Annotated in this window: 50 protein-coding genes and 3 tRNA genes; 40 read left to right on the top strand and 13 right to left on the bottom strand. The window is 54.7% G+C overall.

The features are described from left to right. Positions 1–74: 74 nt before the first annotated feature. The 3 genes from DOU50_RS14190 (at position 75) to DOU50_RS14180 (ending at position 378) form a co-directional block, all read left to right on the top strand. Positions 75–151 (top strand) — tRNA-Met (locus DOU50_RS14190). A 41-nt stretch (positions 152–192) separates the two neighbouring features. Beyond that, positions 193–267, top strand: a tRNA-Gln gene (locus DOU50_RS14185). A gap of 36 nt (positions 268–303) precedes the next feature. Continuing rightward, positions 304–378, top strand: a tRNA-Gln gene (locus tag DOU50_RS14180). A 106-nt stretch (positions 379–484) separates the two neighbouring features. On the opposite strand, the gene ubiF is transcribed toward DOU50_RS14180, so the two are convergent. Then, positions 485–1,660 (bottom strand): 3-demethoxyubiquinol 3-hydroxylase, encoded by a 1,176-nt coding sequence (gene ubiF / locus DOU50_RS14175; RefSeq protein ID WP_148769608.1) that lies wholly within the window; start codon positions 1,658–1,660, stop codon positions 485–487. A gap of 135 nt (positions 1,661–1,795) precedes the next feature. Here ubiF and miaB point away from each other — a divergent pair, with 135 nt between their 5' ends. The 10 genes from miaB (at position 1,796) to rihA (ending at position 12,022) form a co-directional block, all read left to right on the top strand. Then, positions 1,796–3,220 (top strand): tRNA (N6-isopentenyl adenosine(37)-C2)-methylthiotransferase MiaB, encoded by a 1,425-nt coding sequence (gene miaB / locus DOU50_RS14170; RefSeq protein ID WP_024907023.1) that lies wholly within the window; start codon positions 1,796–1,798, stop codon positions 3,218–3,220. A gap of 163 nt (positions 3,221–3,383) precedes the next feature. Continuing rightward, positions 3,384–4,430: a PhoH family protein gene (locus tag DOU50_RS14165; protein WP_148769607.1), complete on the top strand. Its 1,047-nt coding sequence runs from the start codon at positions 3,384–3,386 to the stop codon at positions 4,428–4,430. Continuing rightward, the gene (ybeY, locus tag DOU50_RS14160; protein WP_008501052.1) at positions 4,427–4,894 is read left to right on the top strand and encodes an rRNA maturation RNase YbeY; all 468 of its coding nucleotides are present in this window, start codon (positions 4,427–4,429) and stop codon (positions 4,892–4,894) included. Before DOU50_RS14165 ends, ybeY begins: the two co-directional genes overlap by 4 nt. Positions 4,895–4,983: 89 nt before the next feature. Continuing rightward, positions 4,984–5,862 carry a CNNM family magnesium/cobalt transport protein CorC gene (gene corC, locus DOU50_RS14155; protein ID WP_021242574.1) on the top strand — a complete coding sequence of 293 codons (879 nt, stop codon included), beginning with the start codon at positions 4,984–4,986 and terminating at the stop codon, positions 5,860–5,862. A gap of 5 nt (positions 5,863–5,867) precedes the next feature. Then, positions 5,868–7,406 (top strand): apolipoprotein N-acyltransferase, encoded by a 1,539-nt coding sequence (lnt, locus tag DOU50_RS14150; protein WP_148769606.1) that lies wholly within the window; start codon positions 5,868–5,870, stop codon positions 7,404–7,406. A gap of 353 nt (positions 7,407–7,759) precedes the next feature. Further along, a complete protein-coding gene (locus tag DOU50_RS14140; protein WP_008501049.1) occupies positions 7,760–8,665 on the top strand; it encodes an amino acid ABC transporter substrate-binding protein in 906 nt (301 codons plus the stop codon). Between the two features lie 155 nt (positions 8,666–8,820). Next, the gene (gene gltJ / locus DOU50_RS14135) at positions 8,821–9,561 is read left to right on the top strand and encodes a glutamate/aspartate ABC transporter permease GltJ (protein ID WP_008501048.1); all 741 of its coding nucleotides are present in this window, start codon (positions 8,821–8,823) and stop codon (positions 9,559–9,561) included. Beyond that, positions 9,561–10,235 carry a glutamate/aspartate ABC transporter permease GltK gene (gltK, locus tag DOU50_RS14130; RefSeq protein ID WP_032649550.1) on the top strand — a complete coding sequence of 225 codons (675 nt, stop codon included), beginning with the start codon at positions 9,561–9,563 and terminating at the stop codon, positions 10,233–10,235. The genes gltJ and gltK overlap by 1 nt, the downstream gene beginning before the upstream one ends. Next, positions 10,235–10,960, top strand: coding sequence for an amino acid ABC transporter ATP-binding protein (locus tag DOU50_RS14125; RefSeq protein WP_014883001.1), 726 nt, complete (start codon positions 10,235–10,237; stop codon positions 10,958–10,960). Before gltK ends, DOU50_RS14125 begins: the two co-directional genes overlap by 1 nt. 120 nt (positions 10,961–11,080) lie before the next feature. After that, the gene (gene rihA / locus DOU50_RS14120) at positions 11,081–12,022 is read left to right on the top strand and encodes a pyrimidine-specific ribonucleoside hydrolase RihA (RefSeq protein ID WP_148769604.1); all 942 of its coding nucleotides are present in this window, start codon (positions 11,081–11,083) and stop codon (positions 12,020–12,022) included. Positions 12,023–12,168: 146 nt separating this feature from the next. Here rihA and DOU50_RS14115 read toward each other — a convergent pair whose 3' ends face one another. After that, positions 12,169–12,651 carry a zinc ribbon-containing protein gene (locus tag DOU50_RS14115; protein ID WP_023617134.1) on the bottom strand — a complete coding sequence of 161 codons (483 nt, stop codon included), beginning with the start codon at positions 12,649–12,651 and terminating at the stop codon, positions 12,169–12,171. 214 nt (positions 12,652–12,865) lie between these two features. Here DOU50_RS14115 and leuS point away from each other — a divergent pair, with 214 nt between their 5' ends. From leuS to lipA, 14 genes are all read left to right on the top strand, one after another. Beyond that, positions 12,866–15,448, top strand: a complete 2,583-nt coding sequence (leuS, locus tag DOU50_RS14110; protein ID WP_148769603.1) for a leucine--tRNA ligase — start codon at positions 12,866–12,868, stop codon at positions 15,446–15,448. Between the two features lie 14 nt (positions 15,449–15,462). After that, positions 15,463–16,032 (top strand): LPS assembly lipoprotein LptE, encoded by a 570-nt coding sequence (gene lptE, locus DOU50_RS14105; protein WP_024907019.1) that lies wholly within the window; start codon positions 15,463–15,465, stop codon positions 16,030–16,032. Beyond that, entirely contained in the window at positions 16,032–17,063 is a 1,032-nt protein-coding gene (holA, locus tag DOU50_RS14100) for a DNA polymerase III subunit delta (RefSeq protein ID WP_148769609.1), read from the top strand. Before lptE ends, holA begins: the two co-directional genes overlap by 1 nt. Beyond that, the gene (gene nadD, locus DOU50_RS14095; RefSeq protein WP_048989993.1) at positions 17,056–17,721 is read left to right on the top strand and encodes a nicotinate-nucleotide adenylyltransferase; all 666 of its coding nucleotides are present in this window, start codon (positions 17,056–17,058) and stop codon (positions 17,719–17,721) included. Before holA ends, nadD begins: the two co-directional genes overlap by 8 nt. A 269-nt stretch (positions 17,722–17,990) precedes the next feature. Further along, positions 17,991–18,308: a ribosome silencing factor gene (gene rsfS, locus DOU50_RS14090; RefSeq protein ID WP_023334893.1), complete on the top strand. Its 318-nt coding sequence runs from the start codon at positions 17,991–17,993 to the stop codon at positions 18,306–18,308. 3 nt (positions 18,309–18,311) lie between these two features. Then, positions 18,312–18,779, top strand: coding sequence for a 23S rRNA (pseudouridine(1915)-N(3))-methyltransferase RlmH (rlmH, locus tag DOU50_RS14085; RefSeq protein WP_003858701.1), 468 nt, complete (start codon positions 18,312–18,314; stop codon positions 18,777–18,779). A 28-nt stretch (positions 18,780–18,807) separates the two neighbouring features. Then, positions 18,808–20,709, top strand: coding sequence for a peptidoglycan DD-transpeptidase MrdA (gene mrdA, locus DOU50_RS14080; protein ID WP_032649564.1), 1,902 nt, complete (start codon positions 18,808–18,810; stop codon positions 20,707–20,709). Positions 20,710–20,711: 2 nt separating this feature from the next. Continuing rightward, positions 20,712–21,824, top strand: coding sequence for a peptidoglycan glycosyltransferase MrdB (gene mrdB / locus DOU50_RS14075; RefSeq protein ID WP_148769602.1), 1,113 nt, complete (start codon positions 20,712–20,714; stop codon positions 21,822–21,824). A gap of 16 nt (positions 21,825–21,840) precedes the next feature. Next, positions 21,841–22,953 (top strand): endolytic peptidoglycan transglycosylase RlpA, encoded by a 1,113-nt coding sequence (gene rlpA / locus DOU50_RS14070; protein ID WP_148769601.1) that lies wholly within the window; start codon positions 21,841–21,843, stop codon positions 22,951–22,953. Positions 22,954–23,092: 139 nt separating this feature from the next. After that, the gene (gene dacA, locus DOU50_RS14065; RefSeq protein WP_014069323.1) at positions 23,093–24,304 is read left to right on the top strand and encodes a D-alanyl-D-alanine carboxypeptidase DacA; all 1,212 of its coding nucleotides are present in this window, start codon (positions 23,093–23,095) and stop codon (positions 24,302–24,304) included. Between the two features lie 106 nt (positions 24,305–24,410). Then, entirely contained in the window at positions 24,411–24,674 is a 264-nt protein-coding gene (ybeD, locus tag DOU50_RS14060; protein ID WP_003858718.1) for a DUF493 family protein YbeD, read from the top strand. A gap of 95 nt (positions 24,675–24,769) precedes the next feature. Next, positions 24,770–25,411: a lipoyl(octanoyl) transferase LipB gene (lipB, locus tag DOU50_RS14055; protein WP_024907014.1), complete on the top strand. Its 642-nt coding sequence runs from the start codon at positions 24,770–24,772 to the stop codon at positions 25,409–25,411. A gap of 291 nt (positions 25,412–25,702) precedes the next feature. Next, entirely contained in the window at positions 25,703–26,656 is a 954-nt protein-coding gene (locus DOU50_RS14050; RefSeq protein ID WP_024907013.1) for a YbeF family transcriptional regulator, read from the top strand. A gap of 207 nt (positions 26,657–26,863) precedes the next feature. After that, positions 26,864–27,829 (top strand): lipoyl synthase, encoded by a 966-nt coding sequence (lipA, locus tag DOU50_RS14045; protein WP_024907012.1) that lies wholly within the window; start codon positions 26,864–26,866, stop codon positions 27,827–27,829. A gap of 81 nt (positions 27,830–27,910) precedes the next feature. Here the strand turns inward: lipA and tatE are convergent, their stop codons facing one another. Together tatE and DOU50_RS14035 are read right to left on the bottom strand one after the other, a co-directional pair. Then, positions 27,911–28,114, bottom strand: coding sequence for a twin-arginine translocase subunit TatE (gene tatE / locus DOU50_RS14040; RefSeq protein ID WP_023310742.1), 204 nt, complete (start codon positions 28,112–28,114; stop codon positions 27,911–27,913). A 125-nt stretch (positions 28,115–28,239) separates the two neighbouring features. Then, positions 28,240–29,028 (bottom strand): deaminated glutathione amidase, encoded by a 789-nt coding sequence (locus DOU50_RS14035; protein ID WP_148769600.1) that lies wholly within the window; start codon positions 29,026–29,028, stop codon positions 28,240–28,242. A 67-nt stretch (positions 29,029–29,095) separates the two neighbouring features. On the opposite strand from DOU50_RS14035, the gene crcB reads away from it, so the two are divergent. Next, positions 29,096–29,479 (top strand): fluoride efflux transporter CrcB, encoded by a 384-nt coding sequence (gene crcB / locus DOU50_RS14030; RefSeq protein WP_024907010.1) that lies wholly within the window; start codon positions 29,096–29,098, stop codon positions 29,477–29,479. Between the two features lie 219 nt (positions 29,480–29,698). Here the strand turns inward: crcB and cspE are convergent, their stop codons facing one another. Further along, positions 29,699–29,908, bottom strand: coding sequence for a transcription antiterminator/RNA stability regulator CspE (gene cspE, locus DOU50_RS14025; protein WP_002439184.1), 210 nt, complete (start codon positions 29,906–29,908; stop codon positions 29,699–29,701). A 190-nt stretch (positions 29,909–30,098) separates the two neighbouring features. Next, positions 30,099–30,716: a lipid IV(A) palmitoyltransferase PagP gene (pagP, locus tag DOU50_RS14020; RefSeq protein WP_080350496.1), complete on the bottom strand. Its 618-nt coding sequence runs from the start codon at positions 30,714–30,716 to the stop codon at positions 30,099–30,101. A gap of 393 nt (positions 30,717–31,109) precedes the next feature. Here pagP and dcuC point away from each other — a divergent pair, with 393 nt between their 5' ends. Beyond that, positions 31,110–32,477: an anaerobic C4-dicarboxylate transporter DcuC gene (gene dcuC / locus DOU50_RS14015; RefSeq protein WP_032649567.1), complete on the top strand. Its 1,368-nt coding sequence runs from the start codon at positions 31,110–31,112 to the stop codon at positions 32,475–32,477. A 94-nt stretch (positions 32,478–32,571) separates the two neighbouring features. Beyond that, positions 32,572–33,381 (top strand): ribonuclease I, encoded by an 810-nt coding sequence (gene rna, locus DOU50_RS14010; RefSeq protein WP_148769599.1) that lies wholly within the window; start codon positions 32,572–32,574, stop codon positions 33,379–33,381. Here the strand turns inward: rna and DOU50_RS14005 are convergent. Continuing rightward, positions 33,375–33,992, bottom strand: coding sequence for a flavin reductase family protein (locus DOU50_RS14005; RefSeq protein ID WP_148769598.1), 618 nt, complete (start codon positions 33,990–33,992; stop codon positions 33,375–33,377). The two genes, rna and DOU50_RS14005, sit on opposite strands and share 7 nt — an antisense overlap. A gap of 246 nt (positions 33,993–34,238) precedes the next feature. Between DOU50_RS14005 and rnk the strand changes: the two genes are divergently transcribed. Together rnk and yldA are read left to right on the top strand one after the other, a co-directional pair. Then, positions 34,239–34,649, top strand: coding sequence for a nucleoside diphosphate kinase regulator (gene rnk, locus DOU50_RS14000; RefSeq protein WP_024907006.1), 411 nt, complete (start codon positions 34,239–34,241; stop codon positions 34,647–34,649). 139 nt (positions 34,650–34,788) lie between these two features. Then, positions 34,789–34,878: a small membrane protein YldA gene (gene yldA / locus DOU50_RS23975; RefSeq protein ID WP_008501020.1), complete on the top strand. Its 90-nt coding sequence runs from the start codon at positions 34,789–34,791 to the stop codon at positions 34,876–34,878. A 10-nt stretch (positions 34,879–34,888) separates the two neighbouring features. Here yldA and DOU50_RS13995 read toward each other — a convergent pair whose 3' ends face one another. After that, positions 34,889–36,127, bottom strand: a complete 1,239-nt coding sequence (locus DOU50_RS13995) for a zinc-dependent alcohol dehydrogenase (protein WP_148769597.1) — start codon at positions 36,125–36,127, stop codon at positions 34,889–34,891. Between the two features lie 180 nt (positions 36,128–36,307). On the opposite strand from DOU50_RS13995, the gene uspG reads away from it, so the two are divergent. Beyond that, positions 36,308–36,736 (top strand): universal stress protein UspG, encoded by a 429-nt coding sequence (gene uspG / locus DOU50_RS13990; RefSeq protein WP_023310731.1) that lies wholly within the window; start codon positions 36,308–36,310, stop codon positions 36,734–36,736. Between the two features lie 60 nt (positions 36,737–36,796). Here the strand turns inward: uspG and ahpF are convergent, their stop codons facing one another. Together ahpF and ahpC are read right to left on the bottom strand one after the other, a co-directional pair. Next, positions 36,797–38,362, bottom strand: a complete 1,566-nt coding sequence (gene ahpF / locus DOU50_RS13985; protein WP_148769596.1) for an alkyl hydroperoxide reductase subunit F — start codon at positions 38,360–38,362, stop codon at positions 36,797–36,799. Between the two features lie 186 nt (positions 38,363–38,548). Further along, the gene (ahpC, locus tag DOU50_RS13980; RefSeq protein ID WP_008501015.1) at positions 38,549–39,112 is read right to left on the bottom strand and encodes an alkyl hydroperoxide reductase subunit C; all 564 of its coding nucleotides are present in this window, start codon (positions 39,110–39,112) and stop codon (positions 38,549–38,551) included. Between the two features lie 622 nt (positions 39,113–39,734). On the opposite strand from ahpC, the gene citR reads away from it, so the two are divergent. The 3 genes from citR to DOU50_RS13965 all read left to right on the top strand — a co-directional run bounded on the left by citR (position 39,735) and on the right by DOU50_RS13965 (position 42,643). Further along, positions 39,735–40,634, top strand: a complete 900-nt coding sequence (gene citR / locus DOU50_RS13975; protein ID WP_148769595.1) for a DNA-binding transcriptional repressor CitR — start codon at positions 39,735–39,737, stop codon at positions 40,632–40,634. 174 nt (positions 40,635–40,808) lie between these two features. After that, complete coding sequence (locus DOU50_RS13970; protein ID WP_148769594.1) at positions 40,809–42,032, top strand: phosphoadenosine phosphosulfate reductase; 1,224 nt, start codon at positions 40,809–40,811, stop codon at positions 42,030–42,032. After that, complete coding sequence (locus DOU50_RS13965) at positions 42,017–42,643, top strand: IbrB-like domain-containing protein (protein WP_048990011.1); 627 nt, start codon at positions 42,017–42,019, stop codon at positions 42,641–42,643. The genes DOU50_RS13970 and DOU50_RS13965 overlap by 16 nt, the downstream gene beginning before the upstream one ends. Here the strand turns inward: DOU50_RS13965 and DOU50_RS13960 are convergent, their stop codons facing one another. Continuing rightward, positions 42,644–43,804 (bottom strand): pyridoxal phosphate-dependent aminotransferase, encoded by a 1,161-nt coding sequence (locus DOU50_RS13960; protein WP_090417822.1) that lies wholly within the window; start codon positions 43,802–43,804, stop codon positions 42,644–42,646. A gap of 123 nt (positions 43,805–43,927) precedes the next feature. Between DOU50_RS13960 and DOU50_RS13955 the strand changes: the two genes are divergently transcribed. Genes DOU50_RS13955 through DOU50_RS13945 form a run of 3 tightly spaced genes read left to right on the top strand, consistent with a single transcriptional unit; the run spans position 43,928 to position 45,767 of the window. Beyond that, positions 43,928–44,542, top strand: coding sequence for a methylthioribulose 1-phosphate dehydratase (locus DOU50_RS13955; protein ID WP_061715768.1), 615 nt, complete (start codon positions 43,928–43,930; stop codon positions 44,540–44,542). Next, on the top strand, positions 44,539–45,228 hold the full coding sequence (gene mtnC, locus DOU50_RS13950) for an acireductone synthase (protein WP_024906997.1): 690 nt from the start codon (positions 44,539–44,541) through the stop codon (positions 45,226–45,228). Before DOU50_RS13955 ends, mtnC begins: the two co-directional genes overlap by 4 nt. Next, positions 45,225–45,767 carry a 1,2-dihydroxy-3-keto-5-methylthiopentene dioxygenase gene (locus tag DOU50_RS13945; protein ID WP_023315605.1) on the top strand — a complete coding sequence of 181 codons (543 nt, stop codon included), beginning with the start codon at positions 45,225–45,227 and terminating at the stop codon, positions 45,765–45,767. Before mtnC ends, DOU50_RS13945 begins: the two co-directional genes overlap by 4 nt. Before the next feature lie 96 nt (positions 45,768–45,863). Here DOU50_RS13945 and DOU50_RS13940 read toward each other — a convergent pair whose 3' ends face one another. Then, positions 45,864–46,334, bottom strand: coding sequence for an SRPBCC family protein (locus DOU50_RS13940; protein WP_048226066.1), 471 nt, complete (start codon positions 46,332–46,334; stop codon positions 45,864–45,866). A gap of 42 nt (positions 46,335–46,376) precedes the next feature. Continuing rightward, complete coding sequence (mtnA, locus tag DOU50_RS13935; protein ID WP_148769593.1) at positions 46,377–47,393, bottom strand: S-methyl-5-thioribose-1-phosphate isomerase; 1,017 nt, start codon at positions 47,391–47,393, stop codon at positions 46,377–46,379. 103 nt (positions 47,394–47,496) lie between these two features. On the opposite strand from mtnA, the gene mtnK reads away from it, so the two are divergent. Continuing rightward, entirely contained in the window at positions 47,497–48,696 is a 1,200-nt protein-coding gene (mtnK, locus tag DOU50_RS13930; protein ID WP_148769592.1) for an S-methyl-5-thioribose kinase, read from the top strand. The last annotated feature ends 264 nt before the right edge of the window (positions 48,697–48,960 follow it).

Raw genomic sequence — 48,960 nt, 5'->3', positions numbered from 1 at the left:
TAAGGCACCGGTTTTTGATACCGGCATTCCCTGGTTCGAATCCAGGTACCCCAGCCATCGAAGATTGCAGTACTGGCTACGTAGCTCAGTTGGTTAGAGCACATCACTCATAATGATGGGGTCACAGGTTCGAATCCCGTCGTAGCCACCAAATTTAGATTATCGATGTTGTTCGGTAATGAAAAAAATTGTTGGGGTATCGCCAAGCGGTAAGGCACCGGATTCTGATTCCGGCATTCCGAGGTTCGAATCCTCGTACCCCAGCCAATTTAAAAAGTCGTTAAGCAGTTTGTTTAACGCAATTGGGGTGTCGCCAAGCGGTAAGGCTCTGGTTTCTGATACCAGCATTCCGGGGTTCGAATCCCTGCACCCCAGCCACTTAGTAACAAAAAAGCCCGCTCTGCGGGCTTTTTTGTTTTTGTACAGAATTGTGCGGCCTGATGCCCTCACCCTGGCCCTCTCCCACGGGGAGAGGGAAAAAAGTTTAGAGTCCGAGGGCGTACTTCAGGGCCTGACGCTTCAGACCACCGGCGCGTTCCGCTGCCATCAGGCCAATATTACGCAGAATGCGCACCGGGGCCAGGTCATTGCTGAACCCGGCATAGAACAGATCCATTCCCGACTGCATGATGAAATTGTCCGCCATACGCCGCGTCTGATAACGCTTTAGCACCTGATGGCTGGCCCAGTTTTCCGCGTGTCCGCGGGCGCTGCCCAGCACATCCAGTAACGCATCGACGTCGCGATACCCCAGGTTCACGCCCTGCCCGGCCAGCGGATGAATGGTGTGTGCCGCATCGCCCACCAGCGCCAGCCCTTCACGGGCATACTGCAAAGCGTGACGGCGCGTGAGCGGAAACGCCCCTGCTGCGACCGGCGTAACGTTGCCCAGACGGCTCGGGAAGTGCAGGCGGATTTCCCGCTGCAATTGTTCCATTGAAAGCCCCTGCAGCTGGCGAATACGCGCCGGTTTGTCGTACCACACCAGCGACGCCCAATTATCAAACAGCGGTAAAAAGGCGTGCGGACCGTTCGGCGTAAAGTGCTGCCAGGTGCTTTCTCCCGGTGCATTCTCGCACTCGACGGTAATCAGCATGCAGGACTGCTCGTACTGCCAGGCATGAACCCCGATACCCGCCATCTGTCTGACCTGCGAGTTAGCGCCGTCCGCCCCAACGACCAGCTTCACGGCCAGTTCATCGCCGCTGTCGAGCGTCAGTAGATAGCCGCTCTCGTGAGGGTGCAGTGCCTTAATCGAGGCCGGAAAACGCAGCGTCACCTTCGGATGTGTCTCCAGCGCCTGCCAGAGCGCCAGCTGGAGTACGTTGTTTTCCACCATATAACCCAGGCGCGGCAGCTTCAGCTCAGCGGCATCAAACGCAACGTGGGCATTTTCCCACTCCCAGGTTTCAAGACGGCTGTAAGGATGCGCGCGCATTGCCAGCACCGCCTCCCAGACGCCCAGCCCGCGCAGCAGATCGACGGACGCCGCGCTGATCGCGGAAATGCGCACATCCGGTTTGCTGGCGGGATCGAAGGCCGGCGGAGCCGCCTGTTCAATTACCGTTACCTCAAATCCCTGCTGCGCCAGCCCCTGCGCCAGCGCGCCGCCGACCATACCGCCGCCGACAACGGCAACTTCGGTGTGTAGGAGTGTCATGGTCAATTTTCCTTATTGGAGAATCCCTTAAGTTTACCGGATTTTTGCGGTCCTGAGACACATAACCTTCATACTGGTCACAACCCCACCAAAGCATTACAATACGCGGCTTGCAATCCTGAGCTGAGCAAGTCGATGACTAAAAAACTCCATATAAAAACCTGGGGCTGTCAGATGAACGAATACGATTCATCCAAGATGGCCGATCTGCTGGATTCAACCCACGGATACCAGCTGACAGAAAATGTGAAAGAAGCGGACGTGCTGCTGCTGAACACCTGTTCGATTCGTGAAAAAGCGCAGGAAAAAGTCTTTCACGTGTTAGGCCGCTGGAAGCTTCTCAAGCGAAAAAATCCGGACCTGATCATCGGCGTGGGTGGCTGCGTTGCGTCGCAGGAAGGCAAGCTGATCCGCCAGAGAGCCCCGTATGTGGATATTGTCTTTGGCCCTCAGACCCTGCACCGCCTGCCCGAGATGATCAATCAGGTTCGCGGCAACCGCAGCCCGGTCGTTGACGTCAGCTTCCCGGAAATCGAAAAGTTTGACCGTCTGCCTGAGCCGCGCGCCGATGGCCCGACCGCCTTCGTCTCGATCATGGAAGGCTGCAACAAATACTGTACTTACTGCGTGGTACCGTACACCCGTGGTGAAGAGGTCAGCCGCCCGGCAGATGACATTCTGTTTGAAATCGCACAGCTTGCCGCGCAGGGCGTTCGCGAAGTGAACCTGCTGGGCCAGAACGTTAACGCCTGGCGCGGGGAAAACTACGACGGCACCACCGGCAGCTTTGCCGAACTGCTGCGTCTGGTGGCCGCGATTGACGGTATCGACCGCATTCGCTTTACCACCAGCCATCCGATGGAATTTACCGACGACATTATTGACGTCTATCGCGATACGCCAGAGCTGGTGAGCTTCCTGCACCTGCCGATTCAGTGCGGCTCTGACCGCGTGCTGAACCTGATGGGCCGCCCGCATACGGTGCTGGAGTACAAGTCCACCATCCGCAAGCTGCGTGAAGCGCGTCCGGATATCCAGATTAGCTCCGACTTTATCGTCGGCTTCCCTGGCGAAACCGCTGATGACTTCGAGCGCACCATGAAGCTCATCGGTGAAGTGAATTTTGACGTCAGCTACAGCTTCATTTTCTCTGCGCGTCCGGGAACACCGGCGGCCGATATGGTTGACGATGTTCCGGAAGAAGAGAAGAAACAGCGTCTGTATATTCTGCAGGAGCGTATCCTTCAGCAGGCCAACGCCTGGAGCCGCCGCATGCTCGGCACCGTTCAGCGCATTCTGGTGGAAGGCACCTCACGCAAGAGCATTATGGAACTGTCCGGTCGTACCGAGAACAACCGCGTGGTGAACTTTGAAGGCACCCCGGATATGATCGGTAAATTCGTAGACGTCGAGATTGTTGAAGTGCTGACCAACTCGCTGCGCGCGAAGGTAGTCCGCACCGAGGACGAAATGGGCCTGCGCATTGCCGAGTCACCGGAATCCGTGATCTCGCGCACCCGAAAAGAAAACGATTCTGGCGTTGGGATTTACCAGCCTTAATCCTCATGGCCTGCCCTTCCGGCAGGCCTTGTATTTCCTCTCATCGTCCCCAATATCTTCCGCAACGCTTGCGCCTTTATTCTGTGGCGTGAATAATTTCGGTAATGACCGTTTTATTACGTCCTGTCGCAACGGACCGGTTAACCAATTAAAGAGGAACAGTTTGAACATAGATACGCGTGAAATTAGCCTTGAGCCAGCAGACAACGCTCGCCTGCTGAGCCTGTGCGGGCCGTTTGATGACAATATCAAACAACTGGAGCGACGTCTGGGTATCGAAATCAATCGTCGCGATAATCATTTCAAACTTACCGGACGCCCTATCTGCGTCAACGCCGCTGCGGACATTCTGCGTAGCCTGTATGTTGATACCGCCCCAATGCGCGGCGAAACGCAGGATATCGAGCCGGAACAGATCCACCTCGCCATTAAAGAGGCGCGCGTGCTTGAGCAGAGCGCGGAAAGCGTGCCGGACTACGGCAAGGCCATTAACATCAAGACCAAACGTGGCGTCATTAAGCCGCGTACGCCAAACCAGGCGCAGTACATCGCCAATATCCTCGACCACGACATCACCTTCGGGGTGGGTCCGGCGGGGACGGGTAAAACCTATCTCGCCGTTGCCGCGGCGGTCGATGCGCTGGAGCGTCAGGAAATCCGCCGTATCCTGCTGACCCGCCCTGCCGTTGAAGCCGGTGAAAAACTGGGCTTCCTGCCAGGCGATCTGAGCCAGAAGGTCGACCCGTATCTGCGTCCTTTATACGATGCGCTGTTCGAAATGCTGGGCTTTGAGAAGGTCGAGAAGCTCATTGAGCGTAACGTTATCGAAGTTGCCCCGCTCGCCTACATGCGCGGTCGTACGCTGAACGATGCGTTCATCATTCTCGATGAGAGCCAGAACACCACCATTGAACAGATGAAAATGTTCCTGACGCGTATTGGCTTTAACTCGAAGGCGGTGATTACCGGCGACGTCACTCAGATTGACCTGCCGCGCAGTACCAAATCCGGTCTGCGCCACGCCATTGAGGTGCTGGCCGAGGTCGACGAAATCAGCTTTAACTTCTTCCACAGTGAAGACGTGGTACGCCACCCGGTGGTCGCGCGTATCGTTAATGCCTATGAAGCCTGGGAAGAGGCGGATCAGAAGCGTAAGACCGAACTGGCCGCAGAACGTAAGCGCGAAGCGCAGGAGCAAGAACAGAAATGAGTCAGGTGATCCTCGATTTACAGCTGGCCTGTGAAGACAATTCCGGCATGCCAGATGAGGCACAGTTTCAGAAATGGCTGGATGCCGTTATTCCTCAGTTTCAGGAAGAATCAGAAGTTACGATTCGCCTGGTGGATGAAGCGGAAAGCCATGAGCTTAACCTGACCTATCGCGGGAAAGATAAGCCGACCAACGTGCTCTCTTTCCCGTTCGAAGCGCCGCCGGGCATCGAGATGCCGCTGCTGGGCGATCTGATCATCTGCCGTCAGGTGGTTGAGCAGGAAGCCAAAGAGCAGCAAAAGCCGCTTGAGGCCCACTGGGCGCATATGGTGGTACACGGCAGCCTGCATCTGCTCGGCTACGATCATATTGAAGACGACGAAGCGGAAGAGATGGAGTCCCTCGAGACAGAGATAATGCTTGCTCTGGGCTATGAGGATCCGTACATTGCCGAGAAAGAATAGTCCGTCACCTGACGGACTCCCCTGCCGCCACGAAAGGACATCACGTGGCGGTAAACGTTGAACTAACAAGAGAACCCTTAACAAACGCCATGAGCGACGACAATTCACACAGTAGCGACACGACAACCAGTAAAAAGGGATTTTTCTCCCTCATTCTGAACCAGCTTTTCCACGGCGAACCGAAAAACCGTGATGAACTGCTGGAGCTGATTCGTGATTCCGGGCAGAACGACCTTATCGACGAAGATACGCGCGAAATGCTCGAAGGGGTAATGGACATCGCCGACCAGCGCGTTCGCGATATCATGATCCCCCGCTCGCAGATGATCACCCTGAAACGTAACCAGACGCTGGACGAGTGCCTCGATGTGATCATCGAATCCGCCCACTCGCGTTTCCCGGTCATCAGCGAAGACAAAGATCACATCGAAGGGATTTTGATGGCGAAAGATCTGCTGCCGTTTATGCGCAGCGATGCCGAAGCCTTCAGCATGGAAAAAGTGTTACGCCAGGCCGTGGTTGTGCCGGAAAGTAAACGTGTGGATCGGATGCTGAAAGAGTTTCGCTCTCAGCGTTACCACATGGCGATTGTTATTGATGAATTTGGTGGCGTTTCCGGTCTGGTCACGATCGAGGATATCCTTGAGCTGATCGTGGGCGAAATAGAAGACGAGTACGACGAAGAAGAAGATATCGACTTCCGTCAGCTTAGCCGCCACACCTGGACCGTGCGCGCGCTGGCCTCCATTGAAGACTTCAACGACGCCTTCGGAACCCACTTCAGCGATGAAGAGGTCGATACCATTGGCGGGCTGGTGATGCAGGCCTTTGGCCACCTCCCGGCGCGTGGAGAGACCGTTGACATCGACGGTTACCAGTTCAAAGTAGCCATGGCCGACAGCCGACGTATTATACAGGTTCACGTCAGAACGCCGGACGACTCACCGGTGCCAAAACTGGAAGATTAATGTAAATGGCATTTGCCCCATTGCTTGAACGCCAGCGCGTCCGTTTGCTGCTGGCGCTGTTACTCGGAGCCAGCGGTACGCTGGCTTTTTCTCCTTACGATATCTGGCCCGCGGCCATTCTCTCCCTGATGGGGCTTCAGGGTCTGACCCTGAACCGTCGTCCGGTACAGGCTGCCGCTATCGGCTACTTCTGGGGGCTGGGGCTGTTTGGCTCAGGCATCAACTGGGTTTATGTCAGCATCGCCCAGTTTGGCGGTATGCCTGGCCCGGTAAACGTCTTCCTGGTGGTACTGCTCGCCGCCTATCTCTCGCTCTATACCGGTCTGTTCGCCGGCATCCTTTCTCGCCTGTGGCCCAAAACCAACTGGCTGCGCGTCGCCATTGCCGCGCCGGTGGTCTGGCAGGTAACCGAGTTCCTGCGCGGCTGGGTGCTGACCGGCTTCCCGTGGCTGCAGTTCGGCTACAGCCAGATTGACGGCCCGCTGAAAGGCCTGGCACCGGTAATGGGTGTTGAAGCTATCAACTTCCTGCTGATGGTCGTGAGCGGCCTGCTGGTATTAGCGCTGGTCACGCGCGGCTGGAAACCGCTGGCTGTGGCGCTGGTGCTGTTCGCCCTACCCTTCCCGCTGCGCTATATCCAGTGGTTCACGCCTGAGCCCGATCGCGCCATGCGGGTTTCCATGGTGCAGGGGAATATCCCGCAGTCCATGAAGTGGGACGAAAAAGAGCTGCTGAACACGCTGAAGATCTACGCCAACGCTACCGAAGAGGTGATGGGTAAATCGCAGCTGATTATCTGGCCGGAGTCTGCCATTCCCGATCTGGAGATCAACCAGCAGCCGTTCCTCAACATGATGAACGATCTGCTGCTGGCCCGCGGCAGCACGCTGATCACCGGGATTGTCGATGCGCGTCTGAATCAGCAGAACCGCTACGACACCTACAACACCATCATTACGCTCGGCAAAGACAGCGAATACAGCTACCACTCCACTGACCGGTACAACAAGAACCACCTGGTGCCATTTGGTGAATTTGTGCCGCTGGAATCGATTCTGCGCCCGCTGGCCCCGTTCTTTGATTTGCCGATGTCCTCCTTCAGCCGCGGACCGTACGTTCAGCCTCAGCTGCACGCGCACGGCGCTGCCCTGACGCCGGCCATCTGCTACGAAATCATTCTCGGCGAGCAGGTGCGCGATAACTTCCGCCCGGATACTGACTATCTGCTGACCATCTCCAACGATGCCTGGTTTGGTAAGTCAATCGGCCCGTGGCAGCACTTCCAGATGGCTCGTATGCGCTCCCTGGAGCTGGCGCGTCCGCTGCTGCGCAGCACCAACAACGGCATCACCGCCGTGATTGGTCCTCAGGGTGAAATTCAGGCGATGATCCCGCAGTTTACCCGTGAGGTACTGACCGCTAACGTCACGCCGACCACGGGACTGACGCCATACGCCCGTACCGGCAACTGGTCGCTGTGGATACTGACCACGCTGTTCGGCTTTGGCGCGGTGCTGATGAGCCTGCGTCAGCGTCGTAAATAACCTTCCCTTCTGTTGCCGGGTGGCGCTGACGCTTACCCGGCAAATCCTCCCAAACTCCCATTCTGGCACGCCTATTGCTTTGTTTATTCAGGTAAACGCAGTTTGGCTTAACGTGCAACTTTGTCGCACCAGCGTAGATCATCGGTAGCACCGAAACGGTGCAACGGGAGATATTTGCCTCTGAATGGTGCGGCGCGCTTCGCAAAAATAAACAATAACGCAGCAAAATCTTTACATTAAGCCAGACTAAATGTTAACAAGCTTGCATAACACTGCACTCGCATTGCGCGAGATATAACAACATCACAATGGGTATCAATGCGTCGCTGGCGCTGATAAAAAAGGAGTTGGGTATGCAATTACGTAAACTGGCCACAGCAATGCTGGTTATGGGAATGTCTGCTGGCGTAGTTCACGCTGAAGATGCGCCTGCAGCAGGCAGCACTCTCGACAAGATTGCCAAAAACGGCGTCATCGTGGTCGGCCACCGTGAATCATCTGTCCCGTTCTCTTACTACGACAACACGCAAAAAGTCGTGGGCTATTCACAGGATTACTCCAACGCTATCGTTGAAGCCGTGAAGAAAAAGCTGAACAAACCTGACCTGCAGGTGAAGCTGATCCCTATCACTTCACAAAACCGTATTCCACTGTTGCAAAACGGCACCTTTGACTTCGAGTGTGGCTCCACCACCAACAACCTCGAGCGTCAAAAACAGGCTGCCTTCTCTGACACCATCTTTGTTGTAGGCACCCGCCTGCTGACGAAGAAAGGCGGTGAGATTAAAGACTTCGCTGACCTGAAAGGCAAAGCGGTTGTTGTAACCTCCGGTACCACGTCAGAAGTGCTGCTGCACAAGCTGAACGACGAGAAAAAAATGGATATGCGCATCATCAGCGCGAAAGACCATGGCGACTCCTTCCGTACCCTGGAAAGCGGTCGTGCCGTCGCGTTTATGATGGATGACGCCCTGCTGGCGGGTGAACGTGCGAAAGCGAAAAAACCAGACAACTGGGATATCGTCGGCACCGCGCAGTCGAAAGAAGCCTACGGCTGTATGCTGCGTAAAGACGATCCGCAGTTCAAAAAGCTGATCGATGACACCATCGCTCAGGTGCAGACCTCCGGCGAAGCGGAAAAATGGTTCGACAAATGGTTCAAGAACCCAATTCCACCTAAAAATCTGAACATGAATTTTGAACTGTCTGACGACATGAAAGCGCTGTTCAAATCTCCAAATGACAAGGCTCTTAACTAATTAGAACAACAGGGGCGGGATCTCCTGCCCTCTCGATTGTCGGGAAGCATGGACAGACTATACGTTGAGTGGTCGTTCCCCACTCAGCGCGAAAAATGAGCTTCTCACCAATCTTCGAGGGTAGCGCTGCTACCCTTTTTTTTCTGGAGTTTATTATGTCAATCGACTGGAACTGGGGCATATTTCTGCAACAAGCCCCGTTCGGCAACACCACCTATCTTGGCTGGCTGTGGAGCGGCTTTCAGGTCACCGTGGCATTATCGATAACGGCGTGGATCATCGCGTTTCTTGTCGGTTCTTTGTTCGGTATTCTGCGCACCGTCCCTAACCGTTTTCTTTCAACACTCGGCACCCTGTATGTGGAACTGTTCCGTAACGTTCCGCTGATCGTGCAATTCTTTACCTGGTATCTGGTTATCCCGGAACTGCTTCCGGAAAATATTGGCATGTGGTTCAAGTCGGAACTGGATCCGAACGTACAGTTCTTTGTCTCCTCCATGATGTGTCTGGGGCTGTTTACCGCTGCGCGCGTTTGCGAGCAGGTGCGTGCCGCCATTCAGTCATTGCCCCGTGGACAAAAAAATGCGGGTCTGGCGATGGGGTTAACCCTGCCACAGACCTACCGCTACGTGCTGCTGCCTAACGCCTACCGCGTCATCGTTCCGCCGATGACCTCCGAGATGATGAACCTGGTGAAAAACTCGGCCATCGCCTCGACCATCGGCCTGGTCGATATGGCTGCGCAGGCGGGCAAGCTGCTGGATTACTCCGCTCACGCGTGGGAATCCTTCACCGCGATCACGCTCGCCTATGTTCTGATAAACGCTTTCATCATGCTGGTGATGAACCTGGTTGAACGCAAAATTCGCCTGCCGGGCAACATGGGGGGCAAATAATGTACGAATTTGACTGGAGTTCTATCGTTCCATCCATGCCTTACCTGCTTGATGGCCTGATGATTACCTTAAAAATCACCGTCATTGCCATCATCGTCGGTATCGTCTGGGGCACCCTGCTGGCCGTTATGCGTCTGTCGAGCTTTAAGCCGCTCGCCTGGTTCGCGACCGCCTACGTTAACGTGTTCCGCTCCATCCCGCTGGTAATGGTGCTGCTGTGGTTTTACCTGATCGTGCCCGGCTTCCTGCAGAACGTGCTGGGGCTGTCGCCGAAAACCGATATCCGTCTGATCTCGGCGATGGTAGCGTTCTCGATGTTTGAGGCCGCTTACTATTCAGAGATTATCCGAGCGGGCATTCAGAGTATCTCCCGCGGACAGTCCAGCGCCGCGCTGGCGCTGGGGATGACGCACTGGCAGTCCATGCAGCTCATTATTCTGCCGCAGGCGTTTCGCGCCATGGTTCCGCTCCTGCTGACCCAGGGTATCGTGCTGTTCCAGGATACCTCGCTGGTCTACGTTCTGAGCCTGGCAGACTTCTTCCGTACCGCGTCAACCATCGGTGAGCGTGATGGTACGCAGGTTGAGATGGTGCTCTTCGCGGGTGCGGTCTATTTTGTGATTAGTTTAAGCGCGTCGCTGTTGGTCAGTTGGCTGAAGAAAAGGACGGTATAATGATTTCCCTGAAAAATGTTTCTAAATGGTATGGGCACTTTCAGGTGCTGACCGACTGCTCCACCGAAGTGAAAAAAGGCGACGTGGTGGTAGTGTGCGGGCCGTCCGGCTCCGGTAAATCGACGCTGATCAAAACCGTCAACGGACTGGAGCCAGTGCAGCAGGGTGAGATCGTCGTCAACGGTACTAAAGTCAACGACAAGAAAACCAACCTCGCCCAGCTTCGCTCTCACGTTGGCATGGTATTCCAGCATTTTGAGCTGTTCCCTCACCTCTCTATTATTGAGAACCTGACGCTGGCGCAGGTTAAAGTGCTTAAGCGTGATAAAAAAGCGTCGCGCGAGAAAGGTCTGAAGCTCCTGGAACGCGTTGGGCTTTCTGCGCATGCCGATAAGTTCCCGGCGCAGCTTTCTGGCGGCCAACAGCAGCGTGTGGCGATCGCCCGCGCGCTGTGCATGGATCCGGTGGCGATGCTGTTTGATGAGCCCACGTCGGCGCTCGATCCGGAGATGATCAACGAAGTGCTGGACGTGATGGTCGAACTGGCGCACGAAGGGATGACCATGATGGTGGTGACCCACGAAATGGGCTTCGCCCGTAAGGTGGCCAACCGCGTGATCTTTATGGACGAAGGGAAAATTGTCGAAGACTCACCGAAAGAAGAGTTCTTCGCTAACCCGAAATCCGAGCGCGCCAAAGACTTCCTCGCCAAAATCCTGCACTAATCTTCCCGGTGCGCAATCTGCGGATTGCGCACTGCTTCACGCTTTCACTCACTTCCTCTCGTCGGCGTCACATCGCAGCGTTAACCTTGTCACAAAATAACGCTACGTATGGAGAACGCTATGGCACAGCCTATTATTCTCGATTGCGATCCGGGTCATGATGACGCGATCGCGCTCGTCCTTGCACTTGCCTCCCCTGAACTCGACCTCAAAGCCGTCACCTCTTCTGCCGGAAACCAGACGCCGGATAAAACGCTGCGTAACGTTTTGCGTATGCTGACGTTGCTCAAGCGTACCGATATTCCCGTCGCTGGTGGAGCCCTCAAGCCCCTGATGCGTGAATTAATTATCGCGGATAACGTGCATGGTGAAAGCGGGCTGGACGGTCCGGCGCTGCCGGAGCCGGGCTTCGCGCCGCAAAACTGCACCGCCGTGGAGCTGATGGCGAAGGTGCTGCGCGAGAGCATGGAACCCGTGACGCTGGTGGCTACCGGGCCGCAAACCAACGTCGCGCTGCTGCTGAACAGCCACCCTGAACTGCACAGCAAAATAGCCCGTATCGTCATCATGGGCGGGGCCATGGGGCTGGGTAACTGGACGCCTGCGGCGGAGTTCAACATCTTTGTCGACCCGGAAGCCGCTGAGATTGTCTTCCAGTCAGGCTTACCGATTGTAATGGCGGGACTGGACGTTACCCATCGCGCGCAGATTATGGCGGACGATATTGAGCGCTTCCGTTCCGTTGGTAATCCGGTCGCGACAACCGTGGCCGAGCTGCTCGACTTCTTTATGGAGTATCACAAAGCCGAGAAATGGGGATTCCACGGCGCGCCCCTGCACGACCCGTGCACGATTGCCTGGCTGTTAAAGCCTGAGATATTCACCACGGTTGACCGCTGGGTTGGCGTGGAAACGCAGGGAAAATACACCCAGGGAATGACGGTGGTGGATTATTACTCGCTGACGGGGAATACGCCGAATACTACCGTGATGGTGGACATCGACAGGGAGGCGTTTGTGGATTTGCTGGCGGAAAGACTGGACTACTATAGTGCAGCCTGATGCCCTCACCCCTACCCTCTCCCACGGGGAGAGGGAGCAAACACTAAAAACGGCAACGGGGTTGCCGTTTTGCTTTTACCTTTTGCGGCCTGATGCCCTCACCCCGGCCCTCTCCCACAGGGAGAGGGAGCAAACCTGCGCTTTACCTAGGGCTCAAACGGACGACGCTGGAACTGATCGTGGCCGCATTTCGGGCACAGCGACAGAACCTCCGGCGTATACACCGCAATATGGTGGTGGCAATTCTCGCACACCAGATTTCCCAGCCCGACTACCTCACCACTGTGATAGACACCATGGTGGTTCAAATCCTGAAAGACCTCGCGCCACTCCAGCTGCGTTTTATCCGTAATATCGGCCAGCTCCTGCCACAGGCTCTCTTTGATCACCCGCATGAAAACGCTGTCCGTGACCTCCTCCTGGCTCTCCTGGTAGCTGCGCGCGAACTCTTCCAGATCGCGACGCACGGCGCGCGTCACCTCTTCCACTTCGGTTCGCGTTAACTCACCCGTTTGCGACACGCGGGCACGCGCCTGCTCCACCAGCGCATCGATATCGCGCTCGCCGTTACGCAGTCGTTCCGTCAGTGTCGCCACCAGTTCGCGGTAAAATTGAGCAACCTTGTTCATCATTTTGCCTCCCGGGTAAGTAACTATTTCTAATAATAGACCTTATTTCATCGCCGCTTTGTCAGGTGAAGCACAGACCCGGTAAATTCCTGCAAAGCGCATTTGTGCGAAAGGCTGTTTTGACGCGGGCGTTTGGGCTATGCTATGCGGATCTGAATGACCACATCCATTGGCTACATTTGTAGCTGTATTGAAAACAGGACCACTGGCTGCCATGCAAGAGCAATACCGCCCGGAAGAGATAGAATCAAAAGTCCAGCAACACTGGGACGAGAAGCGCACCTTTGAAGTAACCGAAGACGAGAGCAAAGAGAAGTATTACTGCCTGTCGATGCTTCCCTATCCTTCTGGTCGACTACACATGGGCCATGTGCGTAACTACACCATTGGCGATGTGATCGCACGTTACCAGCGTATGCTGGGCAAAAACGTTCTGCAGCCTATCGGCTGGGATGCGTTCGGTCTGCCTGCGGAAGGCGCGGCGGTCAAAAACAACACCGCACCGGCCCCGTGGACATACGACAACATCGCGTACATGAAAAACCAGCTCAAAATGCTGGGCTTTGGCTATGACTGGAGCCGCGAGCTGGCAACCTGTACCCCGGAATACTACCGCTGGGAGCAGAAGTTCTTCACCGAGCTGTACAAAAAAGGCCTGGTGTATAAGAAGACCTCTGCCGTTAACTGGTGTCCGAATGACCAGACCGTTCTCGCGAACGAACAGGTTATCGATGGCTGCTGCTGGCGCTGCGACACCAAAGTTGAGCGTAAAGAGATCCCACAGTGGTTTATCAAAATCACCGCTTACGCTGATGAGCTGCTGAACGATCTGGATAATCTGGACCACTGGCCAGATACCGTGAAGACCATGCAGCGCAACTGGATCGGCCGTTCTGAAGGTGTGGAGATTACCTTCAACGTTGAGAACTACGACCAGACTCTGACTGTCTACACCACCCGTCCGGACACCTTCATGGGCGCGACCTACCTGGCCGTGGCTGCAGGTCACCCGCTGGCGCAGAAAGCGGCAGAAAACAATCCGGAACTGGCTACCTTCATCGATGAGTGCCGCAACACCAAAGTGGCCGAAGCCGACATGGCGACGATGGAGAAAAAAGGCGTTGCGACAGGCTTCTATGCTAAGCATCCGCTGACTGGCGAAGCGATCCCGGTCTGGGCAGCGAACTTCGTACTGATGGAGTACGGTACAGGTGCGGTAATGGCTGTTCCGGGCCACGATCAGCGCGACTACGAGTTTGCCACCAAATACAACCTGCCGATTAAAGCCGTTATTCTGGCCGCCGATGGTTCTGAACCAGACCTGTCCGAAAACGCGCTGACTGAAAAAGGCACCCTGTTCAACTCCGGTGAATTCAGCGGTCTGAGCTTCGAAGAGGGCTTTAACGCCATCGCCGACAAGCTGGCCTCCCTTGGCGTGGGCGAGCGTAAAGTTAACTTCCGTCTGCGCGACTGGGGTGTTTCCCGTCAGCGTTACTGGGGTGCGCCAATTCCAATGGTGACGCTGGAAGATGGCACCGTGATGCCAACGCCAGAAGATCAGCTGCCGGTGATCCTGCCGGAAGACGTCGTCATGGACGGCATCACCAGCCCGATCAAAGCCGATCCTGAGTGGGCAAAAACCACCGTCAACGGCCAGCCTGCGCTGCGTGAAACCGACACCTTTGACACCTTTATGGAGTCATCCTGGTACTATGCGCGCTACACCTGCCCGCAGTATCAGGAAGGTATGCTGGATTCCAAAGCGGCAAACTACTGGCTGCCGGTAGATATCTACATCGGTGGTATCGAACACGCCATCATGCACCTGCTCTACTTCCGCTTCTTCCACAAGCTGATGCGCGATGCGGGCATGGTGAACTCTGACGAACCTGCAAAACAGCTGCTGTGCCAGGGCATGGTGCTGGCGGATGCCTTCTATTACGTCGGTGCCAACGGCGAGCGTAACTGGGTTTCTCCGGTTGACGCGATCGTTGAACGCGACGAGAAGGGCCGTATCGTGAAGGCCAAAGACGCCGAAGGTCATGAGCTGGTCTACACCGGCATGAGCAAGATGTCTAAGTCGAAAAACAACGGTATCGACCCGCAGGTGATGGTTGAGCGTTACGGTGCAGATACCGTGCGTCTGTTCATGATGTTTGCTTCTCCGGCGGACATGACGCTGGAGTGGCAGGAGTCTGGCGTGGAAGGTGCAAACCGCTTCCTGAAACGCGTCTGGAAACTGGTTTACGAACACACTGCACTGGGCGATGCCCCGGCGCTGAATGCCGCCGCACTGACTGAAGATCAGCAGGCGCTGCGTCGCGATGTTCATAAAACGATTGCAAAAGTGACCGATGATATTGGTCGTCGTCAGACCTTCAATACCGCAATTGCGGCTATTATGGAACTGATGAACAAGCTGGCGAAGGCTTCGCAGGACGGCGAGCAGGATCGTGCTTTAATGCGTGAAGCGCTGCTGGCCGTTGTTCGCATGCTGAACCCGTTCACACCGCACGTTAGCTTTACCCTGTGGCAGGAGCTGAAAGGCGAAGGCGATATCGACAACGCGCCGTGGCCGCAGGCTGACGAATCAGCGATGGTGGAAAACACGACGCTGGTCGTGGTCCAGGTGAACGGCAAAGTCCGCGGTAAAATTACCGTGGCGGTCGATGCAACCGAAGAACAGGTTCGCGAGCGCGCGGGCCAGGAACCTCTGGTCGCAAAATATCTTGAGGGCGTTACCGTACGTAAAGTGATCTACGTACCGGGTAAACTGCTCAATCTGGTCGTTGGCTAAGCGCGGGAGGAAACGTGCGACAACTGGCAACAATACTCTTATCACTGGCGGTGCTTGTCACCGCTGGCTGTGGCTGGCACCTGCGCAATACCACGGCGGTGCCCGCTGAGATGAAAACGATGATTTTCGACTCACCAGATCCGAATGGCCCACTCAGCCGGGCCATTCGTAATCAGCTGCGTCTCAACGGCGTAGAGATTGTCGAAAAACAAACCCTGCGCCAGGATGTACCGTCTCTGCGTGTTATAGGTGGCGGCCTGTCGAGAGATACAGCCTCTATCTTCCAGGATGGCCGTACAGCTGAGTATCAAATGGTGTTGACGGTCGACGCGGCAGTCCTGATCCCCGGTAAAGACATCTACCCGATCAGCACGAAAGTATACCGTTCGTTCTTCGATAACCCGCAGACGGCGCTGGCAAAAGATGCCGAACAGCAGATTATCATCAACGAAATGTACGACAAGGCAGCGGAACAGCTGATCCGTAAACTGCCAAGTATTGCAGCGTCAACTAAACAAGGATCTGACATCGTTGAAAAACCGGTTGCTGGCACGCTTCCTGCTGCTAACTCTCTGGGTAAATGATGATCAGGCTGTATCCTGAACAACTCCGCGCGCAGCTCAATGAAGGGCTGCGCGCGGCGTATCTGCTTCTTGGAAACGATCCGTTATTACTTCAGGAAAGCCAGGATGCCGTGCGGCATGCTGCCGCCGCGCAGGGCTTCGATGAACACCACACCGTCCAACTGGACAACAACACCGACTGGAACTCCCTCTTCTCGCTTTGTCAGGCGATGAGCCTTTTCGCCTCGCGCCAGACTATTCAGATCCTGCTGCCTGAAAATGGTCCTAACGCGGCCATGAACGAGCAGCTCGCCACGCTGGTCAGCCTGTTACACAGCGATCTGCTCTTTATTGTGCGTGGCAACAAGCTTACCAAAGCCCAGGAAAACGCGGCATGGTTTACCCAGATCGCCGCCCACGCGGTGCAGGTCACCTGTCAGACGCCTGAGCAGGCGCATCTGCCCAAATGGGTGTCAGCGAGAGCGAAGCAGAACAACCTTCAACTGGATGATGCGGCGAATCAACTGCTGTGCTACTGCTATGAAGGTAACCTGCTGGCACTGGCGCAGGCGCTGGACAGACTCTCCCTGCTCTGGCCGGATGGCAAGCTGACCTTGCCGCGCGTCGAGCAAGCCGTTAACGACGCGGCGCACTTCACGCCGTTCCACTGGGTGGACGCGCTACTGTCGGCAAAAAGCAAACGCGCCCTGCATATTCTGCAACAGCTGCGTCTTGAAGGGAGCGAACCCGTTATTCTGCTGCGTACGCTGCAGCGCGAATTACTGCTGCTGATTACGCTCAAGCGCCAGTCTGCCCATACGCCGCTGCGTTCGCTGTTTGATAAACACCGCGTGTGGCAAAATCGCCGGGCTTTGACCACCGAGGCCGTCAACCGCCTGAGTCATGAACAGCTTCGTCAGGCTGTACAGCTTCTGATGCGCGCTGAGCTCACGTTAAAACAAGATTACGGCCAGTCGGTCTGGGCGGAGCTGGAAAGCCTTTCTCTGCTGCTCTGCCACAAGGCGCTGGCAGACGTTTTTATTGATGGATAGTATGCATTCTTTACAGGCCCTGTATGGCGGCACCTTCGACCCGGTACATTACGGGCACCTGAAGCCGGTTGAAATTCTGGCGAATTTGATCGGCCTTCAGCGCGTCACCATCATGCCCAATAATGTTCCGCCCCATCGTCCACAGCCGGAGGCGACCAGCGAGCAGCGAAAAGCGATGCTCGCCCTTGCCATCGAAGATAAACCGCTCTTCCAACTTGATGAGCGTGAGCTGCGTCGCGACACGCCCTCCTGGACGTCACAGACGCTTCAGGAGTGGCGCACAGAACAGGGTCCAGACCAGCCGCTGGCGTTTATCATCGGCCAGGATTCCCTGCTGAATTTACCCACATGGCATCAGTATGAAACCATTCTGGAGAACAGCCATCTGCTCGTCTGCCGCCGCCCTGGCTATCCTCTGACCATGCGTGAAGCGCAGTACCAGCAGTGGCTGGAAGATCATCTCACCGATAATGTTGAAGATCTTCACAATCGGCCTGCCGGGAAGATCTATCTGGCGGAAACGCCGTGGTTCGATATCTCTGCAACCCTCATACGTGAGCGTTTACAGCAGGGTTTAGCCTGTGACGATCTACTGCCAGCCCCGGTGCTGGCGTATATCCATACGCACGGGTTGTATCAGAAAAGCGCAGATGAATAGCCGGAGGGCATAAAAAGCGGCTTATTGTTTATCCTGCCTTGACAGGTTAAGCCATACTGTTATTCTCCGCTGCCAGACTTTCCCGCCGATCATTGCTTTACAGAAATTGTTTTACAAAAATGGCGATGCAATCTCAGGCAGAGGGTGGGATGATACCCGCCTTCAAAAGCCCGGTCGGAGACATTTGTCCCGACACAGGCGTGAGTTCAGGTATACTGTCTGGCTACGAATTCAACGTTTTACAATCTCATTCACCCCAGGGGGAAAACTTGCAGGGTAAAGCACTCCAGGATTTTGTTATTGACAAAATTGATGACCTGAAAGGTCAGGACATCATCGCTATCGACGTTAAGGGTAAATCCAGTATTACCGACTGCATGATCATCTGCACCGGTACCTCTACGCGTCATGTTGTTTCGATTGCCGATCACGTGGTTCAGGAATCGCGTGCAGCAGGACTGTTGCCACTGGGTGTTGAAGGTGAAGCAACGGCTGACTGGGTGGTTGTCGACCTCGGCGATGTGATTGTCCACGTCATGCAGGACGAGAGCCGTCGCCTGTATGAGCTGGAAAAACTCTGGGGTTAATGCGTGAAGTTGCAGCTGGTCGCCGTCGGCACCAAAATGCCGGACTGGGTACAAACCGGTTTTACTGAATATCTGCGTCGTTTTCCAAAAGACATGCCGTTCGAACTGGTGGAAATTCCCGCCGGTAAGCGCGGCAAGAACGCGGATATCAAACGTATTCTCGATAAAGAGGGCGAACTGATGCTGGCTGCCGCAGGCAAAAACCGCATCGTCACCCTCGATATTCCAGGAAAACCCTGGGATACGCCGCAGCTGGCGCACGAACTGGAGCGCTGGAAGCAGGATGGCCGTGACGTCAGTCTGTTGATTGGCGGTCCAGAAGGGTTATCCCCCGCCTGCAAAGCGGCGGCTGAACAAAGTTGGTCCCTCTCCGCGCTGACGCTTCCCCACCCGCTCGTTCGGGTACTGGTGGCAGAGAGCCTGTATCGCGCGTGGAGCATTACTACCAACCACCCCTATCACCGCGAGTAATGACTGACCAGGGTAGATTAAGCAGCGGATGAAACTACAGAATTCTTTTCGCGACTATACGGCTGAGTCCGCGCTGTTTGTGCGCCGGGCGCTGGTCGCCTTTACCGGGATTTTGCTGCTTACCGGCGTGCTGATCGCCAACCTTTACAATCTGCAAATTGTCCGCTTTACCGACTACCAGACGCGCTCAAACGAAAACCGTATCAAGCTGGTGCCTATCGCTCCCAGCCGCGGCATTATTTACGATCGTAACGGCACGCCGCTGGCGTTAAACCGCACCATCTATCAAATCGAGATGATGCCGGAAAAAGTTGATAATGTTCAGGATACGCTGGAAGCGCTGAAAAGCGTTGTCGACCTTAACGATGACGATATCGCGGCCTTCAAAAAAGAGCGCTCCCGCTCTCACCGTTTCACCTCCATCCCGGTTAAAACCAACCTGACGGAAGTCCAGGTAGCCCGCTTTGCGGTAAACCAGTACCGCTTCCCCGGCGTGGAAGTGAAGGGTTACAAGCGTCGCTACTACCCCTACGGCTCCGCGCTGACGCATGTGATTGGCTACGTCTCCAAGATTAACGACAAAGACGTCGACCGCCTTGATAAAGACGGCAAGCTGGCAAACTACGCTGCAACGCACGATATCGGTAAGCTGGGGATCGAACGTTACTACGAAGACGTTTTGCACGGGCAAACCGGCTATGAAGAAGTTGAGGTTAACAACCGCGGCCGCGTGATTCGCCAGCTGAAAGAAGTCCCTCCTCAGGCGGGGCATGACGTCTATCTGACCCTCGACCTTAAGCTGCAGCAGTATATCGAAACCCTGCTGGCGGGCAGCCGTGCAGCCGTTGTGGTCACCGATCCTCGTACCGGCGGCATTCTGGCAATGGTGTCTATGCCCAGCTATGACCCGAACCTGTTCGTTGACGGCATTTCCAGTAAGGACTATTCCGGTCTGCTGAATGACCCGAACACGCCGCTGGTGAACCGCGCGACGCAAGGGGTTTATCCGCCGGCATCAACGGTTAAGCCGTACGTGGCGGTTTCTGCGCTGAGTGCCGGCGTCATTAACCGTAATACCAGTCTGTTTGACCCGGGCTGGTGGCAACTGCCTGGTTCAGATAAACGCTATCGTGACTGGAAAAAATGGGGCCACGGTCATCTGAACGTCACCAAATCGCTGGAAGAATCTGCGGATACCTTCTTCTATCAGGTGGCGTATGACATGGGGATCGACCGCCTGTCAGAGTGGATGAGCAAATTCGGTTACGGGCATTACACCGGCGTTGACCTCTCCGAAGAACGTTCTGGCAACATGCCAACGCGTGAATGGAAGCTGAAGCGCTTTAAAAAACCGTGGTATCAGGGTGACACCATTCCGGTGGGTATCGGCCAGGGCTACTGGACGGCAACACCGCTTCAGATGAACAAGGCCATGATGATCCTCATCAATGACGGCGTGGTAAAAGTGCCTCATCTGCTACAGAGCACGGTTGAAGACGGCAAAAAAGTGCCGTGGAACCAGCCGCATGAGGCCCCGGTGGGTGACATTCATTCCGGCTTCTGGGAAATTGCGAAAGACGGTATGTACGGCGTGGCAAACCGCCCGAACGGTACCGCGCATAAGTACTTCACCGGTACGCCGTACAAAGTGGCCGCAAAATCCGGTACTGCGCAGGTGTTCGGTCTGAAAGCCAACGAAACCTATAACGCGCACCGCATTGCTGAACGTCTGCGTGACCATAAGCTGATGACGGCGTTTGCCCCTTATGATAACCCGCAGGTTGCGGTGGCGATGATTCTGGAGAACGGCGGTGCCGGTCCAGCTGTAGGGACCATCATGCGCCAGATCCTTGACCACATTATGCTGGGTGATAACAACACCGAACTGCCGGCTGAAAACCCGGCCGCCGCTGCGGCGGAGGACCAATAATCATGACGGATAATCCAAATAAAAAATCGCTGTGGGACAAAATCCACATCGACCCAGCCATGCTGCTGATCCTGCTGGCCCTGCTGCTTTACAGCGCCCTGGTTATCTGGAGCGCCAGCGGCCAGGACATCGGCATGATGGAGCGCAAAATTGGCCAGATTGCCATGGGTCTGATCATTATGGTGGTGATGGCGCAGATCCCGCCGCGCGTCTACGAAGGCTGGGCGCCCTACCTCTACATCTTCTGTATTATTTTGCTGGTTGCGGTAGATGCGTTTGGCGCCATTTCAAAAGGGGCGCAGCGCTGGCTGGATTTGGGGATTGTCCGCTTCCAGCCCTCGGAGATTGCCAAAATCGCCGTGCCACTGATGGTGGCACGCTTTATCAACCGCGACGTCTGTCCGCCGTCTCTGAAGAATACCGCCATCGCGCTGGTGCTGATTTTCCTGCCAACGCTGCTGGTTGCGGCACAGCCTGACCTTGGCACCTCAATCCTTATCGCGCTCTCCGGCCTGTTTGTCCTCTTCCTGTCGGGCCTGAGCTGGCGCCTGATTGGCATCGCGGTGGTGCTGATAGCGGCGTTCATCCCTATTCTCTGGTTCTTCCTGATGCACGATTACCAGCGCCAGCGCGTCATGATGCTACTCGATCCGGAAACCGATCCGCTGGGCGCGGGCTATCATATTATTCAGTCGAAGATTGCAATTGGCTCCGGGGGCCTGCGCGGTAAAGGCTGGCTGCACGGTACGCAGTCGCAGCTGGAATTTTTACCGGAACGCCACACCGATTTTATCTTTGCCGTACTGGCGGAAGAGCTGGGGCTGGTTGGCATTCTGATACTTCTTGCGCTGTATGTCCTGCTGATCATGCGGGGATTGTGGATTGCAGCGCGTGCACAAACCACGTTTGGTCGCGTCATGGCTGGCGGGTTGATGCTGATTTTATTCGTTTATGTCTTCGTAAATATTGGTATGGTGAGTGGTATTCTGCCGGTGGTAGGCGTACCGCTGCCGCTGGTGAGTTACGGAGGCTCGGCACTGATCGTGTTGATGGCCGGGTTTGGTATCGTGATGTCGATCCATACCCACAGAAAAATGTTGTCAAAAAGCGTATAAAAATAAGGGGATCGGAATGCGTAAGCAGTGGCTGGGGATCTGCATCGCGGCAAGTTTACTTGCGGCCTGCACAAGTGATGATGGTCAGCAACAGGCAACCGTCGCGCCGCCGCAGCCTGCGGTGTGTAATGGCCCGATCGTTGAAATCAGCGGTGCCGATCCCGTTTATGAACCGCTGAATGCCAGTGCCAATCAGGATTACGAGCGCGACGGCAAAAGCTATAAAATTGTTCAGGATCCTTCCCGTTTCAGTCAGGCAGGCTTTGCCGCCATTTATGATGCCGAGCCAGGCAGTAACCTGACGGCTTCCGGGGAGGCGTTCGACCCAATGCAACTGACGGCGGCACACCCAACGCTGCCGATTCCGAGCTACGCCCGTATCACCAACCTGGCGAATGGCCGCATGATCGTCGTGCGTATCAACGATCGCGGCCCGTACGGGAATGACCGGGTGATTTCCCTCTCGCGCGCGTCTGCCGATCGCCTGAACACCTCGAACAACACCAAAGTTCGTATTGACCCGATTATCGTCGCGCAGGATGGTTCGCTCTCCGGACCGGGTACCGCGTGTACAACGGTGGCGAAACAGACCTATGCCCTTCCTGACCGCCCAAATCTTGACGGCGGAATGGGAAGCGTCTCGTCTCCGGCAGAGCCTGCTCAGCCGGGAGGAGAAATACGCCCGATTAGCAATGACACGCTGCAAAGCGAGGATGCTACCGGCGCGCCGGTAAAGAGTAGCGGCTTTCTTGGCGCACCGACGACCTTAGCCGCGGGCGTGCTGGAAGGCAGTGAACCCACTCCAGCCCCTGCTCCCGTCGCTACGCCAGCGACCCAGCCGGCTCCCGTAACGGCGCCAGCGGCCACGCAAAGTGCGGCGGTGGCGGCTCCAGCAGCGGCCAGCGGAAGCTATGTGGTTCAGGTAGGCGCAGTGAGCGATCAGGCCCGGGCCAAACAGTATCAACAGCGTCTGAGCCAGCAGTTTGGCGTACCAGGACGCGTTGAGCAGAACGGCGCGGTCTGGCGCATTCAGATGGGGCCGTTTGCCAGCAAATCGCAGGCAGCCTCCCTGCAGCAGCGTCTGCAGAATGAAGCTCAACTTCAGTCATTTATCGCTGTTGCGAAATAATTAACCGGCGGTATCCGAATTGTCAGTTAGTGTAAAACACATTCACAAACTCATGCTTAAAGTCGGATGCCTGCCTGAATAGCATTTGCTATAGTAAGGCACTTTTTTTAATTCCATCACGGATGTCGTAGTTCTGACCATGAAGACCACTTTTTCTGCTCGTTTTGTGCAGCGCATGGCGCTGACCACGGCCCTTTGCGCGGCTGCTCTTTCTGCAGCTCACGCCGATGACCTGAATATCAAGACCATGATCCCTGGCGTTCCGCAAATCGATGCGGAATCCTACATCCTGATCGATTACAACTCTGGCAAAGTGCTGGCAGAACAGAATGCCGATGCCCGCCGTGATCCGGCCAGCCTGACCAAAATGATGACCAGCTACGTTATCGGCCAGGCGATGAAGGCAGGTAAATTCAAAGAATCGGATCTGGTCACCATCGGTAACGATGCGTGGGCAACCGGGAACCCTGTCTTCAAAGGTTCCTCTCTGATGTTCCTGAAGCCGGGTATGCAGGTTCCTGTTTCCCAGCTGATTCGTGGTATCAACCTGCAGTCGGGTAACGATGCCTGCGTGGCGATGGCCGATTTCGCCGCCGGTAGCCAGGATGCCTTCGTGGGTCTGATGAACAGCTACGTTACCGCGCTGGGTCTGAAAAACAGCCACTTCCAGACCGTACACGGCCTGGACGCAGACGGTCAGTACAGCTCCGCACGTGATATGGCCCTGATTGGTCAGGCGCTGATCCGCGATGTCCCTAACGAATACTCTATCTACAAAGAAAAAGAGTTCACCTTCAACGGGATTCGTCAGACCAACCGTAACGGTCTGCTGTGGGATAACAGCCTGAACGTTGACGGCATTAAAACTGGCCATACCGACAAAGCGGGCTACAACCTGGTGGCCTCTGCTACTGAAGGTCAGATGCGTCTGATCTCTGCCGTGATGGGCGGCCGCACCTTTAAAGGTCGTGAAACAGAAAGCAAGAAGCTGCTGACCTGGGGCTTCCGCTTCTTCGAAACCGTGAATCCACTGAAAGCAGGCAAAGAGTTTGCGTCTGAACCCGTCTGGTTCGGCGACAACGACCGTGCTTCTCTCGGCGTTGATAAAGACCTCTACCTGACCATTCCGCGCGGTCGTATGAAGGATCTGAAAGCCAGCTACGTGCTGAACAGCACCGAGCTGCACGCCCCGCTGCAGAAAAACCAGGTTGTAGGCACGATCAACTTCCAGCTGGATGGAAAAACGATCGATCAGCGTCCGCTGGTTGTCCTGCAAGAAATTCCTGAAGGCAATTTCTTCGGCAAAATCATTGATTACATTAAATTGATGTTCCACCACTGGTTTGGTTAAAAATTGAACACTTGAAAGTGTGATTTTGATCCCCATATACTAAGTATCCTGATAACTCCCACCTGACGTGGGAGTTATTATTTTTTGACGTTACGCCGGAGCTGACATGAAAACCAAACTTAACGAACTGCTTGAATTCCCTACCCCATTTACCTACAAAGTAATGGGTCTGGCGAAACCTGAGCTGGTTGATCAGGTGGTTGAAGTGGTACAGCGCCATGCGCCGGGTGACTACTCTCCGTCAGTAAAACCAAGCAGCAAGGGCAACTACCACTCGGTTTCTATCACCATCACTGCGACACACATTGAGCAGGTTGAGACGCTGTACGAAGAGCTCGGCAATATCGAAATCGTTCGTATGGTACTGTAGTCCCTTTGCGGTTACCCGGTTTGCCGGGTAACCCTTCTCCCCGCTGTGATATACTCCCCCCACACTTTTTGTCCCTCGTCTTCGGAGACGCAGTTTTGTATCAGGATAAAATTCTGGTCCGTCACCTCGGGCTGCAACCTTATGAGCCTGTCTCCCAGGCCATGCATGACTTCACCGATTCACGCGATGACAGCACCCCAGATGAAATCTGGCTGGTCGAACACCTGCCGGTATTTACGCAGGGTCAGGCGGGTAAAGCAGAACATCTATTAATGACGGGAGATATCCCGGTTATTCAGAGCGATCGCGGCGGTCAGGTCACGTACCATGGGCCCGGGCAGCAGGTGATGTACGTCCTGCTCAATCTGAAACGCAGAAAGCTGGGCGTGCGTGAACTGGTCACTTTACTGGAACAAACCGTCGTCAACACGCTGGCGGAATATGGTATTGACGCGCATCCGCGTGCCGATGCGCCGGGCGTTTACGTTGGGGAAATGAAGATCTGCTCCCTGGGGCTGCGTATTCGAAAAGGCTGTTCATTCCATGGCCTGGCATTGAATATCAATATGGATCTCGCGCCGTTCCAGCGCATAAACCCCTGCGGCTACGCCGGCATGGAAATGACGCAAATGCGCCAGTGGGTAGAAGCCGCTACGCCCGAACATATTCGTCCCGTGCTTTTGAAGAACGTGTTAGCGCTACTTAACAATCCCCCACACGAATATATCCCTGCTTAATATATCGTACAACAGGGCTCGATAATTTGACGGGCCACTGTTTATTTACCGCTTTTGCACTTTACAATAATCCACAGATTCTATATTTTCGAAGCGCCCGAATATTACCGCTACATATTATTTAGCCTCCAGCAAGCTCGGCAAACACGGCATAAGTAACGTGAGCAATTATCACACAACTGTTTGCTTTTGATAAACAAGTGAAACAAAACCAACACTTTACGAATCTCTACAAGCATAATAAATAAATTCAACTATCATTCATATTGTGAATGTATACGGGGTGAAAGCGTGGAGTATAATAATTTACCAGCCAAACGACTGAATGAACCTGGTGGCGAAGACAAGCCGCAAATTTTTCGGACTTTACGTAATATTGATCTCAATTTACTGACTATTTTTGAGGCAGTATATGTCCATAAAGGTATCGTTAACGCTGCGAAAATTCTTAATCTCACGCCATCAGCAATAAGTCAGTCAATCCAAAAGCTACGCGCTATATTTCCTGACCCGTTATTTATTCGTAAGGGCCAGGGGGTAACGCCGACGGCTTACGCCACGCATCTCCACGAGTACATCAGCCAGGGGCTGGAGTCGATTCTGGGCGCACTGGATTTAACCGGGAGCTATGATAAGCAGAGAACCATCACCATCGGCTGCTCCCCTTCTGTGGGTGTGCTGGTGATGCCGGCGATCTTCCAGGCCGTGAAAGAGCATGCTCCGCAGCTCCTGCTTCGTAATGTGCCGCTCAATGAACCTGACATTCAGCTTGCCCAGTTCCAGACGGACCTGATTATTGAAAGCGGCAGCTTCAGTGCCAGAGCGCTGGGTCAAAATGTGCTCTATTCGGATAACCTGGTGCTGGTTTGCCGGCAGCAGCATCCGGTTCTCAGCGAACCGCTGACCATCGAAAACCTGCGCAACTACGACCACTCGTCTTTCATGACCGAAGGGCAGTCTAACCACGCCCTTCGTCAGCGTATTGATGAAATTTTCCCGGAACGTCAGATCAGCTTCAGCAGTTACAATATGTTTACCACCGCATCGCTGATTGGCAGCAGCGATATGCTGTGCGTTATGCCATCACGCCTGTACAGCCTGCTACAAAAATGCTGGCCGCTGGAGAGCATTCCACTCAGTCAGCTTAATGCGGAATCAATCGAGATTTCACTGCATTACAACAAGCTGAGTTTACGCGACCCGGTTCTGGAAAACGTCATCCGCATTATCCGTCAGGCCTTCTGAAAGGTTTAGCCAGCACAAGACCCTGCACCAGGCAGGGCGAAAGGCACAAAACAACAACTATTTTACAAATTGGCGATCTGGCAGGCTGCTTTAACGACCGTTTCAATGATATACTGCCTGTCGTTCGTTCAAAAATAGTTGATAAATACAACATTCCCTTGAATTGAAACGCTTTCCTTCGATATTCGCAACTGGAACACGCACGCTATGAGTAAACCCATTGTGATGGAACGCGGTGTTAAATACCGCGATGCCGATAAAATGGCCCTTATCCCGGTTAAAAACGTGGCTACAGAGCGCGAGGCGCTGTTAAGAAAACCGGAATGGATGAAAATCAAACTTCCGGCCGACTCTTCGCGTATCCAGGGGATCAAAGCGGCGATGCGCAAGAATGGCCTTCACTCCGTATGTGAAGAAGCCTCTTGTCCGAACCTTGCTGAATGTTTCAATCACGGTACCGCGACGTTTATGATTCTGGGTGCTATCTGTACCCGCCGCTGCCCGTTCTGCGATGTTGCTCATGGCCGTCCAGTCGCACCTGATGCTAACGAACCCCAGAAACTGGCGCAGACCATTGCTGACATGGCGCTGCGCTATGTGGTTATCACCTCCGTTGACCGTGACGATCTGCGTGACGGTGGTGCTCAGCACTTCGCCGACTGTATTACGGCCATTCGCGAGAAAAGCCCTAACATCAAAATCGAGACGCTGGTGCCTGACTTCCGTGGCCGTATGGACCGCGCGCTGGATATCCTGACCGCAACGCCGCCAGATGTGTTTAACCACAACCTGGAGAACGTGCCGCGTCTCTACCGTCAGGTCCGCCCGGGCGCTGACTATAACTGGTCTCTGAAACTGCTGGAGCGTTTCAAAGAAGCGCATCCGCATATTCCGACCAAGTCTGGTCTGATGGTGGGGCTGGGTGAAACCAATGAGGAAATCATTGAGGTGATGCGCGATCTTCGCCGCCACGGTGTGACCATGTTGACCCTGGGGCAGTATCTGCAGCCAAGCCGTCACCACCTGCCGGTACAGCGCTACGTTAGCCCGGATGAGTTCGATGAAATGAAAGCCGAAGCGATGGCGATGGGCTTCACCCACGCAGCCTGCGGCCCGTTCGTTCGCTCCTCATACCATGCCGATATGCAGGCAAAAGGCGAAGAAGTTAAATAATGCTGTAATATTCTTTTACAGTAATACAAAAAACCGGCCTCGTGAGCCGGTTTTTTTTTCGCAAGCCCTCAGGCGTTGCTGTCACTCTTTGTGAGAAAGCTTGTCTGCCGGGACGTCATCCTCGGCGCTTTTCTTCGCCGCTGCATCATCGTCGTTCATCGCTTTCTTAAAGCCTTTGATGGCAGCCCCCAGGTCACCACCCAGCGTGCGTAACTTCTTGGTACCAAACAGCAGGACGACCAGTGCGGCAACCACCAGCAGTTTGGTAATACTAATCTCACCCATAGATACCTTCTTTACTTAAAACAGGCTGCATTCAGCGCCAAAACCTGATTGTATTAACGGTCATTTAGCGCGTGCACACAATAGCAATCTGTAACAAGGTGAATCAAGCATTGTTGAAAAAAACATCACAATAATTGCGGTGGCGCAAACCGACGATTGCGAAGAACAGGTAGTTGCTGACGTGCAAGCGTAATTCTCTCTAAGTTTATCTCCGCCACCAGCAAATGCGGGGCTTCAGCGGCGGCGGCGATCGTCACCCCCAGCGGATCGACCACCCTGCTTTGCCCGATGTTTTTCGTGCCGCACTCTCCAGCAGCAACGACATAGCAGGTGGTATCCAGCGCACGCGCCGCAAGCAGCGTTGCCCAGTGGTGCTCTTTTAACTGCCCGCGAACCCACGCGGCAGGGAGTACCAGTACGTCCGCACCCTGCAGCGCCAGATGGAGCGCCAGCTCGGGAAAACGCAGGTCATAGCAGGTCATCAACCCGATCTTAAATCCGTCAATCCCCAGAAGCGGTGGGATACTGTCTCCGGGGTCAACGCGCCGCGACTCCTGAATGCTGAACGCATCATAGAGATGCAGCTTGGCGTAGCGTGCGACAATGGCCCCGCCACGGATAGCCACAAGCGTATTGACTGCGCGACCCAGCGTGGAGGGGACATGGATCGTTAAGATCGTCGTCATCGTATTGCCCACGCTCTGGGCGAGCAGTTGCTGCAAGAATTCGCCGTCCAGCGACTGCGCGGACTTCACCGATAAATCCGGGTCATTATCATCCCTGGCCAGCAGCGCTTCAGGGAGAACCAGCAGCGACGCGCCTTTCTGCCGGGCCTGCATCATCAGGTTGACGCATGTTATCGCGTTCGCCTGCCAGTCAGGCGTGACCGCAAATTGCCCTACCGCAACATACATATTTGTCCCCTCATCATAAACGGCGTTAAACTCGCTTCTCTTACACATCAAATAGCAGGTATTTAGCGTGTTACAACTACTTTTAGCCGTTTTTATTGGTGGGGGAACGGGTAGCGTTGCGCGATGGTTTCTGAGTATGCGGTTTAATCCTCTTCATCAGGCGATTCCTATGGGGACACTGGCCGCTAACCTGATTGGTGCCTTTATCATTGGCATGGGTCTGGCCTGGTTTAACCGAATGACGCACATCGACCCGATGTGGAAAGTCCTGATTACGACGGGTTTCTGCGGCGGGTTAACCACCTTCTCGACGTTCTCCGCAGAAGTCGTGTTTCTCTTTCAGGAAGGCCGTATCGGCTGGGCACTGGCGAACATCGCGATTAACATGCTCGGCTCGTTTGCGATGACGGGGATCGCATTTTGGCTCTTTTCCTCCGCAAGCACGCATTAACCGTCGAACCGTTAATGTTGGCTTAATTTTTCTCTGTCACTCTGAATGCAGAACTGAACGAGGGTGACAGAATGAAACAGAGTCTGATGAGCGCAGGCATGGTGTTGTTAAGCGTGCTGATCGTTGCCAGCTTCCTGAAAATGTATCTGCTTGGCTGATTCAAAACGAAAAAAACCCGCTCAGGGAGCGGGTTTTGAAATTCTTGCTGACGCGTCTGAATTACAGAGCGATTACGTTAGCAGCAGAAGGGCCTTTGGCACCGTTAGTGATTTCGAACTCTACACGCTGACCTTCAGCCAGAGTTTTGAAACCATTAGACTGGATTGCAGAGAAGTGTACGAACACGTCTTTGCTGCCATCTTCAGGAGTAATGAAACCGAATCCTTTGGACTCATTAAACCACTTAACGTTACCTTTAATCTTAGACATCAAAATTACCTTTACATTAAAAAACGACACAAATGCTGTGTCGGTTACCAGTACATCAATTGTGGGACCTTTTGTCCAGCGGATCTTTGATAAAAAGTGACTAAAGTCGCGTTAATTTTCACTGGCAGATTTTTATCGTTTATGAATCAACGCCTGCGCGTTTTTTCACCACTATGTAACGTTTTGTCAGTTAAAACTGAAAACGCATCCAGGCGAAGTAAACGTTTCCGTTGTTGTACGTACCCGGGATGTAGGTCATCTGGAACGTTGCGGGGCCATAGCCAATAGAGGCCAAAGGCAGCAGCACCGGGATCGGGATGTAGTTCCAGTTGTCACGTGCAGTGACCCCGGCGGTATAGCCCAAACCGACGTGGAAGTTCTCGTCCGCTAGCGGACGCCAGGTTTTCTCCCAACCATATCCCCCAATCGGCTCCCATTTATTAAACGAGTCTTTGAAGGCCATCAGATAGATGCCATGCCAGTTTCCCTTTTCGTCCCAGCGAGACTGACCAAAACCCGCGCCCCACGGACGCTCGTTGTATTTATCGGTTTTCTCTTTGTCATAAGCAAAACGCGCATGCCACGTTATTGCCGGAACATAGAGATCATAATGTTCAGGAGCCGTCCAGGTCTGGGAAACATTATCCGTAAAGGTGGAGAACCAGCCTTTGTCCGTCGCGTTGCCTTCTGCCTGTGCAACAGAAGAAAACGTTAACTGCCCAAAAATAAACAACAAAACAGAGAAAAATGTATTACGTACGATCACAATGCAATTACCATTCTTAGTATTCGAGGCAAAGTTTACCATAAAATAGTTGAATCAAGGCTTAACGGCATCGGCGTTATTCCTAATTATTCGGCCATTTTCCGGGAATATTCTTAAAGAAATCGGGGGATATGCTCAAATAAGCCTACAAGAGGTGTGACTTTTCCCATTTAGCGTTCGTAATCAGTGACATGCAAAACCACACAAAACATTAACAATTTGTTATCATTATTGGGACACATTGCGCCATTTCTGATGGTCAAGACCCTCATGGTATAAATGTATGGGCCATGGCAAAAACACGCTTGTTCTGTTCTCTAGTCGTCTGTTTATTGATTTTAATCAGCAAGAACAGGCCAATTATTCGGCACATTTCCATCCTTCTTTTTTTATTGATTTTTTGTGCTCCACTGCAGCAGAGATACAGGGGAAATCATGCTTACGCTATTCGAACTCCTTATTGGAGTCGTCGTCATTGTCGGCGTCGCGCGCTACATCATTAAAGGCTACTCGGCCACGGGCGTATTATTTGTTGGCGGTTTAACGCTGTTGATTATCAGCGCACTGATGGGGCACCAGGTGTTACCTGCCAGCGCCACGAGCACCGGTTACACCGCTACAGATATTGTTGAATACATTAAAATATTGCTCATGAGCCGCGGCGGCGATCTGGGCATGATGATCATGATGCTGTGTGGTTTTGCGGCCTACATGACCCACATCGGCGCCAACGACATGGTCGTTAAACTTGCCTCAAAACCCCTGCAGTACATTAACTCGCCGTATCTGCTGATGGTCGCCGCCTATTTCCTCGCCTGCCTGATGTCGCTGGCCGTTTCGTCGGCTACCGGACTTGGCGTACTGCTGATGGCGACCCTGTTCCCGGTCATGGTAAACGTCGGTATCAGCCGCGGCGCGGCAGCAGCCATTTGCGCGTCTCCGGCCGCGATTATTCTTTCCCCTACCTCCGGCGACGTCGTGCTGGCGGCAAAGGCAGCGGAGATGTCGCTCATCGACTTCGCCTTTAAAACCACACTGCCGATCTCCATTGTTGCCATTGTCGGCATGGGTATCGCGCATTTCTTCTGGCAGCGCTATCTCGATAAGAAAGAAAACATCAGCCATGAAATGATGGACGTGAGTGAAATCACCACTACCGCTCCCGCGTTTTATGCCATTCTGCCCTTCACGCCGATTATCGGGGTGCTGATTTTTGACGGCAAATGGGGTCCGCAGCTGCACATCATCACCATTCTGGTTATCTGCATGCTGCTGGCTGCCGTGCTGGAATTTGTGCGTGGTTTTAATACGCAAAAGGTGTTCTCGGGTCTGGAAGTTGCCTATCGCGGTATGGCGGATGCCTTCGCTGGCGTGGTGATGCTGCTGGTGGCAGCAGGCGTTTTTGCCCAGGGTCTGAGCACCATCGGCTTTATCCAGAGCCTGATCTCTATCGCCACCTCGTTCGGATCGGCCAGTATTATCCTGATGCTGGTTCTGGTGGTGCTCACCATGCTGGCGGCGATGACCACGGGTTCCGGTAATGCGCCTTTCTACGCTTTCGTTGAGATGATCCCGAAACTGGCTCACTCCTCTGGTATTAACCCGGCCTATCTCTCCATACCCATGCTGCAAGCGTCAAACCTGGGCCGTACCATCTCCCCGGTATCAGGCGTGGTTGTCGCCGTTGCCGGGATGGCGAAAATCTCACCATTCGAAGTGGTAAAACGTACCTCAGTGCCCGTTATGGTTGGCCTGATTATCGTGATTATCGCCACGGAAGTGCTGGTTCCCGGCGCGGCCTAAGCTAAATTAGGGATATCCAAAAAGCGCCTGCGGGCGCTTTTTATGCTTTAATAACCCTCAGAAATTAATCACGCTCATTCGATCAGGAAATCATATGTTCAGGAAGGATATCGTCATCCCGTCTGGCGCAATGGCGCTTGCACTCTGTATCTTCTCCGCACAGGCGGAACCGCTGAAGGCAACCCAGTATGGCGATTTCGATCGCTATGTGCTGGCTTTGTCCTGGCAAACCGGGTTTTGCCAGAGCATGGTCGAGCGCAACCGTAATGAACCTGACGAATGTCGCCTGCAAAAAGAGCGCGAGAATAAAGCCGATTTTCTGACCGTTCACGGGTTATGGCCCGGCCTGCCGAAATCTATTGCCGCACGCGGCGTGGATGACCGTCGATGGATGCGTTTTGGCTGCGCCACACGCCCCATTCCGAACATGCCGGAAGTGAAGGCCAGCCGCAAATGCGATGCCGCCGAAACCGGACTGTCGCTTTCCGCTGCCGCAAAGCTCAATGACGTGATGCCGGGCGCGGGCGGGAATTCCTGCCTGGAACGCTACGAATACGCCAAACATGGCGTCTGCTTTGGTTTTGACCCGGATGCCTATTTCGGCACGATGGTGCGGATGAATCAGGAAGTTAAAAACAGTGCGGTCGGAAAATTCCTCGCCGATAACTACGGGAAACCCGTCAATCGTAGTGATTTTGACAGCGCCGTGGCCAAAAGCTGGGGCAACGAGAACGTCAAAGCGTTCAAGCTGACCTGCAACGGCAATCCGGCGTATCTCACCGAGATGCAGATTTCGCTGAAGGCAAACGCCATTAACAACCCGCTTTCTGCGACCTCGTTTGCCCCGCAGCCACATCCGGGTAACTGCGGAAACCAATTCGTGATTGATAAAGCCGGCTACTGATCCGCGCCCGGGCGCACCATATCAAACCGGTTTTCATCGCTGATGCCATAGTACGCCGTCGGCCCCCCCGCACGCAGGATGGGCTGCGCTTTCGCCGTCTGGTATATCCCCTCTTCCAGCAGCGTTTCGGCAATATGAATTCCGACCACCTCCCCCAACACCAGCCACGTCTCCACCGGCGTACCGTCGGCACCGGTAAGCTGAATGCACTGCGACAGTCGACACTCAAAATTCACCGGGCTTTCTGCAACGCGTGGGGCGTTAACCAGCTGGCTGGCCGCTGGCGTGAGTCCGGCAAAGCTAAATTCATCCCGATCGTGGGGAAGCATCGCGGAGGTTTGGTTCATCGCTTGCGCGAGATCGCGCGTCGCCAGATTCCAGACAAACTCTTTTGTCTCAGTAATATTACGCACGCTGTCCTTCCAGCCGTTGCTGGAAAAGCCGATGATCGGCGGGCGATAGTTAAAGCAGTTAAAGAAGCTATACGGCGCAAGGTTCAGCTGACCGGCCTTATCGCATGAGGAGATCCAGCCTATCGGACGTGGTCCAATAATGGCGTTCAGCGGATCGTGCGGCAGGCCGTGTCCCTGAGACGGTTGATAGAAGTACATAGTGCTCTCTCGTTGGCGGGCAACACCCGGATTCAGGACACTCAGCGTAACGTATTCCGCCAGGAATGAAGACTGAATAAATTTCAGCGAAAATTCATATGGACCATGAATGTGACTTTCATCACTTCAAACTTGCGCGCTCAGCCAGTATCATCGGGAGAGTTAAACCCTCGCTGCCAGACGGCGAGGGTTTTCTTTTGGATCAGTTTCTGCGTTAGACGCAGCATTAACGACATGGAGTAAAAAATGTCCAGACCTACCATTATCATCAATGAGCTCGACGCAGAACGTATCGACAGGCTGCTGGAAAAAGCGGAATTTGCCTCGCTCCCCGTGGCCGACGCCCTGAATGAGGAGCTCGACCGGGCACAGATGTGCACGCCTGAGACGATGCCGCATGACGTAGTCACTATGAATAGCCAGGTGAAATTCCGCAATCTGACCACCGGTGAAGAGCTGACCCGCACGCTGGTTTACCCGGCGCAGATGACCGACAGCAGCGCACAGCTTTCTGTGCTTGCGCCTGTGGGTGCCGCACTGCTGGGACTGCGTACGGGGGATACGATCCACTGGGAATTGCCGGGCGGCGCTTCGACCCATCTGGAAGTGCTGGAGCTGCTCTACCAGCCAGAAGCCGCAGGCGATTACCTGCGTTAATCTCTTCTGAATAAGCGCCTATCCGCTTTGCACAGAGGATGCCACCGCATCCTCTTTCCGCAAATTCACACGATTTTCCTATACCGCGCAAAATGGCCTTAATCCACGCTTAATCTGTTTTAGTGCCGCGGGGACGGTCATGAGTGAGATAGGCGTTATCACACTTATCTTTCTGATTTTTGTGGCGATTATCGTCACGGCCGTGCTCTATCTTGAACGCCACTGGTAAGCGAACATTCTCAGGCCACCCCACCCGGGAAGGCATTCACCAGGCCCTTAACGGTCTGCTCTGCGGCTTCGGGCGTGTCTGCCCCCGGGACCAGAATCACCTTCCGGCACTCCTCCTCCCGTTTTTCGAAAATCTTATAGGCGCGTTCCGCATCCGCAAGGGGGAGATAATGGGTCACGATCTCTTCCGGCGTAAGCAGCCCTTTTTCGATCAGCGGTAACAGTTCACCCAGCCAGGCATGGACGTGCGTCTGACCCATCTTAAACGTCAGCCCCTTATCAAAGGCATCGCCAAACAGGAAGCCATGGATAAACCCGGCGTACACGCCGGGTACGCTAACTACCCCACCGCGCCGCACGGCAGCAATGCATTGACGCAACGCTTTGCCGCTGCTGCCTTCAATTTTTAGATTGCTGAGGATCGTTTCCGTGGTGCTGCCTTTCGCTTCAAACCCGACCGCATCAATCACGGCGTCAACGCCGCGCTGACCCGCGGTCTGCTCGATGATTTTTTCCGAGGCGTCGTTGTCATCATCAAAGTTGATGGGAATTGCGCCGTAACGCGCCTCGGCAAATCGCAAACGGTACGGGTGGTGATCGATAACAAAGATCTGCTCAGCCCCAAGCAGCCGCGCGCAGGCAATGGTCAGTAGCCCCACCGGCCCGGCGCCGAAAACGGCTACGCTTGAACCTTTTGCAATCTGCGCATTTTTTGCCGCCTGCCAGGCCGTGGGCAAAATGTCGGAAAGGAAAAGTGCTTTATCATCAGAAAGAAGCTGCGGGACTTTAAACGGTCCGACGTTCCCCTTCGGCACGCGAACGTATTCCGCCTGTCCCCCCGGCACACCGCCGTAGAGGTGGCTATAGCCAAACAGCGCGGCCGGCGCGGGGATTTGCTTTTTGTTCAGCGCGGCGCCCTGCCCGGCATTGGTATTCTCACAGGCCGCGTATTGCTGCAGACGACAGAAGAAACAGTCCCCGCAGGCGATGACAAAGGGGATCACCACGCGATCGCCTTTTTGCAAATTCTTTACCTCTGCACCGCACTCGACGATTTCCCCCATAAACTCATGGCCAAAAATATCGCCGTGCTGCACCTTCGGGATCTTTCCGCGATAGAGATGCAAATCGGAGCCGCAGATCGCCGTGGCCGTGACGCGCAGAATGATATCGTCGGGCTGTTCGATGCTGGGGTCAGGGACATTCTCGACGCGAACATGGTGCGGACCGTGATACGTAAGTGCTTTCATGCGACCTCCGAAAGGTTCCAGGTAAGTCTATAAGGGTAGCTACCCATGAAGGTCTGCCCCGGAATACGGGTCTTTTGAGATTTATCCTGGCGAGATAAGAAAACTGACGGGGCGCTTACAGAAACCATTAATATTTTGTGGTTGAATGAGTACAGCGTTTATAAACAAGGAGAAACGGGTATGTATCAGAGAATCATTATGCCGGTTGATGTTTTTGAGATGGAGTTGAGCGACAAGGCCGTTCGCCACGCGGAGTTCCTGGCGCAGCAGGACGGTGTCATCCATCTGTTGCACGTGCTCCCGGGATCAGCCAGCCTGAGCCTGCACCGCTTCGCTGCCGATGTGCGCCGCTTCGAGGAGCATTTGCAGCATGAAGCGGAAACGCGTCTGCAAACCATGGTCAGCCACTTCAGTATTGACCCTTCACGGATCAAAACGCACGTCAGATTCGGCAGCGTACGTGATGCGGTAAATGAACTGGCGAACGAGCTGAAGGCAGACGTGGTGGTCATCGGTTCGCGCAACCCTTCCATTACCACACATCTGCTGGGCTCTAACGCCTCCAGCGTGATCCGCCACACACACATACCGGTGATGGTCGTCAGATAAAAAAAGAGGCCACCTTTCGGTGGCCTCTCGCTATTGCAGGTATCGCCTTACTTTCTTTTCTTATGCGGTTTTGGTGCGAATCAGATAGTCAAACGAACTCAGCGACGCCTTCGCCCCTTCGCCCGTGGCGATGATGATCTGTTTGTACGGCACGGTAGTACAGTCACCCGCCGCAAACACGCCCTTCACGCTGGTTTCACACTTCGCATCGATGATGATTTCGCCCATGCGGTTGCGCTCAATCGCGCCTTCCAGCCAGGTGGTGTTTGGCAGCAGACCAATCTGCACGAAGATCCCTGAAAGCTGCACGCTGTGAACGTCGCCGCTCACGCGGTCACGGTATTCCAGACCGGTCACCTTGCTGCCGTCGCCCTTCACTTCCGTGGTCTGCGCGTTCAGTATGATGTCGACGTTTTTCAGGCTGCGAACTTTGTCCTGCAGAACCTGGTCGGCCTTCATCTCTGGTGCGAACTCCAGAAGGGTGACGTGTTCAACAATCCCCGCCAGGTCGATAGCCGCTTCCACGCCGGAGTTACCTCCGCCGATCACCGCCACGCGTTTACCTTTAAACAGCGGGCCGTCGCAGTGCGGGCAGTAGGTCACGCCTTTGGTGCGATACTGATCTTCACCCGGGACGTTCATGTTGCGCCATTTCGCACCGGTGGCAATGATGATGCTGCGCGCTTTCAGCACCGCGCCGGAGGCGGTTTCAATGTGGTGTAAACCACCCTCAACCGCAGCAGGTACCAGCCTGCTGGCGCTCTGGCTGTCGATCACGTCCACGTCGTAGTCGCTGACGTGCGCCTTCAGCGCCCCCGCCAGCTTCTGACCTTCGGTTTTCGGCACGGAGATATAGTTTTCAATGTCCACGGTATCCAGTACCTGGCCACCGAAACGCTCGCCCATCAGGCCAGTGCGGATCCCTTTACGCGCTGAGTACACTGCCGCCGCCGCGCCCGCCGGACCGGAACCGACGATCAGCACGTCGTAGGCATCGCGTTTGTTCAGCGCTTCTGCGGCACGTTTTTCGGCACCGGTATCCACTTTGGCGACGATTTCCGTCAGCGTCATACGACCCTGACCGAATTCCTGACCGTTCAGATACACCGCCGGAACGCCCATCACGTTGCGATCGGTGATTTCATTCTGGAAGGTACCGCCGTCAATTGCCGTGTGCTTGATGCGCGGGTTGAGGACCGACATCAGGTTCAGCGCCTGCACCACGTCCGGACAGTTGTGGCAGGAGAGCGAATAATAGGTTTCAAACTCAAAATCGCCGTCGATATCGCGGATCTGCTCCAGCAGCGCCTGCGCCTCTTTCGACGGATGACCACCGGTCCACAGCAGCGCCAGCACCAGCGAGGTAAATTCGTGACCCAGCGGCGAGCCGGCAAAGCGCGGCCCCAGCTCAGAGCCTGGGTTAGTAATCAGGAAAGAAGGCTTACGGACGTTAAGCGAATTATCTTCTTTGAAGGTCACTTTTGGCGACAGTTCGGCGATCTCAGCCAGCAGTTCCTTGATCTCTGCCGATTTCGCGCTGTCGTCCAGCGTGGCAATCAGCTCAACGGGTTTGGTCAGTTTCTCAAGATAGGCCTTGAGCTGGGTTTTCATATTAGTGTCGAGCATTATTCTTCCCTCTCTTAAAACGTCATCATGCAAGCTGCCTTACACAGGCGGCCTGAATGCAACTTGCATCATGGTGCTGGAATGAAATGGGCGCGGGGGCGCCCATTGATTGCGGGAGGCACTTCGTTTACCCGGCCTACGATACTGTAGGCCTGTGCAAGCGCAGCCCCGCCAGGCTTTACAGACTTAGATCTTGCCGACCAGGTCTAAGGATGGAGCGAGAGTCGCTTCGCCTTCTTTCCATTTCGCCGGGCACACTTCGCCTGGGTGAGAAGCCACGTACTGCGCTGCTTTCACTTTACGCAGCAGGTCAGACGCATCACGGCCGATACCTTCAGCGGTAACTTCGATAGCCTGGATAATACCCTGCGGGTCAACAACGAAGGTGGCGCGGTCAGCCAGGCCTTCATCTTCACGCATGTTGTCGAAGTTACGGGTCAGGGCGCCAGTCGGGTCGCCGATCATCGCGTATTTGATTTTTGCGATGGTTTCAGAGCTGCTGTGCCATGCTTTGTGGGTGAAGTGGGTATCGGTAGACACAGAGTAAACGTCTACGCCCAGCTTCTGCAGTTCGTCATAATGGTCAGCCACGTCGCCCAGTTCGGTCGGGCAAACGAAGGTGAAGTCAGCCGGATAGAAGAAGAAGACGCTCCAGCGACCTTCGGTATCTTTCTCGGTTACTTCGATGAACTCACCGTTTTTGAACGCCTGGTTTTTGAAAGGTTTAATTTTAGTGTTAATCAAAGACATCTGTACTTCCTCCGTGTTTTCGTTGAGATGTAAGGTAACCAACTTTATCCATCGGGGCTAATGCGTATGCTTTATCAAATCAATCAGCCAAACCTTACAACGTCGACAAGACAACAAGGTGAACCTTTTACAGGAAAGCCTGAAAGTAAAAAGGCCGCCTCAACGGGCGGCCCTGATACCTGAATTCCCCGCAGGTACATTCAGTGCCAGCCGAAGCTGGCGTTGCGTTGCGCTCTACAACCCTTTATATCAAGGGGTAACAGCCCTTTGATTACACCACCCGTTCAGGAATTGGGCAATCCATAAGAGAGGTATTCCTGCCTATGGCTGCGATAGGTTTTGCCAAACATCATTTCGGGACGTTATAAATTTATTTTCATTATAAAAATACCTCAATATATAAATGACAATTGTTATTAAAAATGCTCATTGAAACATCTGAGATAAAATTACCTTCATATTCCTTGAAGCACTATTTCAATAATCTGGCGTCGTGATATATTAAGGTGAATTTAATTTAAATTTAAGAGGGTTAATCGAAAGGATTGTAAATGGTTAACTTCAAACTATAGTTATCAGTGATGTGATAACCACAGCAAACACAGCATCCTCAGGACGAAACATGGCAAACCTCTACGACCTTAAAAAATTCGATCTTAATCTGTTAGTCATTTTCGAGTGCATTTACCAACATCTTAGTATCAGTAAAGCCGCCGAGACGCTGTATATCACACCCTCTGCCGTGAGTCAGTCACTGCAACGCCTGCGAGGACAACTCAACGATCCTCTGTTTATCCGTTCCGGTAAAGGGATCACGCCCACGACCGTCGGCGTCAATTTGCATCATCATCTGGAACAGAACCTGAACCAGCTTGAGCAGACTATCAATATCATGCACAGCAGCGGGTTGAAGAAGAATTTTGTCATTTACTGCCCGCAGTTTATGAGCACCAAAACGATGCTTGAGCCAATGAAACTGCTCATGAACAAGTATAACTATTCGGTTGAATTACATGATGTTTTTCTTGCCCCTGATTCAGCAGAAGATCTCCTGGCTTACCGAAAAGCCGACCTGATATTTTCTTTTGCCTCCTCAAGCAGTCGCTCAATTGCCTCCAGCCTTTTCCATAAGCTGCCTTTTGTGCTCGTTTGCCGGAATGATCATCCCCGCTTGAGCGGAAATCCCACGCGTGAAGAGATTCTGAATGAACATTTCACCGCCTACCTGAGCGATGAGAACAGCGTCAAAGACTACCAGGAAAAAGCCGAGAGCCTGTTAACCGAAAGAAATATCGTTTATCGAAGCGACTCTTTTATATCCCTTCTGTCGGTGATCAGTTCATCCGACCTCATAGGGTTAGCGCCCACGCCGGCCTTTGAACAATATGGTCCAGCGCTTAACCTGCGCAAAGTAGAGACAGACATTCAATTTCCCAGCATTGATATTTACATGATGTATAATCGCTCCGCACTGAATAGCTCAGCATTCGCGAGTTTTATTGAAGAAATAACTTTACCGTGAGATGTTAGCGTGGTTTTCCCACAGGATGGGAACCACCTTTTCCAGAAACATACACCATCGTTATATAAACATTCAACATTAACTTTATACACATCATAAATTATTGACTGATATCATTCTCACTCTAGCATTGACACTAACGTCTGGTATTTATTCCTCAGAATGAGAACAAATATGTCAATTTATAAGTATCCTCTTAATCAGGATGTTCTTTCTGCGGCTCGGGAACGAATAAAATGGACCCTCGAAAATTTGCCCCGGATCTGTGTCTCTTTTTCAGGAGGTAAAGACTCCACCACCATGCTGCACCTGGTTGCCCGGCAGGCGCGACAGATGAATATAAAAATAGACGTTCTCTTTATCGACTGGGAAGCGCAGTTTAGCCATACCATCACCCATGTTGAACGTATGCGCGAGTTATACAGCGATATCATCGGCCATTTCTGGTGGGTCGCGCTTCCCCTGACAACGCAAAATTCCCTGTCGCAATTTCAGCCGGAATGGCAATGCTGGGAACCCGGCACCCGATGGGTCCGCCAGCCCCCTGACGGTGCGATAACCGATCCCGCTTTTTTTCCCTTCTACCAGCCCGGCATGACGTTTGAAACTTTTGTTCGCAGCTTCTCCGACTGGTTCTCTCACAATCGCCCGGCGGCGGTGATGATTGGCATCCGCGCCGATGAGTCTTACAACCGTTTTCTGGCTATCGCGTCGGCGCGTAAGCAGCGGTTTGCCGATGATAAACCCTGGACAACCGTCGCACCGGGGGGACATGCCTGGTATGTTTATCCTCTCTACGACTGGAAAACCGCCGATATCTGGACCTGGTTCGCCAAATCGGGATGTTGCTATAACCCACTCTATGACCTGATGTTCCAGGCTGGCGTGCCGCCCCGCTATATGCGTATTTGTGAGCCCTTTGGTCCGGAGCAGCGTCAGGGATTATGGCTCTACCATGTTGTTGAGCCCGATCGCTGGGCGGCCATGTGCGAGCGCGTGAGCGGCGTACGCAGCGGAGGAATTTACGCCGGGCACGATAACCATTTTTACGGACACCGGAAAATCCTGAAACCCGATCACCTCTGCTGGCGCGAATATGCCCTGCTGCTGCTCGACAGCATGCCGCAAAATACGGCTGAGCATTACCGCAATAAAATCGCCATTTACCTGCGCTGGTATCAGAAGAAAGGCATAGAGGATATTCCCGACACCCAGGACGGTGATATTGGTGCCAAAGACATTCCCTCATGGCGCCGTATTTGCAAGGTTATCCTTAATAACGACTACTGGTGCAGAGCGCTGTCGTTCAGCCCAAATAAACCCAAACATTATCAGCGCTACAGTGAAAGAGTGAAGGCGAAACGCAAGGAGTGGGGCATATTATGCGACAACGATTAATCACCGAGATCGAAACGTACCTTCAGTCTCTTCCCGAAGAGGATCGGATTAACGCCATCAATGCTTTTCGTGAAGCGATCCATCGAAACAGTCCTTTTCGTGAGCAACCGATAGACTGCGTGCTTTGGATCAAACAGGACGCGATTACCGCTAACGACTACAACCCCAATAACGTTGCCCCTCCAGAAAAACGGCTGCTCAGCAAGTCGCTGGAACTCGATGGATTCACCCAACCTATTGTCGTGACGGAAAGTGAACCGCAACATTACGAAATTGTGGATGGTTTCCACCGCCATGAAATCGGCAAAACTCGGGCGGCGTTGAAGCGTCAGCTCAGGGGATATCTCCCCGTCACCTGCCTGCGCCAGGATCGACAGGAAAAGCATGACCGTATGGCCGCCACGATCCGTCACAACCGGGCGCGGGGTCGGCACCAGATTAACGCCATGTCGGATATCGTGCGCGAACTGGCACAGCTCGGCTGGAACGATGAGCGAATTGGCAAAGAGCTGGGGATGGACAGCGACGAGGTTCTGCGTCTCAAGCAAATCAACGGTCTGCTGATGCTGTTTGCAGACCGTCGCTATTCCGAAGCCTGGACGGTGAAATAATCAGAGCGTGTTCAAACGCTCTGCCGCCGCCAGCAGCGTCGATTCCTGCTTCGCAAAGCAAAGGCGGATCAGCTTATGCGGGAAGGGATCGGCGCAGAACACCGACAGCGGAATGGCGGCCACCCCCACCTCTTTTGTCAACCACTGGCAAAAGCTGACGTCGTCCAGATCGGAAATCGCGCTGTAGTCCGCGAGCAGGAAGTAGGTTCCTTCAGACGGCAAAATTTCCAGACGGCTTTTACTTAACGCAGCCACAAACAGATCCCGACGTTCACGATAGAAGTGCGGCAGCTCGCGGTAATGCTCGGGCTCCGCGCGCAGCATATCCGCCAGCGCCAGCTGAGCCGGCGTGTTTACGGCAAACGTCAGGTACTGATGCACCTTGCGCAGCTCAGCGCTAATGGCGGCCGGTGCGACGCAGTAACCCACTTTCCAGCCGGTCATATGGTAGGTCTTACCGAACGACGAGACGGCGATAGCGCGCTCGCGAAGCTGCGGATGGGCCAGCACGCTGGCGTGTCCCTCTTCTGCAAAGCAGATGTGCTCGTAAACTTCATCGCTCAGCACGTAGATTTCACGTTCGGCAATCGCCTGCCACAGCGCGGCGAAGTCCGTTTTCTGCCACACCGTCGCCGACGGATTGTGCGGGGTATTCAGGATCACCAGCCGGGTTTTGTCGCTCAGCAGCGCAGCAAACGCCTGCCAGTCGGGGCGGAAATGCGGTGGCTGTAACGCCACGCGTTTCACCACGCCGCCGGAGAGTTCAACCGCAGGCGCATAGCTGTCGTAGCTCGGGTCAAAGCAGATGACTTCATCGCCCGCCCGCACCAGGGCGGTGATGGCCGCATACAGCGCTTCGGTCGCCCCTGCCGTCACCGTAATGTCGCTGTTCGCATCGGGCCTATGGCCATACAGCTCAGCCGTTTTATCCGCAATGGCTTCCCGCAGCGCCTGCACGCCCGTCATTGGCGCATACTGATTCGCCCCCTGCGCCACGTGGTACGCCAGACGCTCCTGCAGATAGGTCGGCCCGTCGAAATCCGGAAATCCCTGAGAAAGGTTAATGGCGTTGTGCTGCTGCGCCAGGGCGCTCATCTGCGTAAAGATGGTGGTACCGAGATTGGGAAGTTTACTTTGCGGAATCAATGCGTTAATGCTCATTGTGTTGTGCCTGCTTGTAATACTTATGTTGCTGCCACTATAACACGATGTTAGTCTTTGGCAATCAAGACGCTTAGACGTCTAAACAATATGAATATTCCTGTCCGAGAGGGTAAAAGGAAAATGACAGACAACCTGCAACTCACGCATCTGGTCGACGCCTGCCGCTGGATTGGCGCCAAAGGCTGGGCACCCGCCACCGGGGGCAATATGTCGGTGCGTCAGGACGAACGCCTCTGCTGGCTCAGCGAATCGGGCAAAGACAAAGGCAGCCTGACGACGGAGGATTTTCTCCAGGTGGAGATCGCCACCAACCGCGCGCCGTCTGGCCGCAGACCGTCGGCGGAGACCGGGCTGCACACCCTTATCTATCGTCTGTTTCCTGAGGCCAACGCCGTCCTGCACGTTCATACGGTCAACGCCACGGTGCTCTCGCGTCTGGTCAAAGAAGCCGAGCTCAACATCAGCGGCTTTGAGATGCAAAAATCCCTCACCGGGCAGACCACGCATCTGGATACGGTGGCTATCCCGGTCTTCGATAACGACCAGGACATTGACGCCCTCGCCTCGCGAATCGCCCATTACGCGCAGGAACGCCCGCTTAATTATGGTTTTCTTCTGCGCGGCCATGGCTTAACCTGCTGGGGACGCGATGTGGCCGAAGCCCGCCGTCATCTGGAAGGACTGGAATTCCTGTTTGAATGTGAAATGCGTTTACGACAACTGGAGAGAGTATGATTCGCGCGATTGTGACGGATATTGAAGGCACCACCAGCGATATTCGTTTTGTCCATGATGTTTTGTTCCCCTACGCGCGTGAGCGGCTGGCGGCCTTCGTGACCGCGCAGCAGTACGCCGAGCCGGTCACATCCATTCTGGACAACCTGCGTGATGAAATCGGTAATCCGCACGCCAGCGTCAGCGAGCTTATCGACGCCCTGTTTGCCTTTATGGATGAAGACCGCAAATCTACTGCGCTAAAAGCGCTGCAGGGGATCATCTGGCACGACGGCTACGTCAACGGCGACTTTACCGGCCATCTCTACCCGGACGTGCTGCCCGCGCTGGAAAAATGGAAAGCGCAAGGGATTGATCTCTATGTTTATTCCTCTGGTTCCGTTGCTGCGCAGAAACTGTTATTTGGCTACAGCGACGAAGGTGATATTACTCATCTGTTCAGCGGCTATTTCGACACCCACATCGGCGCCAAGCGCGAGGTGCAGTCGTATCAGAACATTGCGGCGCAAACGGGCATCGCCCCGTCGCAGATCCTGTTCCTCTCCGATATTCATCAGGAGCTGGACGCAGCTGAACAGGCAGGTTTTCGTACCCTGCAGCTGATTCGCGGTGATGATGACGGCGCAAGCCACCACCATCAGGTCCACCAGTTTGACGAGATTAACCCGGAGCAGATCCCTTCATGAGCGCATTGACCATTTATTCCGATAAAGACGCCAGTCAACACCAGTGGCACAGTACCGACGCCGCCGAGATTGCCCAACAGCTCAACGCGAAAGGCGTGCGGTTTGAACGCTGGGCGGCGGATCGCGATTTAGGACACGATCCCGCGCCTGAAGCCGTGATCGCGGCGTATCAACATGCGATCGACAAACTGGTCGCAGAGAAGGGTTACCAGAGCTGGGACGTGATCAGCCTGCGTGCCGACAATCCGCAGAAAGAGGCGCTGCGCGCGAAGTTCCTGAACGAACACACCCACGGTGAAGACGAAGTACGCTTTTTCGTGGAAGGCGCGGGCTTGTTCTGCCTGCACATTGGCGATGAGGTGTATCAGGTACTGTGCGAGAAAAACGACCTGATTTCCGTTCCTGCGGGCACGCCGCACTGGTTTGATATGGGCTCAGAGCCGAACTTTACGGCGATTCGTATTTTCGACAATCCGGAAGGCTGGGTGGCCCAGTTTACGGGTGATGCGATCGCGGACGCGTATCCACGGCTGGCATAGGTAAAAGCAAAACGGCAGCTATAGCTGCCGTTTTTAGTGTTTGCTCCCTCTCCCTGTGGGAGAGGGTCGGGGTGAGGGCATCAGGCCGCTCGAGCTTCAACGCTTCAACCCCTTCACATACTCAACCAGCTGATCCAGCACAATCCCCCACCCTTCGTGGAAGCCCATCTGCTCGTGCTGCTCGCGGATTTCCTTCGTGGGGTGACGCGCAATCGCCGTGTAGCGGGTTTTGCCCTCGCCCACCTCTTCCAGCAGCAGGATCGCCGTCATAAACGGCTTCTCGGCCGGTTTCCAGCCTTCGGTATAGCCGTCGGTAAAGACCAGCTTTTTCCCCGGATCGATTTCAAGGAACACACCCCGGTTATCCATCCGCTGACCGTCCACCTCAAACACGGTGTTGAACCGTCCGCCCACGCGCAGATCGAGGTCGCATTCGGTCACCTTATGGGGAGCAGGAATGAAAAAGTTTTTGATGTGTTCCGGCGTGGTCCAGCAGAGCCACAGCAGATCGCGCGGTGCGTCCACCACGCGCTCCAGTTTTAAGTCAGTTTCAGGATCGAGCGTCACGATAATGTCCTCTTAAGGGAACCCCTTAAAGGATAGCCGGACTCAGGCGAATTTCCCGTTTGCCACCGCTTCCGGCGTGACCACGCCCGTATCCAGCACCCAGCCGCTAATCAGCGAGGCAGGGGTAACGTCAAACGCCGGGTTATAAACCCGTGCATCTTCCGGCGCCCACTGCACCTCGCCAAAGCTTCCGGCTACGCCCGTCACCTCGCTGGCGGCGCGCTGCTCAATCGGGATCGCGTCGCCGTTCGGGCAGTCCGGATCGAGGGTCGTTTGCGGCGCGGCCACGTAGAACGGAATGCCGTGGAACTTCGCCAGCACCGCCAGGGAATAGGTGCCGATCTTGTTCGCCACGTCGCCGTTGGCGGCAATGCGGTCTGCGCCCACCCACACGGCGTCCACCTGCCCTTTCGCCATCAGGCTGGCGGCCATGGAATCGGTAATCAGCTGATACGGCACGCCCAGCTCGCCGAGCTCCCACGCGGTCAATCTACCGCCCTGCAGCAGCGGACGGGTTTCATCGACCCAGACGTTGCTGACCTTGCCCTCCTGTTGCGCGCGAGCAATCACGCCCAGCGCCGTACCGACGCCCGCCGTTGCCAGCCCGCCGGTGTTGCAGTGGGTGAGCAGGCGGCTGCCGGGCTTCACCAGCGCGCTGCCCGCTTGCGCAATCGCGTCACAGAGCCGTTTGTCTTCGTCGATCAGGCGCAGCGCCTCCGCGACCAGCGCCGGAACATACTCTTCCTGCCACAGCGCAATCTTCATGCGGTCAAGGTTGTTCATCAGGTTCACCGCCGTCGGGCGGGATGCGCGCAGGGTTTCCAGCGCAACCGCCAGCTCGTCGCGGCTTTTGCCGTTTTCCGCCAGCAGCGCCAGCAGCAGACTTGCAGAGAGACCAATCAGCGGCGCGCCGCGCACCCGCAGGGCGTGAATATGCCCGACCAGTGCCACTACCGTTGAGGCATCAAGCCAGCGTTTCTCCTGCGGAAGAGCCTGCTGGTCGAGAATAAAGAGCTGATTATCCGCTACCCGCAGGCTGGTCGTCTGTAATGTCTGCATGTCGTTAATTCCCTGTTGCGTTGTTGTAGCACATTGTGTCAGGATGAAATCCAGATGTATAGACGTCTACATGTCTTTATTAGCAAACCGTGAGGAGCAGGCCATGTCGCAATACCGTACCTTTACCGCTCAGGACGCCGTGGAGTATGCCAGGCAGTTTGGCGGCCTTGACGATCCTTCATCGCTGGTGGAGGCGCAGGAGGTAGGCGACGGCAACCTCAATCTGGTGTTCAAAATCTTCGACAGCGCGGGTGTGAGCCGCATCATCGTTAAGCAGGCGCTGCCCTACGTGCGCTGCGTCGGCGAGTCCTGGCCGCTGACGCTGGACCGCGCCCGTCTGGAGGCGCAAACCCTGGTCGAGCACTACCGACACAGCCCGCAGCACACGGTGAAAATTCATCACTTCGACCCGGAACTGGCGGTGATGGTGATGGAAGATCTCTCCAGCCATCGCATCTGGCGCGGCGAGCTGATCGGCAACATCTACTACCCTCAGGCGGCGCGTCAGCTAGGTGAATACCTCGCGCACGCGCTGTTCCACACCAGCGATTTCTACCTGCACCCGCACGAGAAAAAAGCGCAGGTGGCAAAATTCATCAACCCGGAGATGTGCGAGATCACCGAAGATCTGTTTTTCAACGATCCGTACCAGATCCACGAACGCAACAGCTACCCGGCCGATCTGGAAAATGACGTTGCCGCGCTGCGCGACGACACCCAGCTGAAAATTGCCGTGGCCTCCCTGAAGCACCGTTTCTTTTCTCAGGCTGAAGCCCTGCTGCACGGAGACATTCACAGCGGCTCGATTTTTGTGGCCGACGGCAGCCTGAAGGCCATCGACGCCGAGTTCAGCTATTTCGGCCCGATTGGCTTTGACGTCGGCACCGCTATCGGCAACCTGCTGCTGAACTTCTGCGGCCTGCCGGGACATCTGGGCATTCGCGATGCCGCCGCCGCCCGCGAACAGCGACTGACCGATATTCAGGAACTGTGGAACACCTTCGCGGAGCGCTTCCAGGCGCTGGCACACGAGAAAACGCGCGATGCCGCGCTCAGCGTGCCGGGCTATGCCTCCGCCTTCCTGAAAAAGGTCTGGCATGACGCCATTGGATTCTGCGGCACCGAGCTGATTCGCCGCAGCGTCGGGCTTTCCCACGTCGCGGATATCGACACCATTCAGGACGAGGCGATGCGCCACGAATGCCTTCGCCACGCGATAACGCTCGGCAAGGCGCTGATTGTTATTGCTGACCGTATCGACAACGCGGAAGATCTGGTGGCGCGGGTACGGCAGTACAGCTGAGTGCCGGCTTTGTGCCCGGTGGCGCTGCGCTTACCGGGCCTACGATTCTGATTTTCTCCCTCTCCCTGTGGGAGAGGGCCGGGGTGAGGGCATCAAACCGCACTCACCCCAAATACTCAATCACCGACAGCCCACCGTTATAGTCCGTGCTGTAGATAATTCCCTGCGCATCCACGAACACGTCACACGACTGGATCACCTGCGGGCGATTCGGGCGGGTATCCATCATTTTCGCCGGCGCGGCAGGCACCAGCGCACCCGTTT

It is taken from the genome of Enterobacter sp. C6 (assembly GCF_008122455.1).
In the GTDB taxonomy this organism is placed as follows: domain Bacteria; phylum Pseudomonadota; class Gammaproteobacteria; order Enterobacterales; family Enterobacteriaceae; genus Enterobacter; species Enterobacter pseudoroggenkampii.
The sequence above is the reverse complement of the archived record's forward strand: the minus strand, read 5'-3'. Positions and strand labels throughout refer to the sequence as shown.

What these genes read in the sequence shown, in the direction of transcription:
- lipA (WP_024907012.1), top strand. Translation starts at nt 26,864, where the DNA reads ATGAGTAAACCCATTGTGATGGAACGCGGTGTTAAATACCGCGATGCC.
- DOU50_RS13995 (WP_148769597.1), bottom strand. Translation starts at nt 36,127, where the DNA reads ATGAAAGCACTTACGTATCACGGTCCGCACCATGTTCGCGTCGAGAAT.
- mtnC (WP_024906997.1), top strand. Translation starts at nt 44,539, where the DNA reads ATGATTCGCGCGATTGTGACGGATATTGAAGGCACCACCAGCGATATT.
- ybeD (WP_003858718.1), top strand. Translation starts at nt 24,411, where the DNA reads ATGAAAACCAAACTTAACGAACTGCTTGAATTCCCTACCCCATTTACC.
- DOU50_RS13970 (WP_148769594.1), top strand. Translation starts at nt 40,809, where the DNA reads ATGTCAATTTATAAGTATCCTCTTAATCAGGATGTTCTTTCTGCGGCT.
- DOU50_RS14140 (WP_008501049.1), top strand. Translation starts at nt 7,760, where the DNA reads ATGCAATTACGTAAACTGGCCACAGCAATGCTGGTTATGGGAATGTCT.
- DOU50_RS13965 (WP_048990011.1), top strand. Translation starts at nt 42,017, where the DNA reads ATGCGACAACGATTAATCACCGAGATCGAAACGTACCTTCAGTCTCTT.
- cspE (WP_002439184.1), bottom strand. Translation starts at nt 29,908, where the DNA reads ATGTCTAAGATTAAAGGTAACGTTAAGTGGTTTAATGAGTCCAAAGGA.
- dacA (WP_014069323.1), top strand. Translation starts at nt 23,093, where the DNA reads ATGAAGACCACTTTTTCTGCTCGTTTTGTGCAGCGCATGGCGCTGACC.
- leuS (WP_148769603.1), top strand. Translation starts at nt 12,866, where the DNA reads ATGCAAGAGCAATACCGCCCGGAAGAGATAGAATCAAAAGTCCAGCAA.
- rna (WP_148769599.1), top strand. Translation starts at nt 32,572, where the DNA reads ATGTTCAGGAAGGATATCGTCATCCCGTCTGGCGCAATGGCGCTTGCA.
- DOU50_RS13960 (WP_090417822.1), bottom strand. Translation starts at nt 43,804, where the DNA reads ATGAGCATTAACGCATTGATTCCGCAAAGTAAACTTCCCAATCTCGGT.
- miaB (WP_024907023.1), top strand. Translation starts at nt 1,796, where the DNA reads ATGACTAAAAAACTCCATATAAAAACCTGGGGCTGTCAGATGAACGAA.
- mtnK (WP_148769592.1), top strand. Translation starts at nt 47,497, where the DNA reads ATGTCGCAATACCGTACCTTTACCGCTCAGGACGCCGTGGAGTATGCC.
- DOU50_RS14125 (WP_014883001.1), top strand. Translation starts at nt 10,235, where the DNA reads ATGATTTCCCTGAAAAATGTTTCTAAATGGTATGGGCACTTTCAGGTG.
- DOU50_RS13955 (WP_061715768.1), top strand. Translation starts at nt 43,928, where the DNA reads ATGACAGACAACCTGCAACTCACGCATCTGGTCGACGCCTGCCGCTGG.
- rihA (WP_148769604.1), top strand. Translation starts at nt 11,081, where the DNA reads ATGGCACAGCCTATTATTCTCGATTGCGATCCGGGTCATGATGACGCG.
- rlpA (WP_148769601.1), top strand. Translation starts at nt 21,841, where the DNA reads ATGCGTAAGCAGTGGCTGGGGATCTGCATCGCGGCAAGTTTACTTGCG.
- gltK (WP_032649550.1), top strand. Translation starts at nt 9,561, where the DNA reads ATGTACGAATTTGACTGGAGTTCTATCGTTCCATCCATGCCTTACCTG.
- nadD (WP_048989993.1), top strand. Translation starts at nt 17,056, where the DNA reads ATGGATAGTATGCATTCTTTACAGGCCCTGTATGGCGGCACCTTCGAC.
- dcuC (WP_032649567.1), top strand. Translation starts at nt 31,110, where the DNA reads ATGCTTACGCTATTCGAACTCCTTATTGGAGTCGTCGTCATTGTCGGC.
- mrdB (WP_148769602.1), top strand. Translation starts at nt 20,712, where the DNA reads ATGACGGATAATCCAAATAAAAAATCGCTGTGGGACAAAATCCACATC.
- DOU50_RS14005 (WP_148769598.1), bottom strand. Translation starts at nt 33,992, where the DNA reads ATGTACTTCTATCAACCGTCTCAGGGACACGGCCTGCCGCACGATCCG.
- citR (WP_148769595.1), top strand. Translation starts at nt 39,735, where the DNA reads ATGGCAAACCTCTACGACCTTAAAAAATTCGATCTTAATCTGTTAGTC.
- DOU50_RS14035 (WP_148769600.1), bottom strand. Translation starts at nt 29,028, where the DNA reads ATGTATGTTGCGGTAGGGCAATTTGCGGTCACGCCTGACTGGCAGGCG.
- holA (WP_148769609.1), top strand. Translation starts at nt 16,032, where the DNA reads ATGATCAGGCTGTATCCTGAACAACTCCGCGCGCAGCTCAATGAAGGG.
- uspG (WP_023310731.1), top strand. Translation starts at nt 36,308, where the DNA reads ATGTATCAGAGAATCATTATGCCGGTTGATGTTTTTGAGATGGAGTTG.
- rnk (WP_024907006.1), top strand. Translation starts at nt 34,239, where the DNA reads ATGTCCAGACCTACCATTATCATCAATGAGCTCGACGCAGAACGTATC.
- pagP (WP_080350496.1), bottom strand. Translation starts at nt 30,716, where the DNA reads ATGGTAAACTTTGCCTCGAATACTAAGAATGGTAATTGCATTGTGATC.
- mtnA (WP_148769593.1), bottom strand. Translation starts at nt 47,393, where the DNA reads ATGCAGACATTACAGACGACCAGCCTGCGGGTAGCGGATAATCAGCTC.
- DOU50_RS13945 (WP_023315605.1), top strand. Translation starts at nt 45,225, where the DNA reads ATGAGCGCATTGACCATTTATTCCGATAAAGACGCCAGTCAACACCAG.
- gltJ (WP_008501048.1), top strand. Translation starts at nt 8,821, where the DNA reads ATGTCAATCGACTGGAACTGGGGCATATTTCTGCAACAAGCCCCGTTC.
- yldA (WP_008501020.1), top strand. Translation starts at nt 34,789, where the DNA reads ATGAGTGAGATAGGCGTTATCACACTTATCTTTCTGATTTTTGTGGCG.
- lnt (WP_148769606.1), top strand. Translation starts at nt 5,868, where the DNA reads ATGGCATTTGCCCCATTGCTTGAACGCCAGCGCGTCCGTTTGCTGCTG.
- tatE (WP_023310742.1), bottom strand. Translation starts at nt 28,114, where the DNA reads ATGGGTGAGATTAGTATTACCAAACTGCTGGTGGTTGCCGCACTGGTC.
- ybeY (WP_008501052.1), top strand. Translation starts at nt 4,427, where the DNA reads ATGAGTCAGGTGATCCTCGATTTACAGCTGGCCTGTGAAGACAATTCC.
- ahpC (WP_008501015.1), bottom strand. Translation starts at nt 39,112, where the DNA reads ATGTCTTTGATTAACACTAAAATTAAACCTTTCAAAAACCAGGCGTTC.
- corC (WP_021242574.1), top strand. Translation starts at nt 4,984, where the DNA reads ATGAGCGACGACAATTCACACAGTAGCGACACGACAACCAGTAAAAAG.
- mrdA (WP_032649564.1), top strand. Translation starts at nt 18,808, where the DNA reads ATGAAACTACAGAATTCTTTTCGCGACTATACGGCTGAGTCCGCGCTG.
- DOU50_RS14115 (WP_023617134.1), bottom strand. Translation starts at nt 12,651, where the DNA reads ATGAACAAGGTTGCTCAATTTTACCGCGAACTGGTGGCGACACTGACG.
- ubiF (WP_148769608.1), bottom strand. Translation starts at nt 1,660, where the DNA reads ATGACACTCCTACACACCGAAGTTGCCGTTGTCGGCGGCGGTATGGTC.
- ahpF (WP_148769596.1), bottom strand. Translation starts at nt 38,362, where the DNA reads ATGCTCGACACTAATATGAAAACCCAGCTCAAGGCCTATCTTGAGAAA.